The organism is Shinella sp. OV683 (assembly GCF_057787725.1).
This window is the reverse complement of sequence record NZ_CM173543.1, coordinates 5,062,501-5,119,953: the sequence shown is the minus strand read 5'-3', so window position 1 is coordinate 5,119,953 and position 57,453 is coordinate 5,062,501. Positions and strand designations below refer to the sequence as shown.

The 57,453-nt window shown below is 60.3% G+C and carries 51 protein-coding genes (2 of these 51 cut by a window edge); 21 read left to right on the top strand and 30 right to left on the bottom strand.

Annotated features, from left to right (window positions below; translation table 11 throughout):
• Positions 1-1,928: the 3' portion of a DNA topoisomerase (ATP-hydrolyzing) subunit B gene (gene gyrB / locus ACXHRN_RS24740; RefSeq protein WP_488638919.1), read on the top strand. 505 nt of this gene lie to the left of the window's left edge; only the last 1,928 of its 2,433 coding nucleotides appear in the window; its start codon lies off the left edge, out of view; it ends in the stop codon at positions 1,926-1,928.
• 90 nt (positions 1,929-2,018) lie between these two features.
• Here the strand turns inward: gyrB and ACXHRN_RS24735 are convergent, their stop codons facing one another.
• The 4 genes from ACXHRN_RS24735 to ACXHRN_RS24720 form a co-directional block, all read right to left on the bottom strand.
• Complete coding sequence (locus ACXHRN_RS24735; protein WP_488638918.1) at positions 2,019-2,618, bottom strand: nitroreductase family protein; 600 nt, start codon at positions 2,616-2,618, stop codon at positions 2,019-2,021.
• A 22-nt stretch (positions 2,619-2,640) separates the two neighbouring features.
• Positions 2,641-2,931: a DUF2218 domain-containing protein gene (locus ACXHRN_RS24730; protein ID WP_488638917.1), complete on the bottom strand. Its 291-nt coding sequence runs from the start codon at positions 2,929-2,931 to the stop codon at positions 2,641-2,643.
• Positions 2,932-3,041: 110 nt separating this feature from the next.
• Positions 3,042-4,139, bottom strand: coding sequence for a mannitol dehydrogenase family protein (locus ACXHRN_RS24725; RefSeq protein WP_488638916.1), 1,098 nt, complete (start codon positions 4,137-4,139; stop codon positions 3,042-3,044).
• Positions 4,140-4,158: 19 nt separating this feature from the next.
• Positions 4,159-5,040, bottom strand: coding sequence for a GntR family transcriptional regulator (locus ACXHRN_RS24720; protein ID WP_488638915.1), 882 nt, complete (start codon positions 5,038-5,040; stop codon positions 4,159-4,161).
• A gap of 203 nt (positions 5,041-5,243) precedes the next feature.
• On the opposite strand from ACXHRN_RS24720, the gene ACXHRN_RS24715 reads away from it, so the two are divergent.
• From ACXHRN_RS24715 to ACXHRN_RS24675, 9 genes are all read left to right on the top strand, one after another.
• Positions 5,244-6,266, top strand: coding sequence for a zinc-binding alcohol dehydrogenase family protein (locus ACXHRN_RS24715; protein ID WP_488638914.1), 1,023 nt, complete (start codon positions 5,244-5,246; stop codon positions 6,264-6,266).
• Positions 6,267-6,454: 188 nt separating this feature from the next.
• Positions 6,455-7,756, top strand: a complete 1,302-nt coding sequence (locus tag ACXHRN_RS24710; RefSeq protein WP_488638913.1) for a polyhydroxyalkanoate depolymerase — start codon at positions 6,455-6,457, stop codon at positions 7,754-7,756.
• A 174-nt stretch (positions 7,757-7,930) separates the two neighbouring features.
• Complete coding sequence (locus ACXHRN_RS24705; protein ID WP_488638912.1) at positions 7,931-8,377, top strand: DUF2852 domain-containing protein; 447 nt, start codon at positions 7,931-7,933, stop codon at positions 8,375-8,377.
• Between the two features lie 115 nt (positions 8,378-8,492).
• Positions 8,493-9,251: a M48 family metallopeptidase gene (locus tag ACXHRN_RS24700; RefSeq protein ID WP_488638911.1), complete on the top strand. Its 759-nt coding sequence runs from the start codon at positions 8,493-8,495 to the stop codon at positions 9,249-9,251.
• A 75-nt stretch (positions 9,252-9,326) separates the two neighbouring features.
• Positions 9,327-9,980 carry a phosphoribosylanthranilate isomerase gene (locus ACXHRN_RS24695; RefSeq protein WP_488638910.1) on the top strand — a complete coding sequence of 218 codons (654 nt, stop codon included), beginning with the start codon at positions 9,327-9,329 and terminating at the stop codon, positions 9,978-9,980.
• Between the two features lie 12 nt (positions 9,981-9,992).
• Complete coding sequence (trpB, locus tag ACXHRN_RS24690) at positions 9,993-11,216, top strand: tryptophan synthase subunit beta (RefSeq protein ID WP_488638909.1); 1,224 nt, start codon at positions 9,993-9,995, stop codon at positions 11,214-11,216.
• A gap of 1 nt (position 11,217) precedes the next feature.
• The gene (gene trpA, locus ACXHRN_RS24685) at positions 11,218-12,057 is read left to right on the top strand and encodes a tryptophan synthase subunit alpha (protein ID WP_488638908.1); all 840 of its coding nucleotides are present in this window, start codon (positions 11,218-11,220) and stop codon (positions 12,055-12,057) included.
• A gap of 33 nt (positions 12,058-12,090) precedes the next feature.
• Entirely contained in the window at positions 12,091-12,969 is an 879-nt protein-coding gene (accD, locus tag ACXHRN_RS24680) for an acetyl-CoA carboxylase, carboxyltransferase subunit beta (protein ID WP_488638907.1), read from the top strand.
• 17 nt (positions 12,970-12,986) lie between these two features.
• Entirely contained in the window at positions 12,987-14,330 is a 1,344-nt protein-coding gene (locus tag ACXHRN_RS24675; protein WP_488638906.1) for a bifunctional folylpolyglutamate synthase/dihydrofolate synthase, read from the top strand.
• Positions 14,331-14,413: 83 nt separating this feature from the next.
• On the opposite strand, the gene trxA is transcribed toward ACXHRN_RS24675, so the two are convergent.
• The 12 genes from trxA to ACXHRN_RS24615 all read right to left on the bottom strand — a co-directional run bounded on the left by trxA (position 14,414) and on the right by ACXHRN_RS24615 (position 32,153).
• Complete coding sequence (trxA, locus tag ACXHRN_RS24670; RefSeq protein ID WP_488638905.1) at positions 14,414-14,734, bottom strand: thioredoxin; 321 nt, start codon at positions 14,732-14,734, stop codon at positions 14,414-14,416.
• 94 nt (positions 14,735-14,828) lie between these two features.
• Positions 14,829-18,365: a double-strand break repair helicase AddA gene (addA, locus tag ACXHRN_RS24665; RefSeq protein WP_488638904.1), complete on the bottom strand. Its 3,537-nt coding sequence runs from the start codon at positions 18,363-18,365 to the stop codon at positions 14,829-14,831.
• Positions 18,358-21,546, bottom strand: a complete 3,189-nt coding sequence (gene addB / locus ACXHRN_RS24660; RefSeq protein ID WP_488638903.1) for a double-strand break repair protein AddB — start codon at positions 21,544-21,546, stop codon at positions 18,358-18,360. Before addB ends, addA begins: the two co-directional genes overlap by 8 nt.
• A 2-nt stretch (positions 21,547-21,548) precedes the next feature.
• Complete coding sequence (locus ACXHRN_RS24655) at positions 21,549-22,280, bottom strand: nucleotidyltransferase family protein (protein ID WP_488638902.1); 732 nt, start codon at positions 22,278-22,280, stop codon at positions 21,549-21,551.
• A gap of 4 nt (positions 22,281-22,284) precedes the next feature.
• Positions 22,285-23,802 (bottom strand): tRNA (adenosine(37)-N6)-threonylcarbamoyltransferase complex ATPase subunit type 1 TsaE, encoded by a 1,518-nt coding sequence (gene tsaE, locus ACXHRN_RS24650; protein WP_488638901.1) that lies wholly within the window; start codon positions 23,800-23,802, stop codon positions 22,285-22,287.
• On the bottom strand, positions 23,799-26,339 hold the full coding sequence (locus ACXHRN_RS24645) for a sensor histidine kinase (RefSeq protein ID WP_488638900.1): 2,541 nt from the start codon (positions 26,337-26,339) through the stop codon (positions 23,799-23,801). Before ACXHRN_RS24645 ends, tsaE begins: the two co-directional genes overlap by 4 nt.
• A 345-nt stretch (positions 26,340-26,684) precedes the next feature.
• On the bottom strand, positions 26,685-28,082 hold the full coding sequence (gene ahcY, locus ACXHRN_RS24640; RefSeq protein WP_488638899.1) for an adenosylhomocysteinase: 1,398 nt from the start codon (positions 28,080-28,082) through the stop codon (positions 26,685-26,687).
• A 183-nt stretch (positions 28,083-28,265) separates the two neighbouring features.
• Positions 28,266-28,538 (bottom strand): HPr family phosphocarrier protein, encoded by a 273-nt coding sequence (locus ACXHRN_RS24635; protein ID WP_488638898.1) that lies wholly within the window; start codon positions 28,536-28,538, stop codon positions 28,266-28,268.
• A gap of 17 nt (positions 28,539-28,555) precedes the next feature.
• Positions 28,556-28,957 carry a PTS sugar transporter subunit IIA gene (locus tag ACXHRN_RS24630; RefSeq protein ID WP_488638897.1) on the bottom strand — a complete coding sequence of 134 codons (402 nt, stop codon included), beginning with the start codon at positions 28,955-28,957 and terminating at the stop codon, positions 28,556-28,558.
• A gap of 162 nt (positions 28,958-29,119) precedes the next feature.
• Positions 29,120-29,566 (bottom strand): HPr kinase/phosphorylase, encoded by a 447-nt coding sequence (locus tag ACXHRN_RS24625; RefSeq protein ID WP_488638896.1) that lies wholly within the window; start codon positions 29,564-29,566, stop codon positions 29,120-29,122.
• A complete protein-coding gene (locus ACXHRN_RS24620; protein WP_488642015.1) occupies positions 29,566-31,302 on the bottom strand; it encodes a stimulus-sensing domain-containing protein in 1,737 nt (578 codons plus the stop codon). The genes ACXHRN_RS24625 and ACXHRN_RS24620 overlap by 1 nt, the downstream gene beginning before the upstream one ends.
• Before the next feature lie 122 nt (positions 31,303-31,424).
• A complete protein-coding gene (locus ACXHRN_RS24615) occupies positions 31,425-32,153 on the bottom strand; it encodes a response regulator transcription factor (RefSeq protein ID WP_488638895.1) in 729 nt (242 codons plus the stop codon).
• A gap of 307 nt (positions 32,154-32,460) precedes the next feature.
• Between ACXHRN_RS24615 and ACXHRN_RS24610 the strand changes: the two genes are divergently transcribed.
• The 3 genes from ACXHRN_RS24610 (at position 32,461) to ACXHRN_RS24600 (ending at position 35,239) form a co-directional block, all read left to right on the top strand.
• Entirely contained in the window at positions 32,461-34,071 is a 1,611-nt protein-coding gene (locus ACXHRN_RS24610; protein ID WP_488638894.1) for a phosphoenolpyruvate carboxykinase, read from the top strand.
• A gap of 116 nt (positions 34,072-34,187) precedes the next feature.
• Positions 34,188-34,622 carry an alternative ribosome rescue aminoacyl-tRNA hydrolase ArfB gene (gene arfB, locus ACXHRN_RS24605; protein ID WP_488638893.1) on the top strand — a complete coding sequence of 145 codons (435 nt, stop codon included), beginning with the start codon at positions 34,188-34,190 and terminating at the stop codon, positions 34,620-34,622.
• Positions 34,622-35,239, top strand: coding sequence for an alpha-ketoglutarate-dependent dioxygenase AlkB family protein (locus ACXHRN_RS24600; RefSeq protein WP_488638892.1), 618 nt, complete (start codon positions 34,622-34,624; stop codon positions 35,237-35,239). Before arfB ends, ACXHRN_RS24600 begins: the two co-directional genes overlap by 1 nt.
• 6 nt (positions 35,240-35,245) lie before the next feature.
• Here ACXHRN_RS24600 and coaA read toward each other — a convergent pair whose 3' ends face one another.
• Genes coaA through hisB form a run of 7 tightly spaced genes read right to left on the bottom strand, consistent with a single transcriptional unit; the run spans position 35,246 to position 39,857 of the window.
• Positions 35,246-36,193, bottom strand: a complete 948-nt coding sequence (gene coaA / locus ACXHRN_RS24595) for a type I pantothenate kinase (protein ID WP_488642014.1) — start codon at positions 36,191-36,193, stop codon at positions 35,246-35,248.
• A 44-nt stretch (positions 36,194-36,237) separates the two neighbouring features.
• The gene (locus ACXHRN_RS24590; RefSeq protein ID WP_488638891.1) at positions 36,238-36,561 is read right to left on the bottom strand and encodes a phosphoribosyl-ATP diphosphatase; all 324 of its coding nucleotides are present in this window, start codon (positions 36,559-36,561) and stop codon (positions 36,238-36,240) included.
• Positions 36,562-36,588: 27 nt separating this feature from the next.
• Positions 36,589-37,371, bottom strand: coding sequence for an imidazole glycerol phosphate synthase subunit HisF (gene hisF, locus ACXHRN_RS24585; RefSeq protein WP_488638890.1), 783 nt, complete (start codon positions 37,369-37,371; stop codon positions 36,589-36,591).
• Positions 37,372-37,383: 12 nt separating this feature from the next.
• Positions 37,384-38,112, bottom strand: coding sequence for a 1-(5-phosphoribosyl)-5-[(5-phosphoribosylamino)methylideneamino]imidazole-4-carboxamide isomerase (gene hisA / locus ACXHRN_RS24580; RefSeq protein ID WP_488638889.1), 729 nt, complete (start codon positions 38,110-38,112; stop codon positions 37,384-37,386).
• A gap of 1 nt (position 38,113) precedes the next feature.
• On the bottom strand, positions 38,114-38,764 hold the full coding sequence (hisH, locus tag ACXHRN_RS24575) for an imidazole glycerol phosphate synthase subunit HisH (RefSeq protein WP_488638888.1): 651 nt from the start codon (positions 38,762-38,764) through the stop codon (positions 38,114-38,116).
• Positions 38,765-38,766: 2 nt separating this feature from the next.
• On the bottom strand, positions 38,767-39,234 hold the full coding sequence (locus ACXHRN_RS24570; protein ID WP_488638887.1) for a DUF2628 domain-containing protein: 468 nt from the start codon (positions 39,232-39,234) through the stop codon (positions 38,767-38,769).
• Positions 39,235-39,251: 17 nt separating this feature from the next.
• Positions 39,252-39,857, bottom strand: coding sequence for an imidazoleglycerol-phosphate dehydratase HisB (gene hisB, locus ACXHRN_RS24565; protein ID WP_488642013.1), 606 nt, complete (start codon positions 39,855-39,857; stop codon positions 39,252-39,254).
• A gap of 172 nt (positions 39,858-40,029) precedes the next feature.
• Here hisB and hslV point away from each other — a divergent pair, with 172 nt between their 5' ends.
• The 5 genes from hslV to ACXHRN_RS24540 all read left to right on the top strand — a co-directional run bounded on the left by hslV (position 40,030) and on the right by ACXHRN_RS24540 (position 44,965).
• Positions 40,030-40,587 carry an ATP-dependent protease subunit HslV gene (gene hslV / locus ACXHRN_RS24560; protein WP_488642012.1) on the top strand — a complete coding sequence of 186 codons (558 nt, stop codon included), beginning with the start codon at positions 40,030-40,032 and terminating at the stop codon, positions 40,585-40,587.
• Positions 40,577-41,092, top strand: a complete 516-nt coding sequence (locus ACXHRN_RS24555; protein ID WP_488638886.1) for a GNAT family N-acetyltransferase — start codon at positions 40,577-40,579, stop codon at positions 41,090-41,092. Before hslV ends, ACXHRN_RS24555 begins: the two co-directional genes overlap by 11 nt.
• A complete protein-coding gene (gene hslU, locus ACXHRN_RS24550; protein ID WP_488638885.1) occupies positions 41,089-42,393 on the top strand; it encodes an ATP-dependent protease ATPase subunit HslU in 1,305 nt (434 codons plus the stop codon). Before ACXHRN_RS24555 ends, hslU begins: the two co-directional genes overlap by 4 nt.
• Positions 42,394-42,578: 185 nt before the next feature.
• On the top strand, positions 42,579-43,544 hold the full coding sequence (locus ACXHRN_RS24545) for a DUF1402 family protein (RefSeq protein ID WP_488638884.1): 966 nt from the start codon (positions 42,579-42,581) through the stop codon (positions 43,542-43,544).
• 29 nt (positions 43,545-43,573) lie between these two features.
• Positions 43,574-44,965 (top strand): cytochrome P450, encoded by a 1,392-nt coding sequence (locus ACXHRN_RS24540; protein WP_488638883.1) that lies wholly within the window; start codon positions 43,574-43,576, stop codon positions 44,963-44,965.
• On the opposite strand, the gene ACXHRN_RS24535 is transcribed toward ACXHRN_RS24540, so the two are convergent.
• Positions 44,931-45,476 carry a hypothetical protein gene (locus ACXHRN_RS24535; protein WP_488638882.1) on the bottom strand — a complete coding sequence of 182 codons (546 nt, stop codon included), beginning with the start codon at positions 45,474-45,476 and terminating at the stop codon, positions 44,931-44,933. The genes ACXHRN_RS24540 and ACXHRN_RS24535 overlap by 35 nt on opposite strands.
• A 148-nt stretch (positions 45,477-45,624) precedes the next feature.
• Between ACXHRN_RS24535 and ACXHRN_RS24530 the strand changes: the two genes are divergently transcribed.
• The gene (locus ACXHRN_RS24530; protein ID WP_488638881.1) at positions 45,625-47,622 is read left to right on the top strand and encodes a hydantoinase/oxoprolinase N-terminal domain-containing protein; all 1,998 of its coding nucleotides are present in this window, start codon (positions 45,625-45,627) and stop codon (positions 47,620-47,622) included.
• Between the two features lie 109 nt (positions 47,623-47,731).
• On the top strand, positions 47,732-49,900 hold the full coding sequence (locus ACXHRN_RS24525; RefSeq protein ID WP_488642011.1) for a malate synthase G: 2,169 nt from the start codon (positions 47,732-47,734) through the stop codon (positions 49,898-49,900).
• A 6-nt stretch (positions 49,901-49,906) separates the two neighbouring features.
• Here ACXHRN_RS24525 and ACXHRN_RS24520 read toward each other — a convergent pair whose 3' ends face one another.
• Both ACXHRN_RS24520 and ACXHRN_RS24515 read right to left on the bottom strand, forming a co-directional pair.
• Positions 49,907-50,809, bottom strand: a complete 903-nt coding sequence (locus ACXHRN_RS24520; protein ID WP_488638880.1) for an aminoglycoside phosphotransferase family protein — start codon at positions 50,807-50,809, stop codon at positions 49,907-49,909.
• A 68-nt stretch (positions 50,810-50,877) separates the two neighbouring features.
• Positions 50,878-51,534: a L,D-transpeptidase gene (locus ACXHRN_RS24515; protein ID WP_488638879.1), complete on the bottom strand. Its 657-nt coding sequence runs from the start codon at positions 51,532-51,534 to the stop codon at positions 50,878-50,880.
• A 185-nt stretch (positions 51,535-51,719) separates the two neighbouring features.
• On the opposite strand from ACXHRN_RS24515, the gene ACXHRN_RS24510 reads away from it, so the two are divergent.
• Complete coding sequence (locus ACXHRN_RS24510; RefSeq protein WP_488638878.1) at positions 51,720-52,235, top strand: MmcB family DNA repair protein; 516 nt, start codon at positions 51,720-51,722, stop codon at positions 52,233-52,235.
• Between the two features lie 10 nt (positions 52,236-52,245).
• Here the strand turns inward: ACXHRN_RS24510 and ACXHRN_RS24505 are convergent, their stop codons facing one another.
• The 4 genes from ACXHRN_RS24505 to lhpI form a co-directional block, all read right to left on the bottom strand.
• Positions 52,246-52,815, bottom strand: a complete 570-nt coding sequence (locus ACXHRN_RS24505; RefSeq protein WP_488638877.1) for an ActR/PrrA/RegA family redox response regulator transcription factor — start codon at positions 52,813-52,815, stop codon at positions 52,246-52,248.
• 63 nt (positions 52,816-52,878) lie between these two features.
• Positions 52,879-54,159, bottom strand: coding sequence for an ActS/PrrB/RegB family redox-sensitive histidine kinase (locus tag ACXHRN_RS24500; protein WP_488638876.1), 1,281 nt, complete (start codon positions 54,157-54,159; stop codon positions 52,879-52,881).
• Between the two features lie 15 nt (positions 54,160-54,174).
• The gene (hrpB, locus tag ACXHRN_RS24495) at positions 54,175-56,637 is read right to left on the bottom strand and encodes an ATP-dependent helicase HrpB (RefSeq protein ID WP_488638875.1); all 2,463 of its coding nucleotides are present in this window, start codon (positions 56,635-56,637) and stop codon (positions 54,175-54,177) included.
• A 7-nt stretch (positions 56,638-56,644) separates the two neighbouring features.
• Positions 56,645-57,453 carry the 3' portion of a bifunctional Delta(1)-pyrroline-2-carboxylate/Delta(1)-piperideine-2-carboxylate reductase gene (gene lhpI / locus ACXHRN_RS24490; RefSeq protein WP_488638874.1) on the bottom strand. The gene runs 151 nt beyond the window's last position, so 809 of the gene's 960 nt are visible here — the last part of the coding sequence; the start codon falls outside the window, past its right edge; its stop codon occupies positions 56,645-56,647.

The following is a 57,453-nucleotide window of genomic DNA, read 5'->3' as shown; positions in this document are numbered from 1 at the left end:
CCGGCGACGAGACCGGTACGGAAGTGACCTTTACCGCGAGCTCCGACACCTTCACAAAGACCGAGTATGACTACTCGACGCTGGAACATCGCCTGCGCGAACTTGCCTTCCTGAATTCCGGTGTTCGCATCGTCCTGACGGACAAGCGTCACTCGGATATCCGCCAGGACGAGTTGCGCTATGACGGTGGCTTGGAAGCGTTCGTCGTCTATCTCGACCGCGCCAAGAAGCCGCTGGTCGACAAGCCGATTTCCATCCGCAGCGAAAAGGACGGTATCACCGTCGAAGTGGCGATGTGGTGGAACGACAGCTACCACGAAAACATGCTCTGCTTCACCAACAACATTCCGCAGCGCGATGGTGGCACGCATCTCGCCGGCTTCCGCGCAGCCTTGACCCGTCAGGTTACGAGCTATGCCGAGTCCTCCGGGATTCTGAAGCGGGAAAAAGTCAGCCTGCAGGGCGATGATTGCCGCGAAGGCCTGACGGCGGTGCTGTCGGTCAAGGTGCCGGACCCTAAATTCTCTTCGCAGACCAAGGACAAGCTGGTCTCATCGGAAGTCCGACCAGTGGTGGAAAACCTCGTCAACGAGGCGCTCAACCAGTGGCTCGAAGAACATCCCAGCGATTCCAAGATCCTGGTCGGCAAGGTCGTTGAAGCCGCAGCCGCCCGCGAAGCGGCCCGCAAGGCCCGCGAGCTGACCCGCCGCAAGGGCGCCCTCGATATCGCATCGCTGCCGGGCAAGCTCGCCGACTGCTCGGAACGCGATCCTGCCAAATCCGAAGTCTTCCTCGTCGAAGGTGACTCGGCGGGTGGCTCCGCCAAGCAGGGCCGCTCGCGCGAGACCCAGGCAATCCTGCCACTGCGTGGTAAGATCCTCAATGTCGAGCGCGCGCGCTTCGACAAGATGCTGTCGAGCCAGGAAATTGGCACGCTGATTACCGCACTGGGTGCCGGCATCGGCAAGGACGAGTTCAACGCCGACAAGCTGCGCTACCACAAGATCATCATCATGACGGACGCTGACGTCGACGGCGCCCATATCAGAACGTTGCTGCTGACGTTCTTTTTCCGGCAGATGCCGGAGCTGATCGAGCGTGGCCACATCTACATCGCCCAGCCGCCGCTCTATAAGGTCAGCCGCGGCAAGTCCTCGACCTATCTCAAGGACGAAAAGGCTTTCGAGGAATACCTGATCGACACCGGTCTTGAGGATGTCACGCTGACGCTCGGTTCGGGTGAAATGCGTGCCGGCCAGGACCTGCGCGAGATCGTCGGCGATGCCATCAGGCTCCGCAGCCTGCTGGAAGGGCTTCACTCCCGCTACAGCCGTTCGCTGATCGAGCAGGCGGCCATTGCCCGCGGGCTGAATGCCGAGCTGATGAGCGATCGGGGGCAGGCAGACGAAGTCATAACCGAAGTGTCGCGTCGGCTCGACATCATTTCGGAAGAAACCGAGCGTGGTTGGACCGGGCGGATCAGCGATACAGGTGACCTGCGTTTTGAACGCATGGTCCGCGGTGTCAAGGAATCGCTGCTGATCGACATGGCCCTGATTGGCTCGCAGGATGCGCGTCATATCGACCAGATGGCCGAGCGTCTGCACGACATCTATTCGGTGCCGCCGACGCTCAACCGAAAGGATGGCAATATCGAGATTTCCGGTCCGAAGGCACTTCTCGACGCGATCTTTGCGATCGGACGCAAGGGCCTGTCGATGCAGCGCTACAAGGGTCTCGGCGAGATGAATGCCGACCAGCTCTGGGAAACCACGCTGGACCCGAATGTCCGCTCGCTGTTGCAGGTCCGAGTCAATGATGCAACCGATGCCGACGGCCTGTTCTCGCGCCTGATGGGTGATGAGGTCGAGCCACGCCGCGAGTTCATCCAGGACAATGCGCTGAGCGTCGCCAACCTCGATATCTGAGATATCTCAGCAGATTATAAAAAAAGCGTCGGAGCAATCCGGCGCCTTTTTGGATTCACGTGAAACACTTTGTTAAGACCTGGGTTAAGATCAGGCCTTGAAGCCGTCCTTGAAGACGATGTCGGCAAGTGGCTTGCGCTGGCTCTGGATTTCGCGGGCCTGGTATTTCTCCGGCAGATTTTCCCTTGGAGCGAGCTTGCCAACCGAAATCACGCATTCGATCGTGTAGCCTTCGTCAGGCAGGCCCAGGCCTTCCTTGATCGCGTCGACAAGAATGCCGGCCATCGGATGGGCGATGTAGCCGAGCTTGGCCGCCTGGAGAGTGAAGGCCTGGGTTGCCGCGCCGGCGTCGAAATCATGGGTGCGGTTGAATTTTGGTTCCGAGCCATCGGTCGGAGAGGTGTGCGTCTTGGACATGACGACGACGATTGCCGATGCATTCTGCGACCAGGCGCGATTACTGTCGATCAGAAAGCCGAGATACTTGTCCCAGGACGCGCTTCCACGCAGTGAATAGCTGAACCGCCACGGTTGGTGGTTGCTTGCCGATTGCGCCCAACGGGCCGCCTCGAACATGGAGAGCAAATCCGCCTCTGGCATAGGCTCGGGTTTGAACGAGCGGGCGGACCAGCGTTCCAGGAAAACCGGCGCGATCTCATGGTCGGCCCTGCGATTATTCGTCTCAATCATGTCTTGTCCCTTATTCACGTCTTCACGCTTGCCTGTTCCAGGCAAATTGCAGCTCCTCGCGGAATGCGAAGCGCTTGATATGATCTTCGACGACAGCTTCCAGCCGAGGTAATCCTTCATCGTCGGGAGTTTCGATCCGGACGGTAAGCTCTTCGACCGCGGCGTTCATGAACACCTGCGCGCCCGAGGCGAAGTCGATACGGCCTTGCTGCGCGTCGAATTCCGTCACCATCTTGTGGGACCAGTGCTTGCAAAGCTGCTGCAAATAGCGGCTGGCATGTTCGGTTTTCACGATTGCAGTCGATTGGGTCAAGGCCGTTGTCCTGTGTCGATGTTGTCGAACACTTATTTGGACAGCGCCTCGGTTTTCGCAAGGGATATTAAGGAGACAAATCGTTCACATCTCGCATAGCCGAGACAAATTCACGTTGCTGAAGCAAGCAGTGCCTCAAGACGCGCAGAATGAATCGCTGACCATTCGAGAAAACCGCCGGCGCGGCGGCGGATCTTTTCCGCATGATTCTGGGCGATATCCGAAAGCCGATGGTTCAGGAACGGATTTTCGAACCGCTCCAGTGTCTCCTGGACATAGGCTTCCGCCTGCACGCCGAGACCCTTACTGGCAAACCCGGGCAGGATGTCTTCATGATACACTTCGCTAAGTCGCCCGCGATGAGTAGGGTCAGCGAGGATCTGGCGCACGGTCATATCGCGCGGCAGCGAGGATTTCAGCCAGCCATCGGTCAGCACCGTGTGGCCGAGATTGAGAATGAAGAGCTTCAGGTTCTCATAAGGCGAGATGTCGTCGGCAACGACAATAGCCGGATGGGTGCAGGGCAGGACCTGCCCATCGCGCCGTTCGATCGCCCACAGCGCATAGGGTTCTGCAATTGCTCCTGCCGGGTCCAGCGGTTCTGAAACGATCCTGTCCACCAGCGTGTTGGAAAAGATCACCTTGGCATCCAGCCAGTCGCGAAATGTGGTGGGGACGGACCAGCGTTGGGCAAGCAGTTCCACCAGACCCTTGAGGATATCGCCATTCCGGGGAATCAGTTCTGCCGGCAGGATCGTCAGGCTTTCACCCGATGTCTCAAACCTCTGCTTCAACAGCTTGGTGAGTTTGCCGGGAAACGAGGCGGGTACCTGCGTGGGAAACATCTCGCTCTCGGCCGATATATCGTAACCCTTGTCGGCGGTGTTGCAGAGAACGATCTTGGCTTCATCGGCAAAAATCCGGGCCGTTTCATCCCACGCATCGTTGGCCGAAAGCGCCCGCTTGACCGAGGTCACGGTCGTCACGGCATCGATGACGGCGCCATCCTTCTTGCCTCTCACATGAACGGGAAAACCGCCGGGCGCCGCGAGCGCCGCAAGCCGATGGCTCCGTTCGGCGGAAGATGTCGTCTGCACGATGGTGATGCCGCCGATGGCTTCGCCGCGCGCCAAAGCCTCGGAAACGAAGAGATCGGCATGTGCCTGGAGAAACCGGCTCGTGCCGAATTGCAGTATGGGGGTTTGCATCAGTTCATTCTCGTAGGGCTCAGTTGGGTACCGATTCCATCAGCGTTTGGCGCGCCGATCGGAGGTGAAGTTTGCAAGCGTCCTCGATCTGTTTGGGGTCACGGGATCGCAATGCGTTGATATAATTGAGGTGTTCTCGTATCGCCCGCTCGTTGCGGGCGCGTGCGAACGTCTTGTTCCACTGGAAATGATAGTGGAAGATGAAGGCGATCACATCGTAGAAATCGATGACGAAGCGGTTGCCGGATGCCTTGTGCACCAGCAGATGGAATTTTTCGTCAAGCGCCGAGAAGTCCTTGTAGCGCTGATCGATATCGGCGAGCAGGGCGTGATGCTCCTGCTCGATTTCATCAAGATCGGCCCAGGCGCGGTGATCGTCTGCCAGCGTCACAAAAGCGGACGCCGAGCGCAGTTCGAACATTTCCCGCACTTCAGTCAGCTCGAGAGCAAAATCGATCGTGAAGCCCTTGAGAATCCAATGGCTGTTCGGCCGCTTTTCGATCAGCCCGAAACGTGAGAAGCGGATCAGAAATTCCCTCACGCTGGTGGTGCCGGCACCAATTTCGCGGGCAAGTTCCGTCTCGTTGATCTGCATGCCAGGCTCGGCGTCGCCGGTCAGGATGCGTTTCATGAAGCTCTTTTCGATGATGTCATTCACCGAACTGGTTTCTTCGTCGGGAAAATAATCCTGCTCTTGCGGCCGGCGAAGGATGACCTTCTGGCGCTTGTCCCAGGTGATCAGGCCGCAATCGCGCATCCGCGACAGGATCGCCCGCACGGTCGTGCGGCTGATGCCGTATTTCTCGCCGAGCTCCGGTTCCGAAGGCAGATTGTCCCTGCCGCCGAGATCGCCGAGACAGCGATTATACGCTTCCTTGAAGACGGTATTCTGCCGCGCCATTCTCCACCCCTCCGCACATCCCCCGTGCCGTACACACTGGCTCTTGTTCCTCTATCTTATAAAAAACAGATCAGATTTCCAGTGCGCGACATATTCAATGGCTGTGCGGACACCATTGACGCAAAACTGTATATTGTAGATAAAAGACAAAATCAACGCGGTTGCCGGAGACAGGCAACGGCGAGCAGGTGAGGAGAGACGAAATGAGAGCGGTTATCTGTGCCGAACCCGGCAAGCTGGAACTGATCGAGAAGGTGGCTCCGGGCGCGATAGCCGAAGGCGAGGTCAGACTGGCGATCAGCCATGTCGGCATTTGCGGCACCGACTACCATATCTTCGAAGGCAAGCACCCATTTCTTGAGTACCCTCGCGTCATGGGGCATGAGATCTCCGCGCGGGTCAGTGAAGCATCCGCCGAATCCGGCTATCAAACTGGAGATCTCGTCATTGTAAACCCTTATATCTCCTGTGGAAAATGCATCGCCTGCCGTCGTGGAAAGCCGAACTGCTGCATGGCGATCAAAGTGCTGGGCGTCCACGCCGACGGCGCCTTCTGCGACGAGATCGTCGTCCCGGATGCCAATGTTTACCCGGCAAACGGACTGCGCCCGGAACAGGCAGCAACCGTTGAATTCCTCGCGATTGGCGCGCATGCCGTGCGCCGCGCTGGACCGGGCAACGGCGCAAAGGCTTTGGTGATCGGCGCAGGCCCGATCGGACTCGGCACGGCGCTGTTTGCACGAATTGCCGGCTACGACGTCACGTTGATGGATTTCAGCCAGGAGCGGCTGGATGCTGCAAGGCAGCGATTCGGCTTTTCGAACGGAATAGTCCCGGGTGCCAATACGCAAGCTGCTGTGATGGCTGTCACAAACAACGAAGGCTTCGAGGCCGTGTTCGATGCCACCGGCAATGCGCAATCGATGAACGCGGCGCTGCCCTTCGTCTCGCATGGCGGCGTTCTGGTCTTCGTCAGCGTCGTCAAGGACGACATTACCTTTGCCGACCCCGAGTTCCATAAGCGGGAAATGACCATCATCGGCAGCCGCAATGCACTGAAGGCCGATTTTGAGCATGTCGTCGCCTGCATCGCCTCGGGCGAGATCGATACCGACCAACTCATTACCCACCGCACCTCGCTTGAGCAGGTCAGCACGGACCTGCCGCGCTGGGCGCATGAGAAGACAGGCCTGATCAAGGCAGTCGTGGCAGTGTCAGGCAGTTGAAATCGTCCCCTTCGTTCACGATTTTTACTATTGAGCGCACGTTATTCACACGAATTGATGGATTCACGTGAAACGGATGCAGGCATTTCTTGTCCGTTAAGCGGGAACTGATAGGATTGTTCTGCATTGAACAAAACACGAGATCGCCGGCCAACGGTGATCCACGACAGGAATGATCGGAATACTGGATGTTTTATCAGTTCTTTGAAATGGGTCACGCTGCCATGGCTCCCTGGCGCGCGACAGCAGAATCGATGCGCGTCGCCTATGCAAATCCCCTCAATCCATTTTCCTACACAACGCTCGGCCGATCGATGGCCGCCGGCCTCGAAGTCTTCGAGCGTATGACCCGGCGCTACGACAAGCCCGCCTTCGGCCTCAACCATACGCTGGTTGCCGGCGAGCCGATCGATGTCACTGAGAAGGTTGTCTGGTCGAAGCCGTTCGGCAGTCTCCTGCATTTCGAGCGCAATTTACCCAATGCACATTTGACCGATCCGAAGATCCTGGTCGTGGCCCCAATGTCCGGCCACTACGCCACGTTGCTGCGCGGCACGGTCGAGACGCTGCTGCCCAGCGCCGATATTTACATCACTGATTGGAAAGATGCGCGCGAAGTTCCGCTTTCGGATGGCACCTTCGATCTCGACGACTACATCGACTACCTCATCGAGATGGTTCATTTCCTCGGACCGGACACGCATATCATCGCCGTCTGCCAGCCCTCGGTGCCGGTTCTGGCCGCTGTCGCCCTGATGGAAGAGCAGAATGACCCGCTGTCACCGGCCTCGATGACGCTGATGGGCGGCCCGATCGACACCCGCATCAACCCGACCGCCGTCAACAAGCTGGCAATGGAAAAGCCGCTGAAGTGGTTTGAGGAAAATGTCATCATGCAGGTGCCATGGCCGCAGCCCGGCGTCATGCGCAATGTCTATCCCGGCTTCCTGCAGCTTTCCGGATTCATGTCGATGAATCTCGACCGGCACGTCGTCGCCCACAAGGAGTTCTTCATGCATCTCGTGAAGAACAATGGCGACTCCGCCGACAAGCACCGCGAATTCTATGACGAATATCTCGCCGTCATGGATCTCACCGCCGAATTCTATCTGCAGACGGTGGATACCGTGTTCATCAAGCGCGCCCTGCCGAAGGGCGAGATGATGCATCGCGACCGCCTCGTCGACCCCTCGAAGATCACCAGGACGGCACTGTTGACCGTGGAAGGCGAGAACGACGATATTTCCGGCGTCGGCCAGACTAAGGCCGCCCAGACGCTGTGCAGCAATCTCCCCGACAGCAAACGCATGCACTACATGCAGCCGGATGTCGGCCACTACGGCGTGTTCAATGGATCGCGCTTCCGGCGGGAAATCGCGCCGCGTATTCTCGCCTTCATGGCAGCCAATCGCCAGCCTGTCGCGGACTACAGCATCGTAGTGCCCTTCAAAAAGGCCCCGGCGAAGCCCGCTAAGCGGATTGCATCCTGACAGGATTAGACTTGGTCGGGCCTCGGTCCGTCCATTCATCTTCCGAAATATAACAGCTATTTCACTACCTTGTCCGATTCCGGCAAGCAAATGTCTTGAAGGCGTTCAAATCTTTCCCACCTTGAATATACCGGTTCGCAATGGGCGGCCGGGCTACCGCGAGGTTTAGGAAAGATGTATCGCACTGCTTACTTACGGCCCGACTGGACGCCGGCCACCATCGCCTTGATGGTGCTGGGTTTCTTCGTCTTCTGGCCGCTTGGACTGGCAATGCTTGCTTATATTCTCTTCGGCGAGCGTCTGCAGGCGTTCAAGCGTGACGCGAATGAAAAGATCGATGGATTCACCAAGTCGTGCCACGGCGGTCGCTGGCGGAACAACGGCTTTGGCCATCGCCACCACCACTTCTCCACCGGCAACATGGCCTTCGACGACTGGCGCAAGGCTGAAATGGATCGGATCGAGGAAGAGCGCCGCAAGCTCGATGAGATGCGCGCCGAGTTCGATGACTACATGCGCGAGCTGCGTCGTGCCAAGGATCAGGAAGAGTTCGATCGCTTCATGCGGGAACGCAACACCCGCAAGACCGATCTCGATCCCCAGAATGGCCATTCGGGCTGATCTTGGAATACCTCTGCCCCTCGGCCTTGACCCGAGGGGAGGATATTTGATTTGCCGCCGGCGTCTTCAAGCGCCGGCTTTTGTTTTTCACCACGAATCTGCTAGCTGATAGATCATGCTCTCTCGTTTGACATTCCTGCAGAAGCCGCAGCGGCCCAGCGACCCGACGACGCGGACGATCGATGTCGCCGGTCGCCAGATTCCGTTGACGATCAAGCCGGACAGCCGTGCGCGGCGGGTGACTTTGCGCATTGAGCCAGGCGGTCAGGCGCTGAAGCTGACGGTGCCGCACGGATTGAAGCAGCGTGACATCGACGATTTCCTAGCGCGGCATGAAGGTTGGTTGATGACCAAGCTCGCGCGCTTTCCGCGCCAGCCCGGTCTCGCCGAGGGCAAGTATGTCACCCTGCGTGGCGTTGCGCACCGGATCGAACGGACCGGCAAGGCGAGGGGCCTGACCGAAGCCATCATAGTGGATGGCGAGGCGGTGCTGATGGTTGGCGGTGCGGAGGAGCATCTCGGCCGGCGATTGCGCGATTTCCTTAAGGCCGAAGCACGCAAGGATCTTGAGCAAGGCGCCAGGCGCCACGCTGCCACGATCGGCCGCAAGCTCAATGCTGTTACACTCAAGGACACCAAGAGCCGCTGGGGGTCTTGTTCGCATGACGGCAATCTCAGCTTTTCGTGGCGGATCATCATGGCGCCGCCCTATGTCATCGATTATCTCGCCGCCCACGAAGTCTCCCATCTCGCCGAGATGAACCACTCGTCGGCCTTCTGGGAGCTTTGCGAACGGCTTTGCCCACAAACGCTGGAGGCCAAGCATTGGCTGAAACGCAACGGTGCCATGCTGCACGTCCACAATTTCGGTTAAGCAACGACGTGGAATTGGCGCATTCTTGACGCAAAACGGCTCGACTCCTGATGCTTTTCATGCGACGTGGGCCTGATGAAACTCGACATCAAAATTTGCGGGTTGAAAACCGAGGAAGCCGTCGATCGCGCCGTTGCGCTCGGCGCGACCCACATTGGCTTTATCTTCTTTGCCAAGAGCCCGCGTCATATCGAGCCGGCCGATGCCGGAAGGCTTGCCGACCGGGTTCGCGGCAGGGTCAAGATCGTTTCGGTTTCTGTTGATGCCGACAATGACGATCTCGATGAGATCATCGATCTCATCCGTCCCGATATCCTGCAGCTGCACGGCCACGAAACACCCGAGCGCGTGCTGAGCATCAAAGCTGTGAGCGGCCTACCGGTCTGGAAGGTGTTTTCGATCCGCGAGGCGGACGATCTCAGGAAGATCGCAGCCTATGACGGTGTTGCCGATCGCTATCTCTTCGATGCCAAGGCGCCCAAGAATTCCGAGTTGCCGGGTGGCAATGGCGTCAGTTTCGACTGGCGGCTGCTGGCCTCGCTTGACCAGGGGGTCGATTACATGCTTTCCGGAGGTCTCAACAAGGACAATATCGGTGAGGCACTTGCCATTGCGAGGCCGACCGGCATTGACGCGTCCTCCGGCGTCGAATCGAGCCCTGGCGTCAAGGACTTGAAAATGATGGAAGAATTTTTCGATGCCGTGCGCCGCGCGATGCAGGCGGCCTAAGGGAGACATGCAGTGAACGAAGCCGCAAAACCCAATTCCTTCCGTTCGGGACCGGATGAAGACGGCCGGTTCGGCATCTTCGGGGGCCGGTTTGTTGCCGAAACCCTGATGCCGCTGATCCTTGAACTGCAGGACGAATGGGACAAGGCCAAGAACGACCCGGCATTCCAGGCCGAAATGAAAAGCCTCGGCGCCCATTATATCGGCCGCCCGAGCCCGCTTTATTATGCGGAGCGACTGACCCAGCATCTCGGCGGCGCCAAGATCTATTTCAAGCGCGAAGAGCTCAACCACACAGGCTCGCACAAGATCAACAATTGCATCGGCCAGATCCTGCTTGCCAAGCGCATGGGCAAGACCCGGATCATCGCCGAAACAGGCGCCGGCCAGCACGGCGTGGCCTCCGCCACCGTTGCGGCTCGCTTCGGCTTTCCTTGCGTCGTCTATATGGGCGCCACCGACGTCGAGCGCCAGTCGCCGAATGTCTTCCGCATGCGCCTGCTCGGCGCCGAGGTTAAGCCGGTCACGGCCGGCAATGGCACGCTCAAGGACGCAATGAATGAGGCTTTGCGCGACTGGGTCACCAATGTCGACGATACCTACTATCTGATTGGTACCGCCGCCGGCCCGCATCCCTATCCGGAAATGGTCCGTGATTTCCAGTCGGTGATAGGGACGGAAGCCAAGCAGCAGATGATGGAAGCCGAAGGCCGCCTGCCTGATATGGTGATCGCGGCAGTCGGCGGCGGCTCCAACGCCATCGGCATTTTCCATCCGTTCCTTGATGACAGCTCGGTCAAGATCGTCGGCGTCGAAGCCGGTGGCCGTGGCCTGCAAGGTGTCGAGCATTGCGCTTCGATCACGGCTGGTTCGCCCGGCGTTTTGCATGGCAACCGCACCTATCTCCTGCAGGACGGTGACGGACAGATCCTCGAGGGCCACTCGGTCTCCGCTGGTTTGGATTATCCCGGCATTGGCCCGGAACACGCCTGGCTCAACGATATCGGCCGTGCCGAATATGTGCCGATCATGGACACTGAAGCGCTCGAAGCCTTCCAGTTGCTGACCCGTCTCGAAGGCATCATTCCGGCGCTCGAACCGAGCCACGCAATTGCCGAAGTGATCAAGCGCGCGCCGAAAATGGGCAAGGACGAGATCATCCTGATGAACCTCTCCGGCCGCGGCGACAAGGACATCTTCACGGTTGGCAAGCTGCTCGGAATGGAAGGGCTCTGAAATGACTGCTCGCATGGACAAGAAGTTCGCCGATCTGAAGGCAGAAGGCCGCCCCGCGCTGGTCACCTATTTCATGGCTGGCGATCCCGACTATAACACCGCACTCGACATCATGAAGTCGCTGCCGGCCGCCGGCGCTGACGTCATTGAGCTGGGTGCGCCGTTTTCGGATCCCATGGCAGACGGCCCGGCGATCCAGATGGCTGGACAGCGCGCGCTGAAGGCCGGCCAGACACTCGGTAAGACCCTGCAGATGGCCCGTGATTTCCGCAAGGCGGACAAGACGACGCCGATCGTGCTGATGGGCTACTACAACCCGATCTATGTCTATGGCGTCGACAGGTTCCTCGACGAGGCGGTCGAAGCAGGCCTCGATGGCCTGATCATCGTCGATCTCCCGGCTGAAATGGATGACGAGCTTTGCATCCCGGCGCTCGCCAAGGGCATCAACTTCATTCGCCTCGCCACGCCGACCACAGATGATCGTCGCCTGCCCAAGGTGCTGACCAACACATCCGGCTTCGTCTATTATGTCTCGATGACCGGCATCACCGGCTCGGCATTGCCCGATCCCTCCAAGATCGGCGCTGCCGTCAAGCGCATCAAGGCGCATACCGATCTGCCGGTTTGCGTCGGCTTCGGCGTCAAGACGGCCGAGCATGCCCGCCTGATCGGCGCCTCTGCGGATGGCGTTGTCGTCGGTACCGCAATCGTCAACCAGGTCGCCACTTCGCTGGACAAGGATGGCCACGCCACGCCCGATACCGTGCAGTCGGTGGTCACTTTCGTCCGTGGCCTTTCCTCTGGCGTTCACGCTGCCCGCCTTGCGGCTGCTGAATAGCGTCACCATATCACCGGTAACAAGGAGTTCCGTATGAACTGGATTACCAACTTCGTTCGCCCGAAGATCAATTCGATGCTTGGCCGCCAGGTCGTCGATACGCCTGAGAATCTCTGGATCAAGTGCCCGGAAACCGGCGAGATGGTGTTCCATAAGGAGCTTGAGGCCAACAAATGGGTCATTCCCGGCTCCGGCTATCACATGAAGATGCCGGCCAGGGAGCGCTTGCTCGACCTGTTCGACAACGGCCAGTATGAGGCTTTCATACAGCCGAAAGTCGCGCAGGATCCTTTGAAATTCCGCGATTCCAAGAAGTACACCGATCGCCTGCGCGATGGCCGTGCTAAGACCGGCCTCGAAGACACGATCCAGGCCGGCATCGGCCAGGTGCGTGGCGTCAAGATGGTCGGCGTCGTCCACGAATTTGCCTTCATGGGCGGTTCGCTCGGCCTGGCCGCCGGCGAAGCGATCATCAAGGCATTCGAGCGCGCCATTGCCGAGCGCTGCCCGCTGGTGATTTTCCCGGCTTCAGGCGGCGCCCGCATGCAGGAAGGCATCCTGTCGCTGATGCAGCTGCCGCGCACCACCGTTGCGGTTGAGATGCTCAAAGAAGCCGGCCTGCCCTATTTCGTCGTGCTGACCAACCCAACGACGGGCGGCGTCACGGCGTCCTATGCGATGCTGGGCGACGTGCATATGGCTGAGCCGGGTGCGGAAATCTGCTTTGCCGGCAAGCGTGTCATCGAACAGACCATCCGCGAAAAGCTGCCGGATGGCTTCCAGACCTCGGAATATCTGCTTGAGCACGGCATGGTCGACATGGTCATCAACCGTCACGACATTCCCGATACGCTGGCGCGCCTGACCCGCATGATGCTGGCTCTCCCCGAAGCGCTACCGGTCGCTGCCTGATCCCAAAGAGGGTTTTGATGAACGCCCATCCCGAAAGCCGCGCCGAACGCGAGATCGATCGGCTTCTCGGCCTCTACCCGCGCGGCTTCGATCTGTCGCTCGACCGCATCGCGCGGTTGCTGGACGATCTGGGCCGGCCGCAGGACAAGCTGCCACCGATCATCCATATCGCCGGCACCAACGGCAAGGGTTCTGCCACCGCCTTTTCGCGAGCACTGTTGGAAGCGGCCGGCCTCGCGGTTCATGTCCACACATCGCCGCATCTGGTGCGCTGGCATGAGCGCTACCGCATTGGCGTCAAGGGCGGTCCGGGCCAGTTGGTCAGCGACGATGCCTTGCTCGATGCTGTGCTGCGGGTCGAAAAGGCCAATGCGGGCCAGAGCATCACCGTCTTCGAACTGCTGACCGCCGTCATTTTCCTGCTGTTTTCAGAGAACCCGGCCGATGCCGTGGTGATCGAAGTCGGCCTGGGCGGCATGTATGACGCCACCAATGTCATTGCCAATCCGGCGGCCTCGCTGATCATGCCCGTGGCGCTCGACCATCAGTCGTGGCTGGGCAATACCCTCGCCGAGATCGCCACCGCCAAGGCTGGTATCATCAAGCCGGGCCGGCCCGTCGTCATCGGGCGTCAGGAGGAGCAGGAAGCGCTCGACGTGCTGGTCAGCACATCAGAAAAGCTGCGCGCACCGCACATCCTCTACGGACAGGATTATTTCGCATTCGAGGAAAACGGCCGGCTGGTTTACCAGGACGAGGACGGCCTGATGGATCTGCCGCTGCCGGCTCTGCCCGGCCGGCATCAATTTGCCAACGCCGCCGCCGCAATCCGCGCGGTCAAGGCGGCTGGGTTCCGCCTGACCGAGGAAATGGTAGCGAAGGCCATGAAGTCGGTCTCCTGGCCCGCGCGCCTGCAGCGTCTGAGATCCGGCAACCTCGTTGATATAGCGCCCGAAGGCGCCGAAATCTGGCTCGATGGAGGACACAATCCGCACGGCGGCCGTGCGGTCGCCGAAGCGATGGTGACCTTCGAGGAGCGCGATCCGCGTCCGCTCTATCTGGTCACCGGCATGATCAACACCAAGGACCCCAAGGGCTATTTCGATGCGTTCCAGGGTCTGGCGCGCGAAGTGTTCACGGTCGGCATCCGCAATTCCGATGCCGGGCTTGATCCGGTGGCGCTGGCCTCCGACGCAGCCGAGGCCGGCCTTGTCGCCGAGCCGGTCGATTCCACCGAAGCTGCATTGAAGAAAATTGCTGCTCTGAGCCGACGCAGCGGCACGTCACCGCGCATCCTCATCGGCGGTTCGCTCTATTTCGCTGGCACAGTGCTTGAGGACAACGGCACGCTGCCGGAATAAGCAAATGCGGCGCAATAAAAAGCCCGGCATTTCGCCGGGCTTTTTCGTGTCCAGAGGACACCATTAACTATGTTCCACGTGAATCACGCGGCGCCGGAAATCCAGGCATTGAGCGCAGTCTTCGGGGCCGCGCCAACCTTGATATCGGCGACCTGGCCATTCTTGAAGATCGCCAGCGTCGGGATCGAGCGCACGCCGAACTGAGCAGCGAGCTCTGGATTTTCATCGATATTCAGCTTTGCAACTTTTACCTTGCCGCTAAGCTCGGTGGAAATTTCTTCGAGCGCAGGCGCAATCATCTTGCACGGGCCACACCATTCGGCCCAGAAGTCGACAACAACAGGTTCGGCGGAATTCAGGACTTCGGACTGGAAGTTGTTGGAATCAACTTTCACGGTTGCCATCGGGGATAGTCTCCTTTTCGTGGGCGCGAGACGCGCCGCAAATCTCACTTGCAGTCTATGTGTGGCTTACGACACCTCGTTTCAATGGGGTAAATCATTTGCCGGAAAGTGCAAGCAGAGCTTTTCCAAGTTCTTCGTCGGTCAGGGAATAAAGATGCGGACCCTCGGTATAGACCAGCAGGCAACGAATGGTTTTGCCGAGATAAATAGGTTTTAAAACTTCGCGGTAGAGCGCCAGCTGCGCCCGATGCGCAAAGGAGATCGCCTCGCGCGTCACTGGCGGCACGAGATTGGTCTTGTAGTCGAGGATAAAGACGTGATCGCTCGCCACGCCCATGCGGTCGATTCGCCCTGACACCGCGTAGTCCTTGCCCGCTATCCGGATCGTGCCCATAACAGAGACTTCGGCCTCCGAACCCGCCTGATGTAGTTCGGCAAATTCCGGATGCGCAAGAATCGCCAGCACGGCTGACTTCAGCGATTGCCGATCGGCATCCGGCCAGAGTGGCACTGCCCTCTGCAGATAGCGATCAGCGGCATCGTCGCGGGCGTCAGCCGGATAGCCTGCCAGCGATTGCAGCAGGCGATGAATGATCTTGCCGCGAATCGCCGGCATCGCGGTCTTTGTCTTGTCGCTGAACAACGCGGACGGCACGATCCGGTCGCCGTCCTCCTCGTCAATCACCGCATGCACGCCGGATGGCGCCAGCGGTCGCGGTAGCTCCATGCTTGGCGGAAGTGGCGCAAACAGCGCGGGTGGCAGGATTGGTTTCGAAACCGAATCTGTTTTTGGGGTCTCGCTTGCCGATGTGTCCGATTCTGCATTATGGCGCCAGGTCATACCCTGCCATTCCAGGCTACCCGCGCGGAAAGTCGCCGGTGCGCAGCGATCGCCGTCCATCGCCAGCGCATTGGCTGTGAGTTTTGCCCAGGTGCCGTCGATGTCGCGCTTCTTGCGATAGCTGCAGAGGACGAGCCGGTCGGAGGCCCGTGTCATGCCGACATAGAGCAGCCGCCGATATTCCTCTTCAGCCGCCTCCTCGAGCCGCAGATCATCCGCTGCGATCGTGGGGTTCTGGAACTCCTTCGACGGGCACCAGACCGGCACACGGAGGTTAAACCGATCATTTTCGATCAGTCGCAGTTTCGGCAGCAAGTTCTTGTCGAACGGTTTGCCGCCGCTGTCGACGAGAAAGACGACCGGCGCCTCAAGACCCTTGGACGCATGCACGGTCATGATGCGCACCTCGGCGCGACCCTTGTCCTGTTCTCGCTTGATTTCCGGCGAATCACGCTCCAGCGTGGCGATGAAGGCGGCGAGTCCCGGCAGCCCGGCGGTCTCGTGATCGAGGGTGAAGTTCAGGAATTCATCAAGAACATCGCTGACCTCGGAACCGAACCGCGCCAGAAATTTTTTTCGGCCACCTTCGCGTCCCAACAGCAGCGCGTAGAAATCGTGCACGCGGCATTGCCGCGCGAGTTGCTGCCAGCGGGCCAGCTTGTCGCGAACGGCAAGCCATTTCGGAGACGAATCGACCAGTGCATTCATATGTTGCCAACCGCTTTGGGCAGTGCTGCGCGGCTGGCAAAGTTCGAAGATCGAATCCTCGTCGAGGTCGATCAGCGGCGATTTCATCAATTCCGCCAGTGAAAGATCGTCCTCAGGGAGCAAGAGGAATCGCCCCAGCGCCATCAGATCCTGGATGGCAATGTGGCTGGCCAGCACCAGCCGGTCGGTGCCAGCAACAGGCACGCGACCCGCCTTCTTCAGTTCGCGCGACAGGGCGGAGGCGAAGGCATCGCGCTTGCGGACCAGCACCAGAATGTCGCCAGGCGTGATGAGGCGGGCGCCCTTGCGCGTATTGATGGTCTTGTGGCCGACGAGATCGTGGATCGCAGCGGCCATGCGCCGGGCGAGTTCGCTGGCAGCAGAATGCTCCGGCAAACGATCAAAGGGTGCAAGCCAGTCGTCGTCCTCTTCGGCCGTCGCTTCCTCGGCGATCGTTTCCCAGATATCGACAATGCCCGCTTGGTTGTTGCGAGTCGAGACGTGGATGACCTGCTCGTCGACGGCGCTCAGCCCGCGGGCATTGTCGGGATCGGCAAACACTTGGTCGACGGCGCTCAGCACATCCTCGGTTGAACGGAAGGAAACGTGCAGCTTGACGGACTTGAATTCATGGCCGCCTATGTCGGCACGCTCGGCATTGATCCGCCTTTCATGCGCAAAGCGTTCCGGCCGCGCGCCCTGAAAGGAATAGATCGACTGCTTCTCGTCACCGACAGCAAAGATCGTCCGGTTGATAATGCGGGCGCTTTCGCCAGAGAAGAAATCGTCGGTCAGCGAACGGATGATCTCCCACTGCGACGGGCTGGTGTCCTGCGCTTCATCGACCAAGATGTGATCGATGCCCTGGTCGAGCTTGTAATGCACCCAGGGGCCGATATCGTCTTTCTTCAGCAGCGCCTCGGTGCGGGTGATGAAATCCTCGAAGTCAAGAAAGCCGCGTTCCCTCTTCAGCGCCTCGTAGCCTTCGATCAGCCGCTCGGCGAGCGTCAGCGCCGAGACCGTCAGTTCGAACATGCGGAACGTCTTGTATTCCATCCACAGCGTATGGACGAATTCTCGGCAGGCGCCAATCCTTTCACAAAGATCGGGATCTGCCTTGTACATCGACGTGGAAAATATGCTTCCATCCGCATAGGGCATTTCGTCCAGCTTGAGGAACGTCGCTCGCAGCAATTCCAGTCGCTTTATCGGATCCTCTTCCGCGCGCGCCAGATCCAGCTTGTAGGAGGTTTCGTGAACCTTGGTGCCGCCCTTGCTATTTGCCAGATCGATATAGTTCTGCAGGGTCGTCGGCCCCACACCCGGCAACGGCCAGGCTCGCTGGGTGATAACCTCAACTGAGTTATCGGCGCCGAGGCCCAGCAACTCGGCCAGAACGTTGCGAAAACCGCCGCGGGTCGCAGCAAAATCGAGGAAACGGCTGATTGCGCTCCGTTGGCTTATGATGTCTCCGAGCAGCCGGTTCAGCCCGCTTTCATCGGCAGTGCCCAGGACCTCATGGAAGGCGCTGGCCAGACTCTGGTTGGCTTCGGCCTGCGTCGCCGTCAGCAACTGGCGGCGTGCCTCCGACAACAGGCTGACTGAGGCTTTGTCGTCCAGCACAGCGAAGTGCCCGGCAACATTGGCCTCAAGCGGAAACTGGTGCAACAGCGCTTCGCAAAAGGCATGGATGGTCTGGATCTTCAGCCCGCCCGGCGTTTCCAGCGCCCGGGCAAACAGTTTTCTCGCTTCGAGAAGCTTGATCCGGTTTGGCGCTTCACCTTCCATCCCGGCGATTTCGGCTGAAAGCGCTTCATCATCGAGCGCGGTCCAGTGCGAAAGCCGCTCGAAGACGCGGTTGGACATTTCGGACGCCGCAGCCTTGGTATAGGTCAGGCAAAGAATTGCCGACGGCCGCGTACCCGTCAGCATCAGCCGGATCACGCGCTGTGTCAGCACATGCGTCTTGCCCGAACCGGCATTGGCCGACACCCAGACAGACCTGTTCGGCCCTGAAGCCAGGCTTTGCAGGCGGGTGGTCTCGTCGATGATCGAGTTTACGAGCTCCGCTCCGTCACTCATCCTCGGCCTCCCCGTCGACATCGGCGGAAGACCATTCAGCCACGCGGGCGAGATGATCGTAATCGCCGCCATAGTCGCGATCCCTGAACGGTGCCACGCGCGACTTGAATCCGGCTTCGCCCTGCCGCAAGGCTCTCGTCAATTTTATGAGCTGGCTAAGTGCTTCCTGGGCAAGGGCATCTGCCGTGCGCACGTCTTCCGGTTTTGTCCTCGTCGATTTGTCATTGTTGACCGTCTCCGCCTTGAAGTTCCGGCCGGGCCGCAGTCGCACATAGATGAGACTGTCAGTCTCCAGCGGCTTCAAGTCGAAAAAGCCGCCGCCCCTGAGTGCCGCCGCCTCCAGCGACAATTGCGGATCGAGCAGCGCGCGCGCCTCCTTCAGGGATGGTGTCAGGCCGGTCTTGTAGTCGATGATATCGGCCTTGCCATCCCGCCGGATGTCGATGCGGTCGGCGCGTCCGGTGATGGCAAGGTTGTCTTCGATCTGCAAGCGCGCGCGGATCTCGACATGTGTCGACTGGATGACCGGGCGCCGCTCGGCCTCGTCAGTCAAAAATGCTTTGGCGGTGTCGAGAAAGCGAGGTCGCCACACGGCATCGATATGGGTGGGCAACGCGGCGGCATCGAAAACTGCATGCGAGATGCGGCTGATCTCCGCAAACGCATTCGGGCTGCGCGGGTCGATGCCCTCGCGGATGAACTGCTCGACCGCCGCATGATAGATATTGCCGCGCTCGAGCGCGCCGGGATCTTCGTTGAAAGGCGTGATGGGATCGAGCTTGAGGATCCGGTGTGCGTAGATCGCATAGGGATCACGCCGCAACTTGCCGGCTTCCGAGAAGGAATATTGCTTGGGCTGCAACGCGCCCGGTGGCGTTGGGCTTGGCCGCGGCGAGAAGTTTTGGTTCTCGCCGTCGTCGATCATGCCGGCGAGCTGGCGATAGTAGTCGCCACGCCCCTTCATCCCGCCCGCGACGCTCTCACCTGCCGCCGAAAGCAGCCGCTGCAGGAAGCGCGATGCTACGGAAGGGGCGCCGCCCTGCCGTAGCGCGCGGGTCATGATCACGTTCCTTGTGCCGAGCCCCATGACGAAATCATGCGCAGACTGGCCGATGCGCCGCTCGGGCGGCTCGAGTCCCATCTCCGTCTTCATCACCCGCGACAGGAAGGGATTGTTGGCGGTCTGCGCCGGCCATGTCGCCTCGTTCATGCCGCCGAGAACCAGCGTATCGACGCTCTGCAAGCGTGCTTCCAGCGTTCCCCAAATGAAGACCCTGGGATGGCTGATCGGCTTCGGCTTGATGCCGATGCCGGAAATCAGCGCGGTCACCACGTCGATCCATTGTGGCCCAGTGGCGTCCAGCGTGTCGCCGGTTTCGATGATCTCGCGGAACAGGCCAGCCAGCGCATCGCCCGCTTCGCCCGACCATAGCATCTCGAGGCTGCCGCGTTCGTCTGTCGTCAGGGCCTCCAGGACGCGGCCGGTCGCTTCCGCCCATGCACCCAGCGGCGCTTTCGACGACAGTCGCGCACCATCGGCTGACGCAATCATTCTCGCGAGTGGTTCGACGGCCCTTTCAACGCGATTGGCTAGTTCAAGTAACGCCGACTTCGGATCCTCACCCAGCAGTCGCGCCTGCCATACCGTGCGGAACGGGCTTTTCTCCAGTGCATCGAATGTTTCGATGACCAGCGCCTGCAACGTCGCGGGGTTGGCGAGCGCCGTGCCACCACGCAGGCAGAGCAGCTCCAAGCCATTGACGGCGGTATCCAGCTCTTCCTTGCGACAGCCGAGCCGCACCAGCGGATGCTTGAGCAGGCTGATCAGTGCCACCGGATCGCCGGGACGCAAAATGGCTTCCAGAGCCAGCTGGGCAAGGCCGCCATGCAGTGAAGACGACAGCGGCGTGCCGGCCGAATCGTCGGCCTCGATGCCAAATCGCTGCAACTCGGCTGCAACACGCCGGGCGATTGTCCGGTCAGGCGTGACCAGCGCGACCTGGCTTCGTTCATCGGTGCCCGGTGCATGCAGTGCGAGTTTCAGCGCAATGGCGATCGCCAAGGCCTCTTCGCGCTCATTGGCTGCCTCGATCAGCGTCATGTCGGAAAATGCCGATTCAACCACCGATTCGCCGACACTTTGACGCCAGGCCAGCTGATTGACATCAGCATCGGCCGGGGTGAAGGCGATCGACACGGCTCTCGACCGGACCTTCATCTCGTTCCGGTCTTCTGCAAGCGCGACGACATCGGCGCGCAACGTCTTCAGCTTCTGCAACAGATGAAAGAGCCCGTATTGCGGATGACTGCGGCTCGCAGGATCGGTGCTTTTGCGCATGTCCGGGGAGACGGCACCAGCCATCAGCCAGTCGCTGTCGCTCATGCCGAAATCAAGTCCCGGCAGCACCACGGCACCGCAATCCAGCTGGTGAATGGCTGCTATCAGCTCCGCAGTGGCCGGGATCGAACCGGTCGAGCCCGCAACGATCATCGGATGCCTGGTTCCCAGCCGCGCCACGCGCCGTGCTTCGGCGCGGATAGCCTCGTTGCGATGCAGGCTGGGCGAAGAGCGATGGATCTCGGCGAGCCGATCGGGCCAATAGGCGCTGGCGATCTTCAGGAATGCGCCGGTCAGCTGCCACCACAGGGCCCGGTCGCCGAGATCGATCGCCTTCAGCCCTTCCCAGCCGGTATCCTCGGTTTCCACGGCGTCGATAAGTTCGGCCAGACTCTTCGCCAGCCAGATCGCATCGGCCGGGCTTGCCGGTGCCACCAGCGGTGAATCGGAATGAATGTCGCGGAGCATATCGGGCAGCCGGTTGCGCCAAAGCAAGATAACTTTGGCGAGTTCGACCAGCCGTGTAACGGGCGAGACCGGCGGCAAGAGCTCGAGATCGCCGGCGTCGAATTCGTCGAAATAACCGGCATCGTCGTCGGTTTCGCCAAGCGGCCGGATCACCGGCAGGATGGCGGATCGGCCGCCCATCAGATCGACGAATTCTGAGCGAAGCACACGCGCGGCACGGCGCGTGGGCACATAGATCGTTGCACGGGCGAGGCTCAGCGGATCGGCGGGGTTCAGGCGAAAATCATCAACCAGTCGGCCATCGCAAAGCGCCTGCGCCAGGGTTTTCAGGAAGGGCGCGCTCGGTGGAATGGAAAAGACGCGTCCCTCGGTCATGGTCACGGAGCTCCTGAATACCGTGCCACGGAGGCTTCGGCAGCCTCGATGGCCTCCGGAGTGCCGGCGGTGATCCAATGCCCCCTCAGCATCATGCCAAAAAGCCTGCCTTCGGCGATTGCCTTGTCGAAGTAGAGATTCAGGTTAAAGGCACCTTCTGGCGCATCTTCAAACAGATTGGTCGTCATAGCGATCGCGCCTGCATAGATCACGCCGCGACCGGTACCAGGCCGGTATCGGATCAGTCGCCCGTCATCGAGCAGCGAGAAGTCGATCTTGCCGTCATGACCCGTCGTATCGGAGACATCGACGCAGAGCATCGCCATATCCATCCGGTCGGCTTCGAAGAATCCGGCTAACCTTGTCAGATTGCTCTCGCGATATTGTGTTTCACCGATCCAGAACAGGTCGGCATTCATGACGAATACCGGCCCCGGCGGCAGTAGTTTGAGTCCCTTGGCAAGTCCGCCGCCGGAATTCAGCAATCCGTCGCTCTCGTCGGAAATCAAGATCTCGATCCCGGCATACTGGCGGAGATGGTTCACCATCTGGTTTGCGAAATGGTGGACATTGACCACCGCCAGCCGGCATCCGGCATCGACCAGCGTGTCGAGCGCATAGTCGATCAGAGGCTTGCCGGCAATCTTGACCAGGGGCTTGGGAATCGTGTCGGTGATCGGTCGCATGCGGGTGCCCAGTCCCGCCGCGAGCACCATCGCATTTTCAATCGTCATACGCTCACACTTCAGGTGATTCGGCTGTGGGGATTCCAGCCTTGTTGCACCATTCGCGCAAGGGGGCTGTGATGGGATGCTCAAATGCCATGTTAAGGTGCCAGAGCGTGCGCGGCATATGCTTCATATAGCTCTGCATATGGTCGCGCTGCCAGAGCCGGACCCAGAGACCATTCAATCGGCAGGAGCGCTGTGCCGTCATGATCGCGTAGGATTTGAAGAAGCTTTCGCGGTCGAATTCTCCGGCTGCCTCGCGTGCGTCGACATAGATCTGAACAAGGCGCTCCATCAGCGGGCGCTCGACGGTGACGCGGGCATCGCGGGTGATCGAGACAACATCATAGGCCGATGGCCCGATGATCGCGTCCTGGAAATCGATGATGCCGATTCGGTCGAAACCCTGGCGAGCGGCAAGCCACATGATGTTGGGCGAATGATAGTCGCGCAGCACCAGGTTTTTTTCGACCGTCTCAAGCTCGTCGATCAGGTGGTCCCAGATGGCGAGATATTCGGCCTTTTCGGCTTGGCTCGCCTGTTCGCCATTGCGGCGCCACGGCAGATGCCAGTCGAGTAGAACCTCTGCCTCGAATTTTAGCGTATCCCGGTCGAATCGCGGAATGTCATGAAAGTGGTGTCCGTTGACCGGCAGCCGCTCCGGCGGCCGTTGCTTGTGGAAATCGGCGAGGCAGCGCACCGATTCCTCGTAGCGCTCGGCAATCGGCTTGCCATCGGCGTCAAGAACGCCCTCGCAGCCAAGATCCTCGATCAGCAGGATGCCCTGGTCTATATCGGCCTCATAGATATCGGGCGCCGACAGGTTGACCTTGCGAAGATAATTGCCCACGGCGATGAACGGCTTGACGTTCTCGGCGAGATGTACGAGCTGCGAATAAGGCTTGCCGTCGCGAATCGGCGGACCGTTGGAGCGCGCCGGCGAATCCATCAGCACGAAGGGCCTGCCGTCTTCCGTCTGCAGCCGTTCATAGGCTCGGAACGACGAATCGCCGATCAGGAAGCGGCGGGAGGCATGGGCATAACCACGGCTGTCGAGAAAGTCGCGCATGGCGCGGACACGGGTGAGTCGCTCGTTGAAGCGGGCCACATCAGAGTCGATTTCGAGGCGCCGGCCGGCACCTTCATGGGTGATGGTGATTCGGATGGCATGCTTGGGCAACAAGCTGCCAGCCCGATCCGGCCATTCGATCAGGGCAACGCCCTTTTCCAGCGCCTCGTTGAGACCCAGTTCGTTGAGTTCGCTCTCGTCGCCAAGCCGGTAGAGATCGAAATGGCTGACGGGTATGCGAAGTTCGTAGCTCTGCACCAACGTGAATGTCGGGCTCGGGACTTCCAGCTCGTCGTCATTGGCGATGGCGCGAATAAGTGCGCGCGACAGTGCCGACTTACCGGCACCAAGATCGCCGTAGAGCGCCAAGCAATCGCCGGGGCGAACCGTTAGCGCCAGTTCTTCGCCGAATGCACGTGTGGCGGCATCATTCGCCAGGAAGAAAGAGAAATGCGTCATCCCACCGAAAGCTCCGGCAGAGAGGATTGCAGCACCCGGCCGGTTGGAATGCGGCAGGTGATTCGCGTGCCGAGTCCGGGCGCGGTATCGACCGAAATCGAGCCGTGATGCAGGCTGACGAAGCTCTTGACGATGGCTAGCCCGAGGCCGGCGCCAGTGCGGCGACCGCCCTTGCTGTCCGATTCGAAGCGATCGAAGATCTTGGCGAGCGCTTCCTGGGTCATGCCCGGCCCCGAATCAGAGACGGTGAACATGAAATCGGTGTCCTCGCGCCAGCATTTCAGGCCGATTGCGCTGCCTTCCGGCGCGAAATTGGCGGCATTGGCGAGCAGCTTGATGAAGATCTGCTTCAACCGCTGATGGTCGGCCTGGATGACGCCGAGATCATGCTCGGCTGATATCTTCAGCGTCACGTGGTTTTCCTGCAGCCGGTGGGCAATCTGCAGCGACACTTCATCCAGGAGGTCGTTGAGCGTCACCGGCGCGTAGGTGAGTTCCATAATGCCGGCATCGACGGTCGCAAGATCGAGGATGTCGTTGACCAGCGTCAGCAGCAGCGATGAGGAATTTGAGATATGGTCGAGATATTCCGCCTGCCTGCTCGTGAGCGGGTCCATGCCCGGTGTGCGCAGCAGGTCGGTAAAGCCGATGATGTTGGTCAGCGGCGAGCGCAGCTCGTAGGAGACGTGCTGGACGAAATCGTTCTTGAGCTCGTCGGCCTTGCGCAGCGCTGCATTCTTGTCCTTCAGCGCTCGTTCGGCCAGCGCGCTGTCGGTGACGTTGACGAAGGTCAGCATCGTCTGTGCATTCGGCAGCGGGATGAGCGCATAGTCGAGCACTAGGCCGGTCTTCAGTTCGAGCTTGCCGGAAGTCTGGCTGCGCTCGTCGTCGAAACTGGTGATGATGCGTGTAAATGTCTTCCAGCCATCGGCCTGCTCGTAGGATGGCTGGCAGGCCGCCTCGATGGAACGAATATGCGTGCCTGGCGCAGCTTCCTCTGAAGTAATGCCCCACAACGCGCGGAAAGCAGGGTTCGACAAGGTGATTCGGCCATCCGGTGCAAACACAGCCACGCCTTCGGCGAGGTGGTCGATTGTTTCGCCCTGTACTATCAGCAATGTGTTGTAGCGGGTTTCAAGATCGACCTGCTCGGTCAGGTTCTCGAACACCCAGGTGGCACCGCCCTGCGGTCGTGCGGTCGCAAAGACGCGCAGCGTCTGGCCGTTCGGGAGGTGCCAGAGGTCGGTATGCGGCTGGATCGAGCGGTAGACCGAGAGGATGGTTTCCTTCCAGTTTTTCCAGTTGAGCTGCTCGGGCAGCTTCGCCTTGGCACGCAGCCGGTCGAGCAATTCGCCATGGCCCGGCGTCGATTCGAGGAAGGGAATGTCGAGATCCCAGAGCTGGCGGAAGGCCTGGTTGTAATACTGCAGCTTCTGTCGTTCGTCGAAGATCGCCACCGGCGTTGCCAGCAGGTCCAGCGTTTCGGCATGGCTCTTGATGGTGCGACGCAGCTCGTCGCGCGCGGCTTCGGATTTGGAGACATCCGATGCGATGCCGGCCGAACCGGTCGGCATGCGCACGTCGACGACATCATAGAAGGTGCGGTTGCCGTCAACGATGGTAGCGATCTTGTCGCGGAACGGATTGTCGAGGGTCGCGACGGCCTTGATCTTTTCGCGAGTGACGGTTTCCAGCAATTCGCGCTTTTCAGCGAGGGCGGCCTCGGGGCTCTTCACCGCAACGGCCTCACCATAGGCCTCGTTGACCCAGGTCAGTTCGCCGTTGCGATCGCGCTGCCAGCTCGGCATGTCGACGGCATCGAGCAAGGTCTGGAAGGTACGAATCGAGGTCTGCAACCGGTCGCGCTCGATCTGCAGTTCTGCAAGCTCGGCGCGGAGATTGTTGAGCGCGACGAAGCGAATGAAGGCGCGGCCGCCGGAAACCCGGCCCTGCGCCTCCAGCACTTCCTCGCGGTTGGTCTCGACGACCATGTCGAACGTGCTGGCATTGCTGCGCAGTCTTTCGATCGCCTTTTCGAGTTCGCCCGCCGAGCGCGGCTTCAGCCAGCGCCCGAATGCGAGAAAATCTCGATCATTGACCGGCGCGCCGGTTTCAAGCGGCAACTGGCCGAGAAACTCCGCCTGACCGGACAGCCCGTCCCACATGACGATCCGGCGGTTCTTGTCAGCGATCAGCGATTCGTAGCGCGAAATTTGGTTGCGGGCGTCGGAGAGCGCGGTACGGATTTCGCGATTCTCGGTCTCGGCGACGTTGCGTTTGCGGCTGAAGGCGAAGGCGGCGATCAGCGATACCGAAATCAACCCGGCTGATGTGGCGATACCGATGATGCTGGCGCTGGTGAACAGTCGCGACGGCACCGCCTCAGCTGCCTGTGCTGCAGCCGGTATCAGGGCGGTGGCGGAAAGCAGCAGTCCGCGCGCCACTGGAGACAGGGCGGATCGGGTCGAACGTCCCGGGCGGCGCGATTGCCCGCTCTCAGGAGTTCGGACGCGTGTCCATTTGTTATCCGTCGCCATGAATGACCAGTCCCCGCAGTCTGTTCCGCCTCGCATTTCACATGGTGCCGCCTGGCAACCCGGTTCGCATCAGAACCGTTCGTTCCGCCCTCGGCATCGCCTCAGGCAGGGGACCCCAAATCATTGGGGAACCCACGATTCCCGTTCTAAGGACAATTGCGTCCTCGGGATGTCCGCCGCCTCATCTCCTGCTCCCTTGCCCTGAGCTTCTATGAGCGGCATTCGAATCATGTGAAAAAACAATACTATCTACGGCTTTGCTCGCAAAGAGATTTGACCAAAAAAGAAGCCGCGCTCCGTTTTGGAGCGCGGCCTACAAGATGTAGTATGTCCGTCTATTAGCAATTAATAGCGGTAGTGTTCAGCCTTGAACGGGCCCGACTTTTCGACCGAAATATAGTCGGCCTGCTCGTCGGAAAGCTCGCTGAGCCTTACGCCAAGCTTTTCAAGGTGCAGACGTGCGACCTTCTCGTCGAGGTGTTTGGGCAGAACATAAACCTTGTTGGTGTACTGGCCGTCGTTGTTGAACAGCTCGATCTGGCCCAGAACCTGGTTGGTGAACGAGGCCGACATCACGAAAGACGGATGGCCGGTGGCGTTGCCGAGGTTCAGAAGGCGGCCTTCCGAGAGCAGGATCATGCGGTTGCCCTTGGGGAACTCGATCATGTCGACCTGCGGCTTGATGTTGTTCCACTTGAGGTTACGGAGCGCGGCGACCTGGATCTCGTTGTCGAAGTGACCGATATTGCCGACGATCGCCATGTCCTTCATCTCGCGCATGTGATCGATGCGGATGACGTCCTTGTTGCCCGTGCAGGTGATGAAGATGTCGGCCGTCTTGACGACGTCTTCGAGCTTGACGACTTCAAAGCCGTCCATGGCGGCCTGCAGCGCGCAGATCGGGTCGATTTCGGTGACCTTGACGCGGGCGCCGGCGCCCTGAAGCGAAGCGGCAGAACCCTTGCCGACATCGCCGTAGCCGCAGACGACGGCGACCTTGCCGGCCATCATCACGTCGGTGCCGCGGCGGATGCCGTCAACCAGCGATTCCTTGCAGCCATACTTGTTGTCGAACTTCGACTTGGTGACGGAGTCGTTGACGTTGATGGCCGGGAAGGGCAGCAGGCCCTTTTCCTGGAGCTGGTAGAGGCGGTGCACGCCGGTGGTGGTCTCTTCGGTCACGCCCTTGATGGCGTCGCGCTGCTTGGTGAACCAGCCCGGCGATGCCTTCATGCGCTTCTTGATCTGGGCGACCAGAACTTCTTCTTCTTCCGAAGTGGGCTTGGAAAGCACGTCTTCGCCGGCTTCGGCGCGGGCGCCGAGCAGGATGTACATGGTGGCGTCGCCGCCATCGTCGAGGATCATGTTGGAGAAGCCGCCATCGGTCCACTGGAAGATCTGGTCGGTGTAGGTCCAGTATTCCTCAAGCGTTTCACCCTTGACGGCGAAAACCGGAATGCCGGCGGCGGCGATCGCAGCAGCAGCATGGTCCTGGGTCGAGAAGATGTTGCACGAGGCCCAGCGAACTTCGGCGCCGAGTGCGACGAGCGTTTCGATCAATACGCCGGTCTGGATGGTCATGTGCAGCGAGCCGGTGATGCGAGCGCCCTTGAGCGGCTTGTTTTCACCGAATTCGGCGCGAGCAGCCATCAGGCCGGGCATTTCGGTTTCGGCGATCGTCAGTTCCTTGCGACCGAAATCGGCAAGCGCGATATCGGCAACCACATAATCCTTGGCGGTCATTCTATGTCTCCAGATTGAAAAGCGCGGGCGTTCCGGCGCAGGATTTCGGCGACGCGTTCGCCGGTCTTCGGGATGGAAAGCCGTTTATCAGGCTTCATCGCAAAATGCAATAAGGATATAAAGAAGTCTTTATATGATTGATTTCGGGCAAAGGTGCGTCGTCAACGCAGTTCCCCGATCCGGCTACATCTCTTCGCCGAACTTGTCGGCGATCAGTGCCTCGATCATGTCGAGCGCTTCCACGGCCTGGTTGCCGGCGGCGGTGACCATGATCGAAGACCCCGGTCCGGCTGCCAGCATCATCAGCCCCATGATCGAGGTGCCGCCCACAGTCATGCCGTCCTTGGAAACGTGGATTTCGGCGTCGAAAACCTCGACTGTCTGAACGAATTTCGCCGATGCGCGTGCGTGGAGGCCTCTTTTGTTGATGATCAGGATTTCCCGTTCAAGCCCCATGCGTCCAGACTTCCCCTCTATTTGCCGCTGAGAACGCGGCTGGCAACGTAGATATATTTGCGGCCGGCTTCCGACGCCTCGACCAGCGCCCTCTGCATGTCGTTTTCGCTACGCACGCCTGCAAGCTTGATCAGCATCGGCAGGTTCATGCCGGCGATGACTTCAGTATTGCCGCGTGACATGACGGAGATCGACAGGTTGGAGGGCGTGCCGCCGAACATGTCGGTGAGGATGATGACGCCATTTCCATCGTCGGTGGCGGCCACGGCATTCATGATATCCTGCCGGCGGGAATCCATGTCGTCGTCGGGGCCGATGGATACCGTCTCGATCGCCTTTTGTGGACCGACCACATGTTCGAGCGCGGATCGGAATTCCTCCGCCAGCCGCCCATGCGTCACAAGCACCAGTCCGATCATGCCGGGTTCAGCTCCATACTCACTCGAATTCTCGTTCGGGCGCCGCTGTTAGCGGAATTGAACGCTCCCGTCCACCATTGGGCGGCCATCATGGCAAGGAAAGCCGGAAGTTCAAGTCCAAAATATAATTTCTGAAGCGAAACGGCGCAACGTTGCGCCGTGCTACCGAACCGGGAATCCCGAAATGAGAACCGACAGGCGGAAAAACGGATCGGCGATGCTGCGATCGATGAAGAGCAGCGGAATATTGATACCTTCATGCGGCGACCATGTTTGATTTTCCTCTGGAATTCGCGTCGATGCATCGGGAATGACCAGCGACAGCGCCTGATGCACGACCATGGTCTCGATCGGTTCCATGCGGCCGATGCCGCTGCGCCTGATCTCGATCAGCCCCTTGATCGTGGGCGGCGCAGTGGCAACAGCGCGGCCATTGATCGTGTCCAGGAAAACCTGATCATCGCTCAGAAGTGTGGCAAAATGTCCTGCCCGGCGCGCCTGGTCGATCAGTCGCAGCGCCATGGATGACTTGCCCGCGCCGGAAGGCCCCACCAGGATCAGCCCATATGTCCCAACCACCAGTGCAGTACCATGCACCAGCACCGGCATCAGGACTGGCCTTTTTCGGGCAGCGTCAGGGTGAAGCGGGCGCCGATGCGCTCGCCGTCGTCGCCAAGAATGTTGGCGGCTTCAAGCGTGCCGCCATGTGCTTCGGCGATCTGGCGGCTGATCGACAGGCCAAGGCCGGAATTCTGTCCGAAGGACTCGATGCCCGGTCGGTCCGTGTAGAAGCGCTCGAAAATCCGGTCGATGTTCTCGGCTTCGATGCCGGGACCGTTGTCCTCGATCTCGACAACGCAGTTGCCCTTGTCCTTGTGGAGACGGACCTTGATCGCGCCACCCTCGTCCGGCACGAATGACCGGGCATTCTCGATAAGGTTGGTGATGATCTGGCCCAGTCGCGATTCGTGGCCGATGACGGCAAAGCCGCCTTTGCCGGCGCTCTTGCGGTCGGCGTGGAAGGCCAGCTTGACGACCTTGCCGTTGGCGCGCACCTGGCTCGATATGTCGACGAGGCTTTCGAGCAGCTTCTGCAGGTCCACCTTCTTGGCGTCGGCACGCGCAAGTTCGGCATCAAGGCGCGAGGCGTCCGAAATATCCGAAATCAACCGATCGAGCCGCCGAACATCATGCTGGATGACATCGAGCAGCCGCTTCTTGGATTCTTCGCTCTTGGCAAGCGGCAGCGTCTCGACCGCACTTCTGAGCGAGGTCAGAGGATTCTTGAGCTCGTGACTGACATCGGCGGCAAAACTCTCGATCGCCGCGATCCGGTCGTAGAGTGAATTGGTCATGTCGCGGATCGCCGAAGACAGGTTGCCGATCTCATCCTGCCGGAAGGAGAAATCCGGAATTTCCTCACGTGACTTCACCCCGCGCCGCACCCGAATTGCCGCGGCGGCCAGCCTGCGTAGCGGATTGGCGATAGTGGAGGACAGCAGCAGCGACAGGATGACATTGACCATCGTCGCGACGCCGAACACCCGCATGATCGCCAGCCGCTCGCCATGCACGATCTGGTCGATATCACCGGCCTGGGTCGACAGCAGCAGCACGCCGACCACGGCGCGGAAACGCTGCACCGGCACCGCCACCGAGACAATCAGCTCGCCATTTTCCGTGACACGGACGACGGCGCCGCGCACGCCGGTCAGCGCATTCTTGACCTCGGGATAGATCAGACCGTCGCCGCCCGGGCTCTCTTTATAGACTGGCAGGTTGGATGGCTGCAGCATCCGATTGAACCAGGCGGCGAATTTTTCGCTCAGCGTCGTCGATTCGGAATTAACGGGCGGTAGGTCGAAGCGCAGCACCTGGCCGCGCGAATAGAGAAAACGCGAATCGAGAATCAGATTGGCGTCGGGATCGAAGACGCGTGCACGCGTATGCGTCGGCGAGATCAGCCGTCGCATCACCGGCGCGATGCGTTCCGGGTCGATCGGGAATTCGAGATCTTCGTCGTTCGGCACCGGCGTGATCGATTGGCCGGCTTGCAATTCCAGCAGCTTCTGGGGATCGATGGTGATCGAATTGGTGTCCACCTGCGCCGAGGCGGAAACGGCAGCGGCGATGATTTCACCCTGGGTCAGCAGGCTCTCGACCTTGGCGTCGATCAGCCCCTCGCGGAATTGGTTGAGATACATGATGCCACCGACCAGCACTACGAGCGCGACAAGATTGAAGAACAGGATCTGCCGCGTCAGGCTCGAAAACACCGCCTGGCCGAAAAACCGCCGGACATAGAGGAACGGGCGCGTGAAACGCGACCGCCGGCGGGTGCGCATTCGCGGCGCCGCAGGGCGCTCCGGCACTGCCTCGTCCTTTATGCTGTCGATGTCCGCAACGGTCATTCCGTGCTTGCCTTTGTCGTCGTCACACGCCGTTGCACGTCACACTATCATAGAATTCAGTTGCCCGGGCCTTCGCGGAAGCGATAGCCGACACCGTAGAGCGTTTCAATCATGTCGAAATCATCGTCGGCCATCTTGAACTTCTTGCGCAGCCGCTTGATGTGGCTGTCGATCGTGCGGTCGTCGACATAGACCTGCTCGTCATAGGCGGCATCCATCAGCGCGTCGCGGCTCTTGACGACACCCGGGCGCAGCGCCAGCGCATGCAGGATCAGGAATTCGGTGACCGTCAGCGTCACCGGCAGGCCTTTCCAGGTGCAGGTATGGCGTTCCTGGTCCATGACCAACTGGCCGCGTTCCAGCGATTTCGTCTGCACCGCACCCGGCTTGGTCGGCGTAGTGCCGTTGGCCACGGCTTCGCGGGCGGCGACGCGGCGGAGCACGGCCTTGACGCGCTCGACCAGCAGGCGTTGCGAGAACGGCTTGGTGATGAAGTCGTCGGCACCCATCTTCAGGCCGAAGAGTTCGTCGATTTCCTCATCCTTGGACGTCAGGAAGATCACCGGCAGGTCGGACTTCTGGCGCAGGCGACGCAGCAGTTCCATGCCATCCATGCGCGGCATCTTGATGTCGAAGATTGCAAGCTGCGGCGGACGCTGCAACAGACCGTCCAGCGCCGATGCGCCGTCGGTATAGGTTTCGACCTTGTAGCCTTCGGCTTCCAGGGCGATCGACACCGAGGTCAGGATGTTGCGGTCGTCATCGACCAGCGCGATTGTCAGCATAAGGATCTCCAGGCTGTTTACCATCTGCCCGCATCGCGGCGCGCCGATGTCATGAGTATAAACGTGGAACAAATTGTGGCAAAGCGAAAATCGGCCGGATTTTTGTCCGATATCCGCGCATTGGATTTTCGCAATAAAGTCAACAAATCAAGGCTTAATTCAAACGATTTAAAAAATACGACAAATATTTAAATCGATTAAATCATTGATAGTATTAACTTAATCACCATTCCTCCACTTGTTTTTTAGAAAGAGCTGTGTCTTATCTCCCAATATTGAAGCTGTTCTCACTGCGAAAGGATACGCCATGGAGGAGCTCGGAATGACGAACCCGAACAACACGCTGGAAGCCGCTGGTTTTGCTGGTCTGGCTTCGGTTCGATATAATTATTCCGAAGCCGAACTCTACGAGGACGCGATCCGGAATGGCGAAGCGACGCTCACCGCCCATGGTGCCCTGCGCGCATTGACCGGCCAGCACACCGGCCGTTCGCCCAAGGACAAGCACGTTGTCCGCGACGAAAACACTGATCCCAAGATTTGGTGGGACAACAATCGTCCGATGTCGCCGGAGCATTTCGCTGTTCTCAAAGCCGATATGCTGGCACATGCCAAGGGCAAGTCGCTCTATGTCCAGGACCTGATCGGCGGTGCCGACAAGGACAATGCGTTGCCCACTCGCGTGGTCACGGAGTTCGCCTGGCATTCGCTGTTCATCCGCAACCTGCTGATCCGTCCGAAACGTGACGAGCTCGAAAGCTTCGAACCGAAGCTGACGATTATCGATCTGCCGGATTTCAAGGCCGATCCGGAGCGCCATAGCACGCGCAGCGAAACTGTCATCGCCTGCGATTTCACCAACGGCATCGTGCTGATCGGTGGCACCTCCTATGCCGGTGAAATGAAGAAATCGGTATTCACCGCGCTCAACTACCTCTTGCCAGAGAAGGGCGTCATGCCGATGCACTGCTCTGCCAATATGGGCGAGGGCGGTGACACGGCTGTGTTCTTCGGCCTCTCGGGCACGGGCAAGACGACGCTGTCGGCTGATCCGAACCGCACCTTGATCGGCGACGACGAGCACGGCTGGGGCAAGCATGGCGTCTTCAATTTCGAGGGCGGCTGCTATGCCAAGACCATCAAGCTTTCCAAGGAATCGGAGCCGGAAATCTTCGACACCACACAGCGCTTCGGCACGGTGCTCGAAAATGTGGTGCTCGATGACAACCGGAAGCCGGATTTCAACGACGGGTCGTTGACCGAAAACACCCGCGCGGCCTATCCCCTGCATTTCATTCCGAATGCATCCGAGAGCGGCCGGGGCAACCACCCGAAGACGATCATCATGCTGACGGCCGATGCCTTCGGCGTCATGCCGCCGATCGCGCGTCTGACACCCGACCAGGCGATGTACCACTTCCTCTCCGGTTACACCGCCAAGGTTGCCGGCACGGAAAAGGGCGTGACCGAGCCGGAAGCGACGTTCTCGACCTGCTTTGGTGCCCCGTTCATGCCGCGCCACCCCGCCGAATACGGGAATCTGCTCAAAAAGTTGATTGCCGAGCACGGGGTTACCTGCTGGCTGGTCAATACGGGCTGGACCGGCGGCGCCTACGGAACCGGTTCGCGCATGCCGATCAAGGCGACACGCGCGCTCCTGACGGCGGCTTTGACAGGCACGCTCAACAATGCTGTCTTCCGCCGTGACGCCAACTTCGGCTTCGAAGTGCCGGTCGCGGTCGAGGGCGTCAGCACCAAGATCCTCGATCCGCGCTCGACCTGGCTCGAGGGTGCCGCTTATGACGCCCAAGCCCGCAAGCTGGTTGATATGTTCGTGGCGAACTTCACCAAGTTCGAGAGGCATGTCGATGGCGGCGTGCGCGACGCCGCTCCCGGTATCCACATGGCAGCCGAGTAAGCGATCGGCCTGATTCACGTGAAACCCGGCGGGTGGCAGCCCGCCGGGTTTTGCATGCGTGGTGCGGGTTGTCGGCCGGATTTTCCGCTCTATAAGGGAGGTCCAGGAGATGAACCATGGCTGCCGACACGCTCTACATCGATGACAGGATCGCCATTGCAGGCTGGGAGATGACGGAGAATTTCGTGCTCGCCTCAGGCCCGGGCGGCCAGAATGTCAACAAGGTCGCGACCGCCGTCGAACTGCGCTTCGACCTAATCAACTCGCCGTCGATGCCGGAGCGCGTGAAGGCCAATGCCAAGCGCGTCTTCGGCCGCAAGCTTTCCAAGGAAGGCACCGTCGTCATCTTCGCGGCAAAATTTCGCTCGCAGGATCGCAATCGCGAAGACGCCCGTGAACGCCTCAAGGAACTGATCCTCGAAGCCAATGCGCCCCCGCCGCCGGTGCGCCGCAAGACCAAGCCCACCAAGGGTTCGATCGAACGCCGCCTGAAGGCCAAATCCGGCCGCGGCGATATCAAGAAGAACCGCGGCAAGGTCGGAGACGAGTAGTGCTGGTTCTTCCCAAGGGCATTCGCCATATTCCCGGATTTCTCGATCGTGACCGGCAGCAGGCACTGGTTGAGGCGATCCGTGCCGTTGTAATCGAAGCGCCCTTGTTCACACCGACGATGCCGAAAACCGGCAAGGAGATGTCGGTTCGGATGACCAATTGCGGGCCGCTCGGCTGGGTGACGGATCAGCAGCGCGGCTACCGATACCAGCCGACACATCCCGTCACCGGCAATCCCTGGCCGCCGATCCCTCAAATGCTGCTTGATATCTGGAACGAAGTCTCCGGCGCACATGTCCAGCCTGAGGCCTGCCTGATCAATTATTACGGTGCCGACGCAAAAATGGGCCTGCACCAGGACCGCGACGAACGGGAGTTTTCAGTGCCCGTCGTGTCGATCTCGCTGGGCGACGCCTGTCTGTTTCGCGTTGGTGGCGTCAGGCGTGAGGAACGGACCGTGTCGTTTCGGCTCGAAAGCGGTGATGTGATGATCATTGGCGGCGAAAGCCGGTTGGCATTTCATGGCGTCGACAAGATCTATCCGGGCACGTCGGCATTGCTGAAAAGGGAAGGGCGGATCAACCTGACGCTCCGGCGCGTCAATCCTGCTGACTGACTGACATCACAGCCGCCGCATCGACACCTTTTCAATCAGGTGATTCTCGCCCTTCTGCAGGATAAGGTCGGCGCGCGGACGGGTCGGCAGGATGTTCTTGTGCAGGTTCTTGAGATTGATGTTGGCCCACAGCCCCTCGGCGATTGCCAGCGCCGACCGCTCCGAGATCGTCGCATAGCGGTGGAAGAACGAGTCCGGGTTGCGAAATGCCGTGTCGCGCAGCCGCATGAAGCGGTCGACATACCAGCGGTGGATCTGGCTTTCCTCGGCATCTATGTAGATCGAGAAATCGAAGAAATCCGAGACCATCGGCACAATGCGGCCATCGGCGGGCAGGTCGCGCGCCTGTAAGACGTTGATACCCTCGAAAATCAGGATGTCGGGCCGGTCGATGATCTGGAACTGGTCCGGCAGCACGTCATAGGTCAGGTGCGAGTATAGCGGTGCCGGCACATGCGCTTGTCCCGCCTTGATGGCCGACAGGAATTTCAGCACCGCCGGCATGTTGTAGCTTTCCGGAAAGCCCTTCCGGTCCATCATGTTTTCCTTCTGCAACCAGGCATTCGGCTGCAGGAAGCCATCGGTCGTCACCAGATCGACCTTCGGGCTCGACGGCCAGCGCGACAAGAGTTCCTTGAGGATACGCGCGGTGGTCGACTTGCCAACGGCGACGGAGCCGGCGATGCCGATGATGAACGGCGTCTTCTGGTCGTCGGCGAGGCTCAGGAAGCGCTTGCGCTGGTTGAAGAGGATCTGCGAGGCCTCGACATGCGCCGATAGCAGCCGCGAAAGCGACAGATATATACGCCGCACCTCGTCGAGATCGATCGGGTCGTTGAGCGAGCGCAGGCGCTGCACTTCATCTGCCGTAAGCGTCAGCGGCGTATCGGCGCGGAACTTGGCCCATTCATCGGCGGTGAAAAAGCGGAAAGGCGAATAGCTCTCGTCGGCCATGTGGTCGAGCGGCACGCTGCCCTCGGTGATACGCACTTCCTTGTTCATGACGGAACCCGGCTGGCCTTTTCAGTAATGCCCGATTGCGCGGTCCGGCTTTCCAGCACGGCCATTACATCGGCAAGCGGAATGTCGGCGATCTTCAGTACGACCAGCAGGTGGTAGAGCAGGTCGGCCGCCTCGTCGGTGAGGTTCTTGCGGTCGTTGGCGATCGCTGCGATCACGGTTTCGACAGCCTCTTCGCCGAGCTTCTTGGCGGCTTTGGCTTGGCCGGCGGCAAACAGCTTCGCTGTCCACGATTCGTCCGGGGAGGCGGCCGCCCGCCGGGCTACGATGCGCTCCAGATCGGCAAGCGTGAAATCGCTCATCCGTCCACTCCCTTGATAATCTCGCCCTTACACCTGGTCGAGACGCATGGCGATGCCATTTTCCGCCATATAGCGCTTTGCCTCACCGATCGTATAGGTGCCGAAGTGAAAAATCGAGGCGGCAAGCACGGCATTGGCGTGGCCTTCGCGGATTCCATCGACGAGATGGTCAAGATTGCCAACGCCGCCCGAAGCAATCACCGGCACCGGCACCGCATCGGCAATGGTGCGCGTCAACGCGAGATCGTAGCCCGTCTTCTGGCCGTCCTGGTCCATCGAGGTCAGCAGCAACTCGCCGGCGCCGCGCTTGACCATCGCGTCGGCAAATTCCACGGCATCTATGCCGGTCGGGTTGCGGCCGCCATGGGTAAAGATCTCCCAGCGGTCGGCTTCGCCCTGTTTCGAGACTTTCTTGCAGTCGAGCGAGACGACGATGCATTGATCGCCGAACTTGTCGGCGGCCTGGGCGACGAAATCGGGGTCTTTCACCGCAGCCGAGTTGATCGATACTTTGTCGGCGCCGCAGAGCAGCAGCTTGCGGATATCGGCAAGCGCCCTGACGCCGCCGCCGACCGTCACCGGCATGAAACATTGCTCGGCCGTGCGTGCGACAACGTCAAAGATCGTCTCGCGATTGTCGGAGGAGGCAGTGATGTCGAGAAAGCAAAGCTCGTCGGCGCCGGCAGCGTCATAGGCGATCGCTGCTTCCACCGGATCGCCGGCATCGATCAGGTCGACGAAGGACACGCCCTTGACGACACGGCCGTCCTTGACGTCGAGGCAGGGGATCACGCGGGCTTTCAGGGTCATCTTCGTCTCCGCTTACGCGGCCTTCAATATCTTCAAAGCTTCCGTTGGGTCAATGCGACCATCGTAGAGCGCCCGGCCCGAGATTGCGCCTTCCAGGATCGCCGCATCCGGCTCGGCCATCCGCCTGATATCGTCGAGCGAAGCAAGGCCACCGGAAGCGATCACGGGGATCGAGACCGCGCGCGCCAGTTCCAGCGTCGAGGCCCAGTTGATGCCGGCGAGAATGCCATCGCGGTCGATGTCAGTATAGATGATCGCAGCGACACCTGCACCTTCAAAGCGCTTAGCCAGCTCAATAACGCCGAGCTCGGACGCTTCCGCCCAGCCCTCGACCGCCACCTTGCCGCCCTTGGCGTCGATGCCGACGGCGACCTTGCCGGGAAACAGCTTGCAGGCCTCGATCACCAGCGCCGGGTCGCGCACTGCGATCGTGCCGAGGATGACGCGGCTCAAGCCCTTGGCGAGCCAAGTCTCGATATGGGCGGTCGTGCGAATGCCACCGCCAAGCTGCACCGGGTTCTTGGTTGCCTTGAGGATTGCCTCGACCGCCGCGCCATTGACGCTCTCGCCAGCAAAAGCGCCATTGAGATCAACGACATGCAGCCACTCGAAGCCCTGGTCCTCGAAGTCCCTGGCCTGCGCGGCGGGATCGGCGTTGTAGACGGTCGCCTGATCCATGTCGCCGAGCTTCAGCCGGACGCACTGGCCGTCCTTCAGGTCGATGGCGGGAAACAAAATCATATCAGGGAGTCCATTTCAGGAAGTTTCCAATCAGCCGCAGCCCGAGCGCCTGGCTCTTCTCCGGATGGAACTGGGCGCCGGCCATGTTGTCGCGCGCCACGAAAGCGGTCATCGGGCCGCCGTAGTTAGTTGTCGCCACGACATCGGATCGGTTCTGCGCCGCCAGATGATAGGAATGGACGAAATAGGCATGCAGGCCGGCTTCGCCGGTCGGAATGCTGTCGAACAGCGCATGCGGACGGTTAAGCACCAACGTGTTCCAGCCGATCTGCGGAATCTTGAGATGCGCATCGGAAGGCGTCATCAGCACGACATCGCCCTTGATCCAGCCGAGGCCCTCGGTCACGGTCTTCTCCAGGCCACGCGATGACATCAGCTGCATGCCGACGCAGATGCCGAGAAACGGCCGTGCCTTGGTCTCGACGACATCACGCAGCGCTTCGATCATGCCGGGTACAGCATTCAGGCCGCGACGGCAATCGGCATAGGCGCCAACGCCCGGCAACACGATGCGATCCGCACTGGCGACACGGTCGGCTTTGTCGGTCAGTTCGATTTCGGCGTCCAAGCCTGTTTCACGCGACGCCCGCTCAAATGCCTTGACGGCGGAGCGCAGGTTGCCCGAACCATAGTCGATGATGGCGACCCGCATGCTCAGCGATCTCCATAGGAGCCGATGAGGCCAAGCGCCATCGTCCCGTGCGCCTGTCGATGCCGGTCAACCGGCGTCGCGTCTAGCGAGCCGAGCGCGCTGCTGCCAGCCGGGCCTGCAAAATAGATTTCCTCGGCTTCGTCGAGATCCTGGGCCGCAATCACCGCATTCAGACCCCAACCCTTGTGCTCCAGAATCTTGGCCCTGACATGGCCGCCTTCGAGTGACGTCCAGAGACTGAGGATGAAGCTGAAGGCGACGGGTAGGGCGTCGAGCCCCCACTGTTCGGCGATGATCACGCAGATGAGATAGAAGATCACGGCAAGACCGGCAATCAGCCACATCTTCTTCAACAGCAGCCACGGCAGCGGAAAGAAGAAGGCGAGCCAGGAAAATCCGTCGCGGATAAAGAGAGTGTCTTTTTCCGGATTCTTCGGAACTGGCGGGGTCAGAACGTAGAAATTGGCCATGGAACTCCCACAGGATCTCAAAGAGTGCCCTTGGTTGACGGAATGCGGCCTGCCTGGCGCGGATCGATTTCGGTCGCTGTCCGAAGCACGCGGGCAACCGCCTTGAAGCATGTCTCCGAAATATGGTGGTTGTTGGCCCCATAAATGTTCTGGATGTGCAGCGTGATGCCGGCATTCATCGCCAGTGCCTGGAAGAATTCGCGCACCAGCTCAGTGTCGAATGTGCCGATCTTCGGCGCACTGAAGGCCACGTTCCACACCAGGAACGGCCGCCCCGATACATCGATCGCAGCCTTGGTCATGGTTTCGTCCATCGCAAGATCGAGAGACGCGTAACGGGTGATGCCGCGCCGGTCGCCGAGCGCCTTGGCGATCGCCAGGCCGATGGCAATGCCGGTATCCTCGACCGCGTGGTGATCGTCGACATGCAGGTCGCCCTTGGTCTCGATCTGCATGTCGATCAACGAATGGCGCGAAAGCTGTTCGAGCATGTGGTCGAAAAAGCCGATGCCTGTCGAGATTTTTGAGCTGCCAGTGCCGTCGATGTCGACCGAAACCGAAACCGAGGTCTCGTTGGTCTTGCGCGACACGCTGCCGGTGCGTTTCAAGCCGATGTCTGCCATTCCCATGCCTGTCTTTGCTGCGAGCCAAGTCTCCGGCTGCTTATCAGTGCATGAACCAAGAATCCAGCATTGGCCGGCCAAAAACGACGCGGGATTGTATTTCGGGCGGTCTTCATTACATAAATTCGCAACGAGCCGCCGAAATCGCGGCGAAAGTGAAATCGAGATGAGTATGAGTGAAGACAATCCCTATGGAACGATGCATGCGACGACCATCATCACGGTCCGGAAAGACGGACAGGTGGTGATGGCCGGCGATGGCCAGGTGTCGCTTGGCCAGACGGTGATGAAGGGCAATGCGCGCAAGGTGCGCCGGCTTGCCAAGGGCGAAGTGATCGCCGGCTTTGCCGGTGCGACCGCCGATGCATTCACACTGCTGGAGCGGCTGGAAGCCAAGCTCGAACAATATCCGGGCCAGCTGCAGCGCGCCTGCGTCGAACTCGCCAAGGATTGGCGGACAGACAAGTACCTCCGTCGTCTCGAAGCGATGATGCTGGTGGCCGACAAGTCGATTACCCTCGCAGTCACAGGCAACGGTGACGTGCTCGAACCCGAGCATGGCACGATGGCCATCGGTTCGGGTGGCAACTACGCCTTTGCGGCAGCCCGCGCGCTCATGGACAGCGACAAGTCGGCCGAAGACATCGCCCGCCGCGCCATGAAGATCGCCGGCGACATCTGCGTCTACACCAATTACAACGTGGTGGTCGAAACGCTCGATGCAGAATAGCGGAATCTATGCTTTCCGGCTGGTGGAGAAGGCGGATCTGCCGCTCCTGCAAAGCTGGCTGGAAGCGCCACATGTGAAGGCATGGTGGGGCGATCCGGAAGGCGAGATTTCGGAGATCGCAGAATTCCTCGATGGATCGTCGGTGCGACCCTATATCGTTTCGCTGCTGGATCGGCCGATTGGTTATATCCAGTCCTACGATCCGCATGAGGAATATGACCATCCCTACCAGGACCAGCCGGCGGGTACGCTCGGCATCGACCAGTTCATCGGTGTGCGCGAATTGACCGGCCTCGGCCATGGTCCCGCGATGATCAAGGCGTTTTGTCGGGGGTTGTTTGAGGGCGGTGCCAAGCGCATCGTGACCGATCCGGACCCGGACAATCACCATGCCATTCGCTGCTATGCCAAGGCCGGCTTCAGAAAAGACGACATTCGAAACACAGAATATGGCACGGTGCTGCTGATGCATCTGGATGCCGAAGATGAGATGAGAAACACATGACCACCTTTACCCCACGAGAAATCGTCTCCGAGCTTGATCGCTTTATTATCGGGCAGAACGACGCCAAGCGCGCCGTCGCCATCGCGCTGCGCAACCGCTGGCGCCGCCAGCAACTGACCGGCGATCTGCGCGAAGAGGTGATGCCGAAGAACATCCTGATGATCGGGCCGACCGGCGTCGGCAAGACGGAAATTTCCCGCCGCCTCGCCAAGCTTGCCGGTGCACCCTTCATCAAGGTCGAGGCCACCAAGTTCACCGAAGTCGGTTATGTCGGCCGCGATGTCGAGCAGATCATTCGTGACCTCGTCGAGATTGGCATCGGCCTGATCCGGGAGAAGAAGCGTGCTGATGTCAACGCCAAGGCGCATCTGAATGCCGAGGAGAGGGTGCTCGATGCGCTGGTCGGTGCCACGGCCTCGCCGGCGACGCGTGATTCGTTTCGCCGCAAGCTGCGCGACAACGAACTCGACGACAAGGAAATCGATATCGAAATTGCCGACACGTCGAGCCCGGCAGGAATCGACATTCCGGGCATGGGCAATGGCGGGGTTGGCGTTTTCAACCTGTCCGACATTCTCGGCAAGGCGATGGGCGGCCGCTCCAAGAAGGTCAAGACGACAGTCAAGGACAGCTACAAGCTGCTGATCGCCGATGAATCCGACAAGCTGATCGATAGCGACCAGATTTCCCGTGAAGCGGTGATCTCGGTGGAAAACGACGGTATCGTTTTCCTCGATGAAATCGACAAGATCGCTGCCCGCGATGGCGGCGTCGGCGCCGGCGTGTCGCGCGAAGGCGTGCAGCGCGATCTGTTGCCGCTGGTCGAAGGCACCACGGTGTCGACGAAATACGGACCGGTGAAGACCGATCACATCCTGTTCATCGCCTCGGGCGCCTTCCATGTCTCCAAGCCGTCGGATCTGCTACCGGAATTGCAGGGCCGCCTGCCGATCCGCGTTGAGCTCAAGGCGCTGACCAAGGAAGATTTCCGCCGGATTCTCACCGAAACCGAGGCAAGCCTGATCCGCCAGTATATCGCGCTGATGGCAACTGAGAATGTGACCCTGTCTTTCAGCGAGGACGCGATCGATGCGTTGGCCGATGTCGCCGTCAAGCTCAACTCGACGGTCGAGAATATCGGCGCGCGCCGCCTGCAGACGGTGATGGAGCGCGTGCTGGACGAGATGTCCTTCGAGGCGCCCGATCAGTCCAGCCGCGAAGTCCACGTCGATGCCGACTATGTGCAGAAGCATGTCGGCGAGCTGGCGGCCAACACCGATCTGTCACGGTATATTCTCTGATCCGGGTTTTCCGTCTTTCCCTTCTTCCCGACACCACGGGGAGAAGGTGGCGAGCTTTCGGGCGACTACAGTGGGCGCAATGCGCGAAACGGCTGTGCGGGCGAAATCATCTCTTGATTTTGACACGATTGCGGGCGATTGGCTTGTCCGGCCCCTAACTCCACATCGAAGCGGATTTTTCCACCTTGCGCCGATTGCTGCTGTCCCTGATCGCTCTTTTCAGTTTGTCGCTGATCTGGGTCGCCGATGCCAATGCCGTCACCGTCGTTCCTGAAGGCAATCGCCATGCCGAGCAACCCAAGGTTCCGGGCGCTTCGGCGCGCCGTACCAGGGCAGGCAAGACCACCTTCGATGCGAAATACGACAAGGTGCGTGATCTTCTGGCGACCGATGCGCAGCTGATCTCCAAGATCAAGACCACCGCGCGCGCTTACGGCATCGACCCGATTCACATGGTCGGCGCGATCGTTGGCGAACACACTTATAATGTCGACGCCTATGACCGCCTGCAGAATTACTACATCAAGGCGGCGGCCTATACCGGCAATTCGTTCCGCTTCGCCTATGAAGGCGAGAAGGTCGACGATTTCATCGACCGGCCGGAATTTGCCGAATGCAAGGCCAAAAGCGGTTCTTATGCGACCTGGACCTGCGTCGAGCGGGTGTGGGAGCAGGATTTCCGCGGCAAGAATGTCGGCGGCACCGATTTTCCCAACAACCGCTTCTCAGCGGTGTTCTTCCAGCCTTTTTATGCCGGCCAGACGTTTGGCCTCGGCCAGATCAATCCGCTGACGGCGCTCGAACTCTCCGATCTCGTGCATCAGATCTCGAACTATCCTAAGCTCGATGAGGCCGATGCCAACGGCGTCTATGAAGCGATCATGGATCCCGACAAGTCGCTCGCCTACATGGCTGCATCCATCAAGATGTCGATCGACGACTACAAGCGCATCGCCGGCATGGACATCTCCAAGAATCCAGGCATTACCTCGACTCTATATAATGTCGGCAATCCGCAGCAGCGCGCCTATGCCCTTGCGAAGAAGAACAAGGACCGCGCGGCGAGCGGAGAACCGCCGATCCTGCCCGAAGAGAACTATTACGGCTGGCTTATTAACGATAAGATTGCCGAGCTCCGGAGTCTTCTGTAGACTCCTTAAGGGGCATAGGAAAATCGACGATGGATATCCGCCCCGAACCGTTTGAACCACCCGCCCCGATCCCGCGCACCATTCCGCCCTCGCGGCTTGAGATCATCAAGGTGATGTTCCGCAATCCGCTCGAGCTCTGGGGCCAGCCGAGCTACACGCTTCCCTATCTGCAGGTCAAATTCTTCGGGCAACTGACGACGATCGCCAATCATCCAGGCCTCATCAAGCATGTTCTCGTCGATAACGCAGCCAACTATGGCATGCAGCCGATCCGGCAGCTGGTGCTGAGGCCGATTCTGCGCGACGGCTTGCTGACTGCGGAAGGCGATGTCTGGAAGCGTTCCCGCAAGGCGATGGCTCCGGTCTTCACGCCCCGCCACGCGCGCGGTTTTGCCAACCAGATGCTGCGCAAGACGGAAGAATTCGCCGAGCGCTACGCTGCCCCCGCGCGGAACGGCGAAGAAATCAACATCGCCACCGGCATGACCGAACTCACCTATGAGATCCTGGCCGAAACGCTGTTTTCCGGCGAGATCGCCACCGGTACCGACGGCTTTGCCGACCGCGTCGATTCGCTGCTGCACAATATGGGCCGCATCGATCCGATGGATTTGCTGATCGCGCCCGCCTGGGTGCCGCGCATCACCCGCATCCCCGGCAGGAAAGCACTCAAGGCTTTCCGTTCGATCGTCTCGGAGACGATGGATGCTCGCAAGGCAGCGATCGAGCGCGGCGACGATGTGCAGGACGACTTCCTGACGCTGCTCTTGAAGCTCGAAGGCCCTGAGGGCCTAACTCGCGACGAGATCGAAGACAATATCCTCACCTTCATCGGTGCGGGGCATGAAACCACCGCGCGGGCGCTGGCCTGGACGCTCTATTGTGTCGCCGAAAGCCCGCATTTCCGCAACCTGATGGAAGACGAGATCGATCGAGTCATCGCCGATGGCGCCGATCCCGTCGACTGGCTCGATGCGATGCCGCATGTCCGCGCCGCCTTCGAGGAAGCGCTGAGGCTCTATCCGCCGGCGCCGTCGATCAATCGCGCACCCCTCGAAGACGACGAATGGACGGACGAGAGCGCCAAGACAATCCAACTGCCAAAGGGCGAATCGGTGCTGGTCATGCCGTGGACGCTGCACCGGCACACATTATACTGGGACCGCCCGCGGCATTTCATGCCGGAACGCTTCCTCCCCGGCAATCGCGACAAGATCAATCGCTTCCAATACCTGCCGTTCGGTGCGGGACCGCGTATCTGTATCGGCGCGACTTTTGCATTGCAGGAAGCGGTGATCGCGCTTGCGGTGCTGATGAAGCGCTATCGCTTTGACGTGACGGCGAATACCAGGGCCTGGCCGGTACAGCGGCTGACGACGCAGCCCCTCAACGGGATTGCGATGTCGGTTCGGGCGCGCTGAGCTTCGTGCCCGGCTTGGCGATCTTTTTGATGCGCGCGCAGGTCGATTCGCCGACATTGTCGCAGGGTCGATAGGTAACGATCTCGCTGCCCGAGCCATCCGCCCAGACGACCTGGATGGTCACGGTTTTGGCCTTGTGACCCTTCATGTCGAGATAGATGTATTTGTTGGTGGGATCGTCGGCCGGAATGTTGAACGGCTGCTGGGGATCGCAGCTGCCGAGCGGAAAGCGTTGATCCAACTCGTCTGAATCGATGGAGTAGCGCACTTCCGAGAGCCGGCAGCGCATGGTCTGCAACGCTGTGAAATAGATGAGCTGGCGATTGTCATAGTTGCGGAACTGGATCCAACCCGGCTGCCGGTTGGCATCGAGCATGGCCTTGTAGATCGACATTTCAGGCAGTTCCGGCTTGTATTCGTCCTCATCGCTCTCTTGCGCGAATGCGCTTGCGCCCGCGGTCAGCATCAAACCGGCCATCAATGCTCTGCTCAGCTTCGTCCAAATACCCATAGGTCCCATCCACTTGTCGGTTTTTACGCTGATCTGCCGCATCCTGGTCTGGATATCGGCCCCGAAATCCCATAAGCCGCTTGAGGCTTCATGCCGTCAAGGCATGGTTCTTTCAAGGCGTTACAGCAGCACTTAATGGTATAACGGCGTGGCATCGCGATTTCTTCTCGGCATCGACACAGGTGGAACTTATACGGATGCGGTGCTCTTCAGCCCCGAGGAGGGGGTGAAGGCGAGAGCCAAGTCGCTCACCACCCGCCATGACCTTTCCGAAGGCATCCGCAAGGCGGTCGAGAATGTGCTCGACGAGACCGGCACTGATCCATCGTCGATCCGCCTCGCGTCGCTGTCCACCACGCTCGCCACGAATGCGCTGGTCGAGGGCCAGGGCGGCCGCGTCGGCCTTATCATGATCGGTTTCGGCCCCGAGGATCTCGAGCGCGACGGTTTGAAGGCGGCGCTGGGCGCCGATCCCGTCATTTTCCTGCCCGGCGGCCACAATGTCTATGGCCACGAGACGCCGCTCGATATGTCGGCGCTGGAAATCGAGATCGAGCATCTGTCGACGACGGTCACTGCCTTTGCCATTGCCGGCTACTTCTCCACCCGCAATCCCGACCATGAATTGCGAGTGAGGAATTTCGTCCGTGAGCGCACGCATCTGCCGGTGACTTGCAGCCATGAACTTTCCTCCAAGCTTGGCGGTCCGCGCCGGGCGCTGACGACATTGTTGAACGCGCGACTTGTGTCGATGATCGACCGGCTGATCGGCTCATCGGAAGATTTTCTGAAGGCGCATGGAATCAAGGCGCCGCTGATGGTGGTGCGCGGTGACGGTGCGTTGATTTCTTCCGCCGAGGCACGGTTGCGGCCGATCGAGACGATTCTCTCCGGCCCGGCGGCAAGCTTGGTCGGCGCGCGATTCCTGACCGGCCTCGACAACGCAGTCGTTTCCGACATCGGCGGCACGACGACGGATGTGGCGATTCTCGACAATGGCCGGCCGCGGCTGGATGAAGAAGGTGCTGTCGTCGGCGGCTATCGCACCATGGTGCAGGCTGTCGCCATGCGCACCTACGGCCTCGGCGGTGATTCGGAAGTGCATGTGAATGCCCGCGGGCTTGAGGCATCGCTGATTCTCGGTCCCCGACGCATCCTGCCGCTCAGCCTTGTCGCCCATCTGCACGGCAATGACATCATCGACGCGCTGGACCGGCAGCTCAAGGCGACCCATCCCGGTCGCCACGACGGACGATTCGCTATCCGCTCCGGACTGCCGGATAGATTCGCCAGCGGTCTTTCGGTTCAGGACGAGACGCTCTACCAGCGAATCAATGACAAGCCGATCGCACTCAATGATCTGTTGATGTCCTCGATGCAGAAAGCATCTCTCGACCGGCTGGTTTCGCGTGGCCTCGTTCACATCGCCGGCGTCACGCCATCGGACGCCATGCATGTGCTGGGACGGCAGAACCAGTGGAACACTGACGCGGCGCGTTTGGCGCTCGAACTCGGGGCTCGCACCAAGGACGGCACCGGCAAACCGATCGCATCGTCGGCCGAGGCATTTGCCGAGAAGATCGAAAGGCGCATGACACGGCAGTCGTCGGAAGTGATTCTCGCTGCGGCGCTCAGCGAAGACAATGTCGAAGGCGTCGACCCATCGCGATCCGTCCCGGTGGAGAGAGCCCTGGCCCGAAAGCCGGGAGTGGTTCGCTTTGCACTGTCGCTCGATCGGCCTCTGATTGGCCTCGGCGCCTCGGCGCATGTCTATTATCCCGCGATTGCCGAAATGCTGGATGCCGAATCGATCATTCCATCCGATGCAGGCGTCGCCAATGCGATTGGTGCGGTTGCCGGCGAAATTAGCCAGACCGTGGTGGTGACGGTGACGTCGCCGGAGGATGGCGTGTTCGTCATTTCCGGTGGCGGCGATACCACGCGCATGGTCGGCGAAGCGCAGACGATGGACATCGCCCGCAAACGCGCGACGGACACGGCGCTCGAACACGCCATCGCAAGCGGCGCCGATGAGCCGGTGGTCCACCTCAACGAAGTCATCGAGGCACCCGAGATCGAGGGCAATCGCAAGCTGGTAGAGGCGCGCTTCACGGCAACCGCGATCGGAAGGCCAAAAATCACCTGACATTTGTTCCTCGTGGGAATAAATCCTGGGTGCTTGCATCGGATTGACTGATTTCCGTCGATACCGCACTGTTCGCGCGATTTCAGGGTTTTGAATGAAGGGTATCGCCATGACCATGGTGGAACAGCACGGGCTCCGCATCGACCAGGCGCTCTACGATTTCCTGCTCACCGAGGCGCTGCCGGGCACCGGCGTGAAGCCCGAGCATTATTTCACGAGTCTCGCCGATATCATCCACGACCTCGCTCCGAAGAATCGCGCACTGCTGCAGAAGCGTGATGCGATCCAGATGCAGCTCGACGACTGGTACAAGAAGAATGGAGCGCCGGTCGACATGGCGCGCTACGAGGCGTTCCTGCGCGAGATCGGCTACATCGTTCCTGAAGGCGGCCCCTTCACGATCAATACCGCAAATGTTGATCCCGAAATCGCCGCTATTGCCGGGCCGCAATTGGTCGTCCCGGTAATGAATGCACGCTATGCACTCAATGCCGCCAATGCCCGCTGGGGCTCGCTTTACGATGCGCTCTACGGCACCGACGCGATTGCCGAGTCGGATGGCGCTGAAAAGACCAAGGGCTACAATCCCGCTCGCGGCGCCAAGGTCGTCGCCTGGGCGAGAAAATTTCTCAATGAAGCCGTGCCGTTGGCCGGCGGCAGCTGGGAAGGCGTCACATCGCTGCTGATTCGCGATGGAGCACTGATCGTTTCCAACGAGATCGGCGAGACTGGTCTGCGCGATCCGCATCAATTTGCCGGCTATCTGCAGAATGAGCTCGTCGAGTTGCGGGTCCTGCTGCGCAACAACGGCTTGCTGATCGAAATCCTCGTCGATCCCAACAGCATCATCGGCAAATCGGACCCCGCCAGCATTTCCGATGTGTGGATCGAATCGGCCATCACCGCGATCATGGACTGCGAGGACTCGATTGCCGCCGTCGATGCCGAGGACAAGGTCACAGTCTATCGCAATTGGCTCGGCCTCATGAAGGGTGACCTCACGGAAGAAGTGACCAAGTCAGGCAAGACCTTCACCCGTAAGCTCAATCCGGACGTCGACTACATCAAGCCGGATATCGGCACGCTTTCAGTCAAATGCCGCTCGCTGATGCTGGTGCGCAATGTCGGCCACCTCATGACCAACCCGGCGATCCTGGACAAGCACGGCAATGAAGTGCCCGAAGGCATCATGGATGCCTGCGTCACGGCTCTGATCGCGCTGCATGACATCGGTCCGAACGGTCGCCTGAAGAATTCCCAGGCCGGCTCGATGTATGTCGTCAAGCCGAAGATGCATGGGCCCGAGGAAGTCGCTTTCGCCGCCGAAATCTTCAAGCGCGTCGAAGAGATGCTGAAGATGCAGCCGAATACGATCAAGATGGGCATCATGGACGAGGAGCGCCGCACGACGGTCAACCTCAAGGAATGCATCCGCGCCGCCGCCGATCGTGTGGTGTTCATCAATACCGGCTTTCTCGACCGCACGGGTGACGAGATCCATACCTCGATGGAAGCCGGCCCGATGATTCGCAAGGGTGACATGAAGCAGGCGGCGTGGATCGCCGCCTATGAAAACTGGAATGTCGATACCGGTCTGGAATGCGGCCTGTCGGGTCACGCGCAGATCGGCAAGGGCATGTGGGCGATGCCCGACCTGATGGCTGCGATGCTGGAACAGAAGATCGCCCATCCGAAAGCGGGCGCCAACACTGCCTGGGTGCCGTCGCCGACAGCAGCCACGCTGCACGCGACTCACTATCACAAGGTCAATGTCGCGGCTGTGCAGGAAAGCCTGAAATCACGCCCGAAGGCCGAGCTTAGCGACATTCTCAGCATTCCGGTTGCGTCGCGACCCAACTGGACGCAGGAGGAAATCCAGCACGAGATCGACAACAATTGCCAGGGCATACTCGGCTATGTCGTCCGCTGGATCGATCAGGGCGTCGGTTGCTCCAAGGTGCCCGATATCAACAACATCGGCCTGATGGAAGATCGCGCCACTCTGCGTATTTCGGCCCAGCACATGGCCAACTGGCTGCATCATGGCGTCATCACCGAAGATCAGGTGATCTCGACGATGAAGCGGATGGCCGAGGTGGTCGACAGCCAGAATGCCGGCGACCCGCTCTACACGCCAATGGCGCCGCATTTCGGCAGCTCGATCGCCTTCCAGGCGGCAGTCGAACTGGTGATGAAGGGTCGTATCCAGCCGAATGGCTACACCGAGCCGGTGTTGCATCGCAGGCGCCTGGAGCTCAAGGCGAAGTTGGCGGGCTGATTCGCACTATGCGGACTTGAAATCCTCCAGCACCTGTTCGATCACCCGACGGGAGATCGACACCAATACCGGATTTGTCTCGAGATAATAGGGTAGTGCGATCAGCGCCACGGACAGCGCCCAGCCACGTCCGCGCAGCCAGGTCGAATCATCGACCGAAAGCGCTGCGCGGAATGTTTGTCGTGTGCTGGCGTCGAGCATCGACCAGGCTATCATCAGGTCAGTGGCCGGATCGCCAACGGTCAGGCATCCGAAATCGATAATTCCTGTCAATTCGCCATTCTCAACGATCAGGTTGGCGGGATGGATATCGCCATGCAACCAGACCGGGGCAGCATCCCAGCGAGGCGCGGCAAGCGATTGCCCCCAGGCGACTAGCGTGGTTTCCACGTCGATCAGTCCATGAAGGTCGGTGATCGCGGCACGAGTTTCCTTGTCGCGTCCAGCCAGCGGTCCACCGCGGCCGCCGGTAGGCGAATCGCTTGGAATCGGCGCATGACGAAGAGAGCGAACGAACTCGGCGAGCTTCAGCGATGCGTGACCGAGATCTTGGGGAGGATGCAGAAAAGCATTTTCGCCCTCGAGCCACTCACACACCGACCAGTGAAACGGATAATCACTCGTCGGCATGCCGACCGCCAATGGCCGCGGAATCCTCAGGGCAAGCTGCGGAGCAAGGGGACGCAGCCAGCGAAAATCCTTTTCCGCCTGTCCCGCTGCAGCCGGTATGCGCGGAAAGCGCACTGCCATCGCACTTCCGAGCCGATAGATCGTATGGTCGGTGCCACCCGAATTCACCTTCGTCAAAGGGAGACCGGCATGCTGCGGAAACTGGGCATCGATCAGCGATCGCGCCTGGGCGTCGCTGACGATGATTTCGTCCGCATGCATCCTTGTCGTGGTCATCATCCACCTATGTAAAAACAAAAGAGCCGCCGGGAAATCCCAGCGGCTCTCGTCAGATCTCAGGGTTCGGATCAGAGAACGACGACGCGCGTGCTCTTGCCCGGACGGACGCGTGAATAAAGGTCGATGACGTCCTGGTTCATCAGACGGATGCAGCCCGACGAGGCGGCAGTGCCGATCGAAGCCCATTCCGGCGTACCGTGCAGGCGGAACATCGTATCATGACCCTTGTCGTCGAACAGATACATGGCGCGTGCGCCGAGCGGATTGGTGATGCCGGGGTCCATGCCCTTTTCGACATACTTGGCGATTTCCGGCTTGCGCACGGCCATTTCAGCCGGCGGATGCCAAGTCGGCCATTCCTGTTTCCAGGCCACATAGGCCTCGCCCTTCCAGGCAAAACCCTGCTTGCCGACGCCGATGCCGTAGCGCATAGCCTTACCGTCGCCCAAAACGTAGTACAGGAAACGTGTGCGCGTATCGACGATGATCGTGCCGTGCTTTTTGTCTGTCGGGTAATCGACGACCTGGCGGTGGAATTTCTTGTCGACCCGGTTGATCGGGATGGCCGGCAGGGCATAGCCTGCGTCGGTGACCTTGCCATACGACTCGGTGACGATTTCGGACGTCTCGACGCTGGCGGTTTCGGATGTCGATGTTGTGGAGCAGGAAGCTAGGCCGAGGCCGAGGAGCAGGCCGAATGCCGTAGTCGCGTAGCGGAGGCGCATCTGTTTCTCTTGACTTGAATTGTGGGAGGAGGATGGTTGGTGCCCACCATCTCTAAATACGGTTTATTTGCGATTGGCCCGGCTTTTGCAAGCGCCGCAACGCCCGAGGAACCCCGGCGTTGCGGCAAAGAAAGCCACCATTGTTTTTTTGCAACATTATGCCCTTGAAACGGCAGGATTAGCGCATGGCAATACTTTCGATTCACGGAGACAACCCACTCAAGGATGGGCGGCAATCGCAGCGCGCGCTGGCCATTCGTCGTGGCATGCAGAGGCTACTGCATGACATGCGTCACGCGACCTTGCCGGAACTGGCGCTGTCCAGCGGCAGGCGCGCCGATATCGTTACTTTGTCGGAAAAAGGTGAAATCTGGATTATCGAGATCAAATCCTCGATCGAGGACTTTCGAGTCGATCGAAAATGGCCTGAATACCGCGCCTTTTGTGACCGGCTTTTCTTCGCAACCCTGCGAGATGTGCCGGCCGAGATCTTTCCCGAGGAATGCGGGCTGTTCCTGTCGGATTCCTATGGCGCCGAGATGATTCGTGATGCGCCTGAGCACAAGCTGCTGCCCGCCACCCGCAAGGCACTGACGCTGAATTTCTCCCGCATCGCCGCCGCACGCCTGATGCATGCGGAATGGGCGGCCGATCGGCTGGGTATCCCCAACCCCAACGAGCCCGAAAACGACAGCTTATGAAGAGTGAATATTACTTCGGCGCGCGTTTGGCGAGGATGCGCTGCAATGTACGCCGGTGCATGTTGAGGCGTCGCGCGGTTTCCGAGACGTTGCGTTCGCACATTTCATAGACGCGCTGGATATGTTCCCAGCGCACGCGATCGGCCGACATCGGGTTTTCCGGCAACTCGACCTTCTCGCCACTTTTGCGCGTCAGGGCGGCAAACACTTCGTCCGCATCCGCTGGCTTGGCCAGATAGTCTATGGCGCCGAGCTTTACCGCCGTCACCGCCGTAGCGATATTGCCGTAGCCGGTCAGCACGATCATATGCGAATCATCGCGCTTGGTGCGGATGGTTTCGATGACATCGAGGCCGTTGCCGTCGGCGAGCCTTAGATCCACCACCGCATATTTCGGCGGACGGGCCTTGGCCTTGGCGATTCCTTCCGCCACGCTCTCTGCCGTCTCCACCTTGAAGCCGCGGCTCTCCATGGCGCGGGCCAGGCGCTTGAGGAAGGGCGCGTCATCCTCGACGATCAACAGCGAGGCATCAGCGCCGATAATATCGGCGGAAGCGGGATGTGCGGCAATTTCGGTCATGATTGGAAAACCCTTGGTGTACACAGTCAATATAGGCGAGTTCCGGTGGCGGCCAAGCGCCAATCAGCGCTCTGCGTCCATATATTCGCGTTTCCAAGTTATCGTGACGCGAGCGCCTGACGTGTTTTCGAATGTCAACTCGGCACCGGAGCGTTCCAGCAGGGTCTTGGCGATGAAAAGGCCCAGGCCGAGCCCCCCCGCCTTTGGATGTCCCGTGCGGCTCGTCACATAGGGCTCGCCGATTCGCTGCAATATATCCGGGGCAAAGCCCTCACCATTGTCCTCAATGACGATCTGGACGATGTTCTTGTCGTGCCGGACACGCACGACAACTTCGGACTGCGCGTAGTCGACGGCATTCTCGATCAGGTTGCCGAGGCCGTAGACCACGCCGGCATTGCGCCGGCTGACCGGCTCGTCTGCACGCGGGCTTTCCTCGATAACCTTGATGTCGATGCCAAATTCGCGATGCGGCGCCGTCACCTCCTCGATCAGGGAGGAAAGTGGCATCTTCCGCATATGCTCTTCGCTACCGGTCGACAGCGTCGTCAGCCGCTTCATGATATCGCGACAGCGCTCGCTCTGGGAGATCAGCAGTTGCACATCCTCATGGAAGCGGTCGGTCGGCCCGATCTCGCGACTCATTTCCTTGGCAACCAGAGATATGGTGGCGAGCGGCGTGCCGAGTTCATGGGCGGCCGCAGCCGCCAACCCGTCGAGTTCCGAAAGGTGCATTTCCCGCTGCAACACCAGTTCCGTCGCCGCCAGCGCCGCTGAAAGCTCGCTGGCTTCCTCCGACACACGATAATTGTAAAAGGCGGCAAAGGAAGTGGTCGACACGATCGCAAACCACATGCCGGCGAGCAGGATCGGCTCGAACGGCACCGTGATGCCCGGATACCAGGGCAGCGCGAAAGGCGAAAACGCCAGCGCTGTAATGCAAAGGATCGCCACCAGCACCAGCCCCAGGCTGTAGCGCAGCGGCTGCGAGGCGCTCGAAATGATCACCGGCACGGAAATCAGCGGCGCAAACGGATTGGTCAGCCCGCCGGTGACGAAGAGCAGCGCCGCCAGCTGGAACAGATCGAAGGTCAGGAGCGCCAGCGCCCAGGACGGTTCGAGCCGGAACGTCGAGGGATAGGAGAGCTGCAGCCAGGCATTGGCCAGCGCCAGCACGGTGATCAGCGCCGCACAGGCAAACAGCGGCAGAGAAAATTGCAGCACCACCGCAACGATGACCACCGATACCGCCTGGCCGATCACGGCCAGCCATCGCAATCGAATCAGTGTCTCCAGCCTGAGTTTGCGGCCTTCGGGCCGGTCGACGATCGTTTCAAGCGCCATTTGTTGTTACTCTGCTTACGTGCCGCGCGGTTTGGCGCGCGCGGTCGGCGGCGCCTCGGATGGATCTTCGGGCCAGGGGTGCTTCGGGTATCGCCCGCGCATATCGGCGCGGACATCTTTCCACGAGCCCTTCCAGAAACCTGGCAGGTCCCGCGTGGTCTGAATCGGCCGGTGTGCTGGCGATGTCAATTCGAAAAGAATGGGAATGCGCTCGCCGCCCAGTGCCGGATGGCTCTTCAACCCGAAAAGCTCCTGCACCCGCACCGAAACCGAAGGCTCCTCGCCGCTATAGTCGACGGGATGGCGGTTGCCGGCCGGCGATTCGAAATGCGTTGGCGCCAGCCGGTCGAGATCGCGGCGCAGCGAATGCGGCACCAAGCTCAACAGTCCCTGCGACAGGCTGTCGGCGCGAATCGAATCGATTCCCCGTGCATCGTCGAGAAACGGCAGCAGCCAGTCTTCCACCGTTGCCATCAGCCCCTCGTCGCTGACTTCTGGCCATGGATCGCCGATCGTCCGGTGCAGGAATCCCAATCGCTCGCGCAGTTGCTGCGCCGCCTTCGAAAATGGCAGCGCCGAAATCCCCAGCATGCGGATGCCGTCGACAAGTGCCTTGGCCGCCCGTTCACCCGTCGGTCGGGCAAGCGGCGCCTCCTCGAAGATGATCGCCCCAAGTCGGGTGACGCGCCGCGCCCGCACCTGCTTCTTGTCGATGTCGAAGAAACACTCCTCCTCGCGCTTAATCGCGCCCGGCAGTTCCGCCTCGATTTCCGCCCGCGACGTCTCGGCCGCCGCGAGAATGCGTTGCGCGCCTGCTCGCCCCGTGAGGTCGGCGATGACAAGCATCTCGGATTTGGCGAGCCGCTCGGTATCGGCAACTTCGCCGCCGCGGCCATTGGCCATCACATAGCGACCACGTCCGCCGCGCTGGAAGGCGATCCGGTCCGGAAAGGCATGCAGCAGCAATTGTCCGATCGGAGCCCGAAATCCCGCCCGTTCATGCCTGGGAAGCGATTCGGCCAGCCGCTTTGCAAGCCGTCGCGACGATTCGGCCCGCTCGCCGCGATCACTCTGAAAGCGGCTGAGCCGCTCTTCAAGGTCGATGGAATTGCCGCCCAATCCTTGCTCGGTCAGAAGAATAGCCACCTCGCAGGCCTCCAGCCCGTGACCTTCCCGGTTCGCCGCGGTCGCCATGGCCGCCAGTCGAGGCGGCAAAGCTAGGTTGCGGATCAGCCGCCCTTCTTCCGTGATTGCGCCCTTGGCGTCGAACGCGCCCAGCGAAACCAGAAGGGTCCGCGCCTCCTGAATGGCGGTCGCCGGCGGCTGGTCGAGAAATTTCAGGTCGCCCGGGCCACTCACGCCCCAATAAGAGAGATCGAGAAGCAGGCCGGAGAGGTCGGTGGACAGGATTTCGGCCGGCGTAAAGGCTTCGAGCGCCGCCGTCTGCCCCTGGTGCCATAGCCTCAGCGCGATGCCGGGCTCGGTACGCCCGGCGCGGCCTGCCCGCTGGTCGGCGGAAGCGCGAGATACGCGGCGGGTCTCCAGCCGCGTGATTCCGGTTGCCGCTTCATAGACGGGTCGCCGCTGCAATCCGCTGTCGATGACGATGCGGACGCCATCGATGGTGATCGATGTCTCGGCGATCGAGGTGGCGAGCACGATCTTGCGCCTGCCATCCGGTGCGGGCTTGATCGCCTGGTCCTGTTCGGCTTGGGAAAGATTGCCGAACAGCGGCGCAATCACCGTCTCCGGTCCGAATCGGCCTTCAAGCCGTTCGGCGGTGCGGGTGATTTCTCGCTGCCCGGGCAGGAATGCCAGAATCGAGCCGCTTTCATCATGATGGGCAGCGATGATGGCGCGCGCCATCACATCCTCGATCTTCTGGCTGGAATCACGATCCTGATAGCGGATGTCGATGGGAAACGTCCGCCCCATGCTTTCGATCACCGGCGCATTCTCCATAAGAGAAGCGATACCCTCTATATCAAGGGTCGCCGACATCACCAGGATCCGCAGATCGTCACGAAGCCCCGCCTGCGCGTCGAGCGCCAGCGCCAGGCCAAAATCCGCATCGAGCGAACGCTCATGGAATTCGTCGAAGATAACCAGCGATACTCCCTTGAGTTCGGGATCATCGAGGATCATCCTGGCAAACACGCCCTCGGTCACTACCTCTATGCGCGTGCGCGCGGAGATCTTCGAATCCAGCCGCATTCGGTAGCCCACCGTTTCGCCGGTCTTTTCGCCCAGCAGCGACGCCATGCGGTTGGCTGCGGCGCGCGCCGCAAGCCGTCTCGGTTCGAGCAGGATGATCTTGCGCTCGCCACGCCAGGGCGCGTCGAGCAGGTAGAGGGGCACGATCGTCGTCTTGCCCGCGCCGGGCGGAGCGGAAAGAATGGCACGCGTGCCCGATTCGAGCGCCGCTGCTATAGATCCGAGGACCTCGGAGACGGGAAAATGAGGCAGGCTGACCGGCATGTCTGTTTCAAAGCTCCTCGGAAGCTTTGTAGGTCACTCTCTCCAGGGCGAAGATCGCCCCGGCCAGATCCTCGATACTGGCGCCGACCGACTTGAACAGCGTAATCTCCGATTCGCTTTCCCGTCCCTTGGCTATCCCACCCGCAAGATCGGCGAGATCCGCGACAATGTCGTCTGCTGATATGATGCCCGCGCGGATCGGTTGGATCAGGTCGCCGCCTTCCGCAAGCGCGCCCGCGCGCGTATCGACATAGATACGCGAACGCCGCACGGCCTCGTCGTCGCTCTCGCGCATCGTTGGCTTGAAGGCGCCAATCAGATCGAGATGGGTGCCGGGCTTGAGCCACTCTCCCTCTATAAGAGGACGTTCGGATAGAGTGCAGCAGGAAATGATGTCGGCGCTGGCCGCTGCCGAAGCCAGATCGTCGGTGACCGAGATCGAAAGGCCGAGTGATGCCGCCCGATCGGCGATCTGCTCAGCCTTTGCCGTGTCGCGGCCCCAGACCAGCACTTTGGTGATCGGCCGCACCGCTGCATGCGCTTCTATAAGATTGGCGGAAAGCCTTCCTGTTCCCACCACCAGCAGAGTGGAGCTGTCCTTGTGGGATAGATAGCGTGAGGCAAGCGCCGATGCCGCCGCCGTGCGCCGCGCCGTCAACTCGCCACCATCCAGTATGGTCAGCAGCTCGCCGGTCGATCCTGAGGACAACAGATAAGAGCCGAAGATCGCCGGTAGCCCGCGCTTGCCGTTGTCGGGAAACACCGAGACCATCTTGACGCCGAAATACCGGCCCGGCAGCCAGGCCGGCATCAGCA

Bases quoted from the DNA above. Each gene is read 5' to 3' on its own strand.
- ACXHRN_RS24735 (WP_488638918.1), bottom strand. From the start codon at position 2,618: ATGATTGAGACGAATAATCGCAGGGCCGACCATGAGATCGCGCCGGTT.
- ACXHRN_RS24725 (WP_488638916.1), bottom strand. From the start codon at position 4,139: ATGCAAACCCCCATACTGCAATTCGGCACGAGCCGGTTTCTCCAGGCA.
- ACXHRN_RS24720 (WP_488638915.1), bottom strand. From the start codon at position 5,040: ATGGCGCGGCAGAATACCGTCTTCAAGGAAGCGTATAATCGCTGTCTC.
- ACXHRN_RS24715 (WP_488638914.1), top strand. From the start codon at position 5,244: ATGAGAGCGGTTATCTGTGCCGAACCCGGCAAGCTGGAACTGATCGAG.
- ACXHRN_RS24710 (WP_488638913.1), top strand. From the start codon at position 6,455: ATGTTTTATCAGTTCTTTGAAATGGGTCACGCTGCCATGGCTCCCTGG.
- ACXHRN_RS24705 (WP_488638912.1), top strand. From the start codon at position 7,931: ATGTATCGCACTGCTTACTTACGGCCCGACTGGACGCCGGCCACCATC.
- ACXHRN_RS24700 (WP_488638911.1), top strand. From the start codon at position 8,493: ATGCTCTCTCGTTTGACATTCCTGCAGAAGCCGCAGCGGCCCAGCGAC.
- ACXHRN_RS24695 (WP_488638910.1), top strand. From the start codon at position 9,327: ATGAAACTCGACATCAAAATTTGCGGGTTGAAAACCGAGGAAGCCGTC.
- trpA (WP_488638908.1), top strand. From the start codon at position 11,218: ATGACTGCTCGCATGGACAAGAAGTTCGCCGATCTGAAGGCAGAAGGC.
- accD (WP_488638907.1), top strand. From the start codon at position 12,091: ATGAACTGGATTACCAACTTCGTTCGCCCGAAGATCAATTCGATGCTT.
- ACXHRN_RS24675 (WP_488638906.1), top strand. From the start codon at position 12,987: ATGAACGCCCATCCCGAAAGCCGCGCCGAACGCGAGATCGATCGGCTT.
- trxA (WP_488638905.1), bottom strand. From the start codon at position 14,734: ATGGCAACCGTGAAAGTTGATTCCAACAACTTCCAGTCCGAAGTCCTG.
- addA (WP_488638904.1), bottom strand. From the start codon at position 18,365: ATGAGTGACGGAGCGGAGCTCGTAAACTCGATCATCGACGAGACCACC.
- addB (WP_488638903.1), bottom strand. From the start codon at position 21,546: ATGACCGAGGGACGCGTCTTTTCCATTCCACCGAGCGCGCCCTTCCTG.
- ACXHRN_RS24655 (WP_488638902.1), bottom strand. From the start codon at position 22,280: ATGACGATTGAAAATGCGATGGTGCTCGCGGCGGGACTGGGCACCCGC.
- tsaE (WP_488638901.1), bottom strand. From the start codon at position 23,802: ATGACGCATTTCTCTTTCTTCCTGGCGAATGATGCCGCCACACGTGCA.
- ACXHRN_RS24645 (WP_488638900.1), bottom strand. From the start codon at position 26,339: ATGGCGACGGATAACAAATGGACACGCGTCCGAACTCCTGAGAGCGGG.
- ahcY (WP_488638899.1), bottom strand. From the start codon at position 28,082: ATGACCGCCAAGGATTATGTGGTTGCCGATATCGCGCTTGCCGATTTC.
- ACXHRN_RS24635 (WP_488638898.1), bottom strand. From the start codon at position 28,538: ATGGGGCTTGAACGGGAAATCCTGATCATCAACAAAAGAGGCCTCCAC.
- ACXHRN_RS24630 (WP_488638897.1), bottom strand. From the start codon at position 28,957: ATGATCGGACTGGTGCTTGTGACGCATGGGCGGCTGGCGGAGGAATTC.
- ACXHRN_RS24625 (WP_488638896.1), bottom strand. From the start codon at position 29,566: ATGCCGGTGCTGGTGCATGGTACTGCACTGGTGGTTGGGACATATGGG.
- ACXHRN_RS24620 (WP_488642015.1), bottom strand. From the start codon at position 31,302: ATGCGCACCCGCCGGCGGTCGCGTTTCACGCGCCCGTTCCTCTATGTC.
- ACXHRN_RS24615 (WP_488638895.1), bottom strand. From the start codon at position 32,153: ATGCTGACAATCGCGCTGGTCGATGACGACCGCAACATCCTGACCTCG.
- ACXHRN_RS24610 (WP_488638894.1), top strand. From the start codon at position 32,461: ATGGAGGAGCTCGGAATGACGAACCCGAACAACACGCTGGAAGCCGCT.
- arfB (WP_488638893.1), top strand. From the start codon at position 34,188: ATGGCTGCCGACACGCTCTACATCGATGACAGGATCGCCATTGCAGGC.
- coaA (WP_488642014.1), bottom strand. From the start codon at position 36,193: ATGGCCGACGAGAGCTATTCGCCTTTCCGCTTTTTCACCGCCGATGAA.
- ACXHRN_RS24590 (WP_488638891.1), bottom strand. From the start codon at position 36,561: ATGAGCGATTTCACGCTTGCCGATCTGGAGCGCATCGTAGCCCGGCGG.
- hisF (WP_488638890.1), bottom strand. From the start codon at position 37,371: ATGACCCTGAAAGCCCGCGTGATCCCCTGCCTCGACGTCAAGGACGGC.
- hisA (WP_488638889.1), bottom strand. From the start codon at position 38,112: ATGATTTTGTTTCCCGCCATCGACCTGAAGGACGGCCAGTGCGTCCGG.
- hisH (WP_488638888.1), bottom strand. From the start codon at position 38,764: ATGCGGGTCGCCATCATCGACTATGGTTCGGGCAACCTGCGCTCCGCC.
- ACXHRN_RS24570 (WP_488638887.1), bottom strand. From the start codon at position 39,234: ATGGCCAATTTCTACGTTCTGACCCCGCCAGTTCCGAAGAATCCGGAA.
- hisB (WP_488642013.1), bottom strand. From the start codon at position 39,857: ATGGCAGACATCGGCTTGAAACGCACCGGCAGCGTGTCGCGCAAGACC.
- hslV (WP_488642012.1), top strand. From the start codon at position 40,030: ATGAGTGAAGACAATCCCTATGGAACGATGCATGCGACGACCATCATC.
- ACXHRN_RS24555 (WP_488638886.1), top strand. From the start codon at position 40,577: ATGCAGAATAGCGGAATCTATGCTTTCCGGCTGGTGGAGAAGGCGGAT.
- hslU (WP_488638885.1), top strand. From the start codon at position 41,089: ATGACCACCTTTACCCCACGAGAAATCGTCTCCGAGCTTGATCGCTTT.
- ACXHRN_RS24540 (WP_488638883.1), top strand. From the start codon at position 43,574: ATGGATATCCGCCCCGAACCGTTTGAACCACCCGCCCCGATCCCGCGC.
- ACXHRN_RS24535 (WP_488638882.1), bottom strand. From the start codon at position 45,476: ATGGGTATTTGGACGAAGCTGAGCAGAGCATTGATGGCCGGTTTGATG.
- ACXHRN_RS24525 (WP_488642011.1), top strand. From the start codon at position 47,732: ATGACCATGGTGGAACAGCACGGGCTCCGCATCGACCAGGCGCTCTAC.
- ACXHRN_RS24520 (WP_488638880.1), bottom strand. From the start codon at position 50,809: ATGATGACCACGACAAGGATGCATGCGGACGAAATCATCGTCAGCGAC.
- ACXHRN_RS24515 (WP_488638879.1), bottom strand. From the start codon at position 51,534: ATGCGCCTCCGCTACGCGACTACGGCATTCGGCCTGCTCCTCGGCCTC.
- ACXHRN_RS24510 (WP_488638878.1), top strand. From the start codon at position 51,720: ATGGCAATACTTTCGATTCACGGAGACAACCCACTCAAGGATGGGCGG.
- ACXHRN_RS24505 (WP_488638877.1), bottom strand. From the start codon at position 52,815: ATGACCGAAATTGCCGCACATCCCGCTTCCGCCGATATTATCGGCGCT.
- ACXHRN_RS24500 (WP_488638876.1), bottom strand. From the start codon at position 54,159: ATGGCGCTTGAAACGATCGTCGACCGGCCCGAAGGCCGCAAACTCAGG.
- hrpB (WP_488638875.1), bottom strand. From the start codon at position 56,637: ATGCCGGTCAGCCTGCCTCATTTTCCCGTCTCCGAGGTCCTCGGATCT.